We start from the raw sequence: 55830 nt of genomic DNA on the forward strand, positions 1-55830 counted from the left end.
CGCGACGCGCTCGGGGCGGCGCGCCGGAGGCGGGAACGGCGCTACCACCCCCGGGAGCGCCGCCGAAGCCCGAAGAAGCGAACCGGCGCGCTGCGCGCCCCGGCCGCTCCCGCTCCGCGTGAGCGTGCGGCTCGCTCCGCTCACCGCCAGACGGCACGCGCTCCGCGCGCCCCGCCAACCGCAAGGCGTCCGGCCCGCGTTGCGGGCCGAGGCCGGCCTTCGGCCGGCCTGTGGCCTCCGCTGCGCTCCAGCCACCAAAAACGCAGCAGCAACGCGAGGGTGCGGCCCCGACTCCCGTGCGGGCAAGGCGTGCCACGCTCCGCGCGGCACGCCCACGGGGCTCACAGTCCGAACAGCACCAAGAAGAAGGAGGGGTGACGAATAGTCAGGAGAGTGCCGAACCGTTGGGGCGGGCTTACCACCATCGGGTGATCGGGACTGGACGGCGTGCATCACTTTTAAGCTCTAGATAGAGTCTGGACTCATTGGTGCGCACCATCGCCAGCAGAAAAACAGTCCGTGGATTCGCTGTGATCTTCACCGAAAGCCACAACAGACAGAGGCTGCAAAATTCAACTTCGCTGGACTGACCGTAACCACAGAACGGAACCCCAGAAATGGGAAACTTGAAACTCGACGTGCGGAGGCACCGGAGCCGCCCGGCCCCCCGGGCCGGGCGGCGGAACCTCCGATGGCACTGGCTACGCCCTTGCTGCTGCTTGTCCGTCACGGCCTGTACCACCCGAGACTCAGAGCCGCTGCTGCCGCCTACGGTCTGCGCTGGCCCACGGGCCCGCACGCGAAGCCGCCTCAGCCACGAGCGATCCGGCCGGCGGCTGCGGGTGGACCTCCGCCACCTAATACTTACCCAGATCAAAAAACTGCTGGTCAGCGGCCTGTGAATCCGGCGATCTGTCACCCCAGGAGGTACACAACGACTGCGATGTGTACCTCCTGAGTAGTCACATCGCAGGGTAAATGTCAGCGAGGCCGACAGTTTTAGGATCAAAACGTCAGCCAGGCCGACGTTCGCGACGGCGTCCCGTCGAACGGTCTGCCGTCGCCTTCAGGGGGGAGATCTGTCCCCCCTGGGGGGACACAACACGCCGGAATGTCAGCGAGGCCGACATATTTGTCGGCCTCGCTGACATACTGCTGGCGTCCAAGATCAGAGGAGTGGAGAGCAGCCTCGTGACACCCGAGCCACAGCGCCGTCGTCCCGCACCCAAGCGCGCAGTGCGCCGTACGGAGCTGCCCCTCGGGGATGAGATCCAGGCGTGGTCCAAGCCGGTGCAGCCGGTGGAAGACCTCGACTCGGTCGCTCGCCGCTACCCGCGGCGGAAGCTCTCGCTGAGCAGCGAGCGCAAGCCGATGGAGTTCTACGACACTGCGGAGCGCCCGAAGGCGTTCTCCATGGACTCGTTGGAGTTCTTCTTCCTGATCGCTCAGTACTTCCGTGAGGCGCTGCCGCTGCGGCTGATCCTGCTGTTGATCGCCTGTCAGAAGGCCGGCGGGCGGATCCGGCTGACGCAGGAGGAGATGGCGACGGTCCTGGACGTGCCCCGTGCGAAGATCAATGAGGCGCTTCAGGAGGTCATGAGCCATGGCATCGTCTTCAAGGTGCGCCGTGGTGTCTACCAGTTCAACCCGCCCTACTCGTACCGTGTAGCGGAGTTCATCCCGGGCACGGAGCTGGTGGAAGCCGAGTACGTGCAGGTTGATCAGGACCAGACGATCGCGAAGATCCGCAGGGACGAGAGCCTGCCGGATCTGGTGCGGTTCCCCTCGCTGGAGCACATGCGCGAGGCGATCGAGGAACTGCGCAAGAAGCGGGCCGAGGAACGCGCTGCACGCCGGCTGGCCCGTGCGCAGCGCCAGGAGGAGGGATCAGTCCAGTGAGTACCTTGAAGTGGTCGGCGACCAACGCCGACGGCCTTCTCGCCGACCTGGACCTGCCGCCCGCCGCCTACCGGGCGCTGCTGAAGCTCCGGGCACGCAGCGAGGCTGGCGGCCGCATCGCGATGGACCAGGCCACCCTCGGTGAGCTACTCGGGCTCAGTCGCCCCAGCGTGAACGCCGCGCTGCGGGAGCTGGAGCTGGCCAAGCTCGTCAAGAAGGTCCGCAACGGCGTCTACCAGATCAACCCGATGCTGGCTGGCTACAACTCCCCAGAGGACGCCCTGGACGCCGTCAAGATGATGCCCAAGGCGGACCGGCTGGACAGCAAGACCTACGTGGCGGACTACCATCGGGCCGTCGCCGCCTACCAGGACCAACTCGCCGAGCAGCGCAAGAAGCGCGCGGCCGCGGCCGCTGCGAAGAAGGCCGCTGCCGCCAAGAGGCGCGGTTCGCTCCACGCCGTCGGCTGACCCGGCGGGGCACCCTCGGACGAAGATCGGCGCTGCGCCCGTGGAGGGCGCAGCGCCGATCGCGTTCCCGGTGTCGGCGGTGACACCGAATGTCCCCACCAAGGTGGACAAAGGTTTCCCCCGTGCAGGGGCAAGCAGCTCGGCGCCGGCTCGGTCGGCGTAGCACGGGCAGCGAGTGTCGGATCCCTACGTGTCGTTCCCGCGAACGGGAACGACGCAGGTCAGGAGCGGGGCGCAAAGAATCATAAGTGATCCCCTACCCTAGGTGTATGAACTCCAATACACTTGTATTGAAGTTCATACACCTAGGAGGCTTCGCCCGTGTTAGTCACCCTGGTCACCGCCGCCCTCGCCATCGTTGGCACGCTGCTCGGCTCGATCGTCTCCGGGCGGTTCCAGGAGCGGGCCGCCGAACGCAGCGTCCGAGTCAGCCACGGCGAGACGATCCGGCGGGACCGCCTGGAGGCCGTCACCGCCTTGGCCTGCGCGGCCAGTGACCACCGCCGGACGATGTGGATGCGCGGCGACGCGATCCTCAAGGGCGCCGACGCTGAGCGGATCCAGGCCCTGCGCAGCGAGAGCCACCAGACCCGCTCCCAGGTCACCCGCCCGCTGGTCGCGATGCGCGCCCTGATCACGGACCCGTCGGTCCGGGCCGCCGCCGACCACATGATCACGCTGACCTACGCGATCCGGGACAGCTTCGGCAGCACCGAGGAACTCACCGCCGCGCGCGAGGCCGTGATGGTCGCCCACGACGCGTTCGTGGACACCGCCGCCCGCTACCTCGCCCAGCACGCCTGACCGCTCCACCGCCGTGCTCGCCGGGCGGCCGACCCGGAGTGTCATCGCTCTCCGGTCGGACGCCCTCACCGCCGACACCTTCCCCATTGCGCACCAGATCGGAGTCCTCATGGAGCAGCAGTCGAACGCCCTCGCCCGGATCACCAGCGTGGAGACGGCGGCCGAGCGGACCGCCGACACCACCGGCGGCGAGGACCTGGCCGTGCTCGCCCCGGCCGCGGCCGCCGCGCTCAACCTGCTCGCCGACGCCGTCCGGCGCGGCGGCGCCGCCCAGGACGACATCGTCCAGGCCCTCAAGGCCGCCGGTGTCCACGAGGCGTTCGCCCGCGTCTTCGACGCCGCCTCCGAACGCGTCATGGACACGGCCGACGGCCCCTGGGACGTCGACGTGCGGCTGCACGCCGACAACCTCGCCGGAGCCGCGGGCGACGTCCGGCGCGCCTTCGAGTGGCTCTGACCCCGCCCGCACCCGTCACCGCCCCTGAGAGGACCGCCGATGCCCGCCGTGGCCATCACCTCATTCGGCTACCTGCACGGCCCGCAGCCGGACGCCCGCGTCTGCTACGACCTGCGCCACCAGTTCAAGGACCCGCACCTGCGCCCGGAGCTGCGCTACCTCACCGCCCGGGACGTCCCGGTGGGCGAGGCGGTGATGGCCACCGACGGCGTGCTGGCGCTGGTGCACGCCATCGCCGCCACCGTGGACGCCTACCTCGCCGGGCCGCGCCAGGACGAGCCGCTGACCGTGGCGCTCGGGTGCGCGGGCGGCCGTCATCGTTCTGCGACGGTGGCCGACGCGCTCGCCGCCGTCCTGTCCGGCGACACCGAGACCGCCGCCGCGTACCGGGTCGCCGACCTGGCCGAGCGGTACAAGGGGCGCGGCCTGGCCGTCGACCTCCACCACCGCGACTTCGACAAGGACGTCGTCGACCGCTGAACGCCCACCCCGACCGGTACCACCAGGAGGAGAAGCCCAGTGACCACCGAGCCCGAGCAAACCGACCCCGCTCCCGTCCCTGACCTCACGATTCCGCTGTCCGCCGCCGACGCCCAGGCCCTGGGCGACGACGTCGGGCAGCTCGCCATGCGGCTCGGTGCCGTCCTGCACGGCCTCGCGCAGCTGCGCGCCGGCGGGGCGAGCACCGAGGACCTCGCGAACACCATCCTGATGTCCAACGGCCTGACGAAGCGGCTGGAGGGCATCCGGGACGCTGCCGTGCGTCAGCACGCCGCGCAGGGCGGCTCGTACGGCGCGCTGGCGAGCGCCATGGGCGTCACCCGGGCCACCGCGCAGTCTCGCCGCGACACCCTCCTCAAGAAGGAGCCGAGCGAGCTGGAGCGGTGGGCCACCGACGGCGACTGACCGCCGTGCAACAGACCCCGACGGCCGGTCTGCACGGCGCCGCTGCTCGTGCAGCACCGGCCCTGCTGCACGAGCAGCACCCGTGTGCCGCCCGGCCGCCGGCCTCGCCGTGCACCACCCGCTACCCGCCGTGCAGCAGACACAGCAGCGCCCCGGAACGTCGTGGTCCGGGGCGCTGCTGCATGTGCTGCTCAGGCTTCGACGTACGCCACGATCGTGATCTGCCGGAGGGCGGTCACGTAGTAGATGACCCGGACCCCGTCGACGTCGTCCACGTAGTCGCGCAGCAGGGTGTCGGGCACCGGGGTGCCCAGCTCGGGGTTGACACTGATCGCGACGATCGCGCGGTCCAGGCGGTGCGTCTCGGCCGCCGTCAGCTTCTCCAGCTGGCTCAGCGCGGGCTCCACCAGGACGACCTGGGAGCGGCGCGGTGCGTGCTCAGGCGACACGGGGCTGCTCGCCGGCGAGGCGCTCCAGGTGGGCGTCGCGGGCTTCCTCCCACAGCACACCGGACTCCGCAGCCGGGTAGCCGTTCTCCGCGATGTCCTCGAGGACCGAGGCGAGGACGTCGACCCGGGCGCGCTGGTCGGCCGCGTACGCGCGGACGGACGCGGCGGCGTTCTCATCGAGGGGCTGGCGGTCGGGTGCGGGCGCGGGGGCCGGCTGCTGGCTCATCCGGGGCTCCTGGACGGGTTGCTGGCGTGTGTCCTCACGGTAGCGCCGGCGCGGGGCGCACCGGGACGGTACGGACGAAACCCACGCCCGGATCGGGGACCCGGCAGGACCCAGCAGACCCAGGTAGCGGCGGAGCGCTCGGGTAGGGCGGCGGCCCGGCGGAGCATCCTGGAGACATGCGCACCAAGGATGTCCGGGTGGGCGAGACGTACCGCTGCGAGGTGCCCCTCGCGCTCCCGTGGCGGCGGTACCGGCCGGAGACGATGGGCGACTCCTGGTGGCCGCTGAGCTGGTTGCGCGGTACGTACTTCCCGCTGTCCGTGGTCGACGTGGACGCCACCGCCCGGACCGCGCACGGCCTGGTGATGATCGAGGGCAGTACCCGCGTCACGGTGGAACTCACCGAGGACCAGGTGCAGGAAGCCGGCCTCCCGCCCGGGGACGGCTACCAAGTCTCCGGGATGCTCCTCGATGCCGAGGGCGGGCCCATCGAACTCCCCCGCGTCGGCACGCTCACCGTGCCGCTGCGCTGGCTGCACCCGGTGGACACGCCCGCCTCCCCCAGCCACCACGACGCCTCAGTCCGGGGAATCCACTGACCCGACCGCCCGCACAAAGCGGGTCCCGCGACGCCGAAGGTGAACCGATTGCCGCCGAAGTTGGCTCACCGGCACTGCTCCTACGAATGAGCCAGGGCATCTGTCCGCAGGTACGCGAGCAGGGCCCGCACCCCCTCCGGATCATCGCGTCCCGTGAAGGACAACAGCGCCCGCAGGACGTGGCGGGCGAGGTCACCGGTCGCCCGGACGTCCTCGCCCGCGCTCACAGCCCACCCGGACATCAGACCCGATGCCACACCGAGCAGATGCGGAGTGAGGCTCTGCCCGTACTCTGCCAGCGCCCGCTCCAGCTCGGCGCCCTCCAGGCCGTCGATCCCGGTGACGGCCAGCACCATCTTCAGCAGCCGGCTCTCGCCGAACTCGGCGACCAGGACCGCCAGCGGCCGCTCGCCGCTCCCACCGCGTACCAACGCGGCCAGGGCGTCATCGTTACCGTCCCACGCCGCTTCCAGAGCGGCAACTACACGCAGGACCTGGTCCGGAGTCAGCTCTGCTGGCATGGGCAGCACCGTAGCGGCCCCAGTACGGGGCCGGGCGTGATTCGGAGTAACAGCCTCCCGAGGCCAACCGGGCCCAAGTTCCACTGGTCCAACTTCGGTGGCAGATGGTGAAGTCGGCCCCGCACGGAGTGTGATCACCCTGGAGGGGTTGTCACGCTGTCGCGCCTGTCACGCGCAAACGCCCCTGGAGGGGTTCCGGGGCCTATCGCGCCCCCAGAACACGTTCATTCCGGACATTCGGGTGGCTGCTGTCACGCGGCCGGCGGCGGGCGTGACATGCCGATTGTGACATTCGGTGAGCGTGACAGGTGCGTGTGGGGCCCAGGTGTCCGCCCGCGCCAGCGGGGCGGGTCAGTCCAGGTCGGCGCTGGCGAGGGTGACGGCGAGCGCGATGTGGGGGACCGCGTGCAGGCAGAGTTCCGCGGCCGCGCTCGGGTCGGATGCGGTGCGCACCTCCTGCAATGTCAGGAGACCTGTCAGCACTGCGGAGTCGACCGCGTCGTCCAGGATCTCGTCCTCGGTGAACTCACCGCTGGCCACCAGCTCCTGGACCAGGGCGGCGGCGTCCTCCGGGTCGTGTCGCCAGCGAGCGGCGACGTCTTCACCGGAGCTCGCCAGCTCCATGGCGGCGGTCTGTTCGTGCGGGCCGAGCGGGCCGTCCGGCTCGAAGACCTCTCCGGCCGCGGCCAGCGCGCAGCGCGCGGCGAAGGTCCGGGCGGCCGCCGCCCGTTCCCGCGCTACGGCGGCTGGCCACCGGGCGTCGTCCTCGGCTCGGGCCATGTCCAGCAGCGGGGCGGCGCTGAGGCTGACCTGGAGGCACGGCAGCAGGTTCACCTCCACGCCCGCCTGGTCGGGCGGAGCGGCGGCGATCGGCCGGTAGACCGCGCCCGCCGCTTCGGCACAGGCGCCGATCAGCTGAGTCAGGGCGGCGATCAGCCGCGCGTTGCGGCGCCGGCGGGCGGGGAGTTCCAGACGGTCCGGGGTCGTGGTCACCCCGGCACTATGCCGTGCCCGGGGCGGGTGCTGCCCCGGGCACGGGTGCCGGTGATCAGTTCGAGAGCGGTGGCCAGACGTGCGGGCCGGTGCACTGCCCGCAGGCAGCGCAGCCGGCGCACTCCAGGCAGAACTGCTTGGGGACGCGCGGGCACGAGCAGATCGGGTTGTAGTCGGGATCGTCGTGGCCCTCGAAGTACGGCTCGTCGAGCGGAGGCGTGTAGTCGACGTGGACCTGACCGTCGGCGGTGAGCGTCTCGTAGCGGGTGCCGCAGCCTGTCGACTGCGCCCACGTGGCGGCCACCAGTTCTTCCCGGCCCGTCATGACGTGGTCCCCGCGCGCGCTGCGGTGCCGGCCTCGTACGCCCGGGCGAGCAGCGCGTTGAAGGCGAGCGCGGCCGCCGGGTCGGACTCGGGCAGTCGGCCCACGGCCGCCCGTTCGTCCTCGCTGAGCGAGTCCAGCAGGCCGGTACGGGCCAGCGTGCCCAGCAGGGCGTGGCGCAGGACGTCCGGGGCGAGGGCGGCGCGGCGGTCGGCTTCGGCTTCCTGCTCCTGACGGCGCTGCTCGTCCTGCAACTGCTGCACGCGTTCGGCTTCGGCGTCGGTGGCGAGCTCGTCCTGGACGACGGCGTCGCAGGCCGGGTCGTAGACGCCGCCGGTCGTAGCGAGCAGCTGCGCGATGCGCTGCCACTCGCGGATTTCGGCGGGGCCGCGTTCGTCCAGGTCCTCGCGGTCGCGATCGAGGTGCCGCTGTAGTTCGGCTTCCTCGAGCGCGACCGCGGCCTCGGTGGCGGTCATGCCAGTGGCGCGCCGGCGGACCGAGCGGCGGCCGGCCTTCGCCCAGTCGACCGGCGGGCGGGGCGCGGCGGCTGTGCCGGGCGCGGGGACGCGCAGGCGGCGGGATCGGGGAACAGGGGTGCTCACACGAGCCTCCCAATCGTCGCGGAAACGTTGACGGGAAAACCGGCTGCCGCACGGTGGTGCGGCAGCCCTGGACAGGTTTATAGCAGCCGGGGAATTCCAGGCGGCTAAAAATCTATTTGAAGGTGTTCGACGTCCCGGAAATCCGCGCGCAGGCCCGCACGGACGGTTCCGCCCTCGCGGAAATAAGACTCGGTGATGGCCTCAGCGAGCAGCGGTTGCAGCTCATCATCCGTCGCACCGCGCTCCTTCGCCTCCAAGATTCGGGCGGCGTGCGAGGGTGAGACGGCGGTGATGATGTCCCGCACCCGGCCGTCGTCGGAGGTGCCGTTCGCGGTGAAGCCGAAGGTGGCCCGGCACGTGATGACGAGCCCGCCGGAGGTGGCCGCGCGCTGCCTCGCCTGCGCTCTGACCTGCGGTTGCCACTGTTCCTCAGTCTCCTGCGTCAAGGCCTCCTGGAGGCGCTTGTGGGGCTTGGTGGAGGCACCGGTGAGGTAGCGGTGCACCGTGCTGCGGGAGACGCCCAGGTGCTCGGCCAGAGCCTTGGTCGAGCCCTTGACGCGCGTGTGAAGGAATTTCATTTGGGCTCTCGGGGATTTCGGCGCGGGGCGGGTGAACAGGGCGCGCTCGGCTCGCTCGAGCGCCGCGCGGATCTTGCCAGGGCGCGGGGCCGGCGGCGGGGTGGTGTCGTCCATGCCGCCCATGACACGCCCGTTCCCCTGTGGACAGAGCGCGGCTGATCTCCGCCCTTGCGGGTGACGGTGCCCTGGTCGGTGTGGACGCCGGGCCGCTATGTTCCCCGTGGCCGTACGAGATGAGGGCGACTCAGTCAAAGGGCGGGCGGGTAGCGTTACGCGGGCTGCGGGCCGTGCTGTGGGTGCTGATTGTGGTCGCCGTGCCTCTGTACCTGGGGTGGCTGGCCTGGGTCGGCTACCGGGCCGGGCACCGGCTGCCCGAGGGCGACACGCCGCGGTGGGTGCCGGTGGTGCTGGTGCCGCTGGCCGCCGTGGTGTTCTGCGTGATGGCTGGCTGGACCTGGTGGACGAGCGTGGTGGTGCGTTCCGGCTCGCCGCTGAGGGAGCGGTGGGTGCTGGTGCACCCTGGTGTTCACGGCGGTGGCGTCCGTGTTTGGCGGCGTGGCCGGGGCGGACGAACCGTCGGTGTCGGACGGGCTGCTGAGCCGGGTGGTCACCGCCCTGGGCATGGTCGGCCTCTTCTTCGTCCCGATCGCCTGCTCGCGCCAGCTGGCGGACGACGTCCGCCGGCGCTCTGTCCCCGCGCCGGGCGACCTGGGCGCGTAACCGGCGCCGGGGGCGGGCCGTTGGGCACGGCGACGCGTGCATGAACATCCGACCCCCCGCGGATACGCGTGTGAGGCCCCGCACCGGCGCATCAGCGCAGGGCGGGGCCTCACTGGTGTCACCGGGTATCAACGTCCCCCGAGACATCGCCAGTGTCAGGGCAGCTCTTGGGGAGGGGATGGGGGACGGACTTGGCCATGGTGATCTCGCTGATTGTGCTGAGGCCGGGTGCTTCGTAGCAGAAAGTCATGTTCCAGCGGTGATGTCGAAGTCGCTCGCGTTCACGGCGGAGGGCGTCATCGAGGGCGGTTGTCCCGGGGTCGAGGATCCAGGTGCCGTCGCTGTACGGCGTGAAGCCGATACGTGACCAGGCGCGCCCCAGGCTGGCACAGGCCTGTTCGTAGTCGGTGTCGTCGTCGCGTTCCAGGGGGCCCGGAAAAAGCGCGATGACGCCGGTCCCGTGGCTGAGGTAGTCCAGGGCCATCCCCGTCAGGTACATGCCGAGGCCATGCCCGCGCAGGCGTCGGTCGATGGTTACCTTGTCGACGATGGTCGTCTTGCCGGGCAAGGCGAGGAGTTCCTCCAGGTCGTCACGCAGACTGCCTGTCTTCTCGTCGTAGAGGGTCTTGCCGATCCGGTAGAGGTCGGAGCTGAGGACGTCGAAGCTGTGCACGATGTTGGCGACCCGGTATTCATCGGCCACGCAGATTCGAATCGATCCGAAGCTTTCGCCTGCCCCGCCGTCGTCTTTGACGTGCATGCCGATGTCCCAGTACTGCACTCCGTCTTCGCCCAGGGGATCGATCCAGTGTTCGCTGCTGTACGTGAGGATCATGTCGTCGATGCCGAGGCACTCGACGATGGGCGGATGTTGCTCTTGGACCTGTGCGGATCCGGCGGGTGGGGCGCTGCGAGTGTCGGTCACTGATCGTCGCTCTCGGGTCGGGCGTGCGGGATCAGCGGCTTCGTGCTGTCGTGCTGGGTGGTGTGGAGACCCTGCGGGCGGGCGGGGAGTGCCTGTGGAGTAGTGAGGATGAGCTGGGCGTCGGGGCCGGTGATCTCCGCGCAGACGGTGAGGATGGCGTTGGCAAGGCGTTCGCCCTCCGGGCCGCCGCCCAGCCCGTCGAGGGGCGCGTCGAGCCACTGGAAGCGGGGCAGTTGGACAAGCGGCATGCTGCGGGCAGCTTCGAGGGCCATGAGGTGGTAGGCGATGTGGGCGAGGCTCACCAGGCCAGCCGAGCGGGCCAGTTGCTTCAGGGACCGATTGTTGATCTTCGGGGCCAAGGTCTTGGGATCGATCACGGCGCTGCGGATTTTGTGGGGTGCCATGGGGATGGCGATGTCCGCGAAGATCTGTGACAGCTGCTTCGCGGTCTGCTGACGGTGCTCTTGCGCGTCCCCTTCGGCGGCGGCCCACGCCTTCTCCGCGCCGTCGGCCCTCATGGATGACGAGGCCGCCTTCTTCTCCAGTTCAGCGATCCGGACGAGTTCCTGGCGCCGTGCCTTGACCGCTTCCAGCCTCGCCCGCGCCTCGCTCTCGGCCGCTCGGGCACGGGCCTGCGCTGCCTCGCGCGGAGCGATCTCCTGCGCCCGGTACGCGGTGGCCCTGCCGGCCAGCCGCTGCGCGTCCTGCTCGACCTTGCGCCGGGCATCGACCACCTGCCGGGCGATGCGCTGGGCCTTGGCCAGTTCCGATTCAGCCGCCGCGGTGACTTCCTTGGCCTGTGCCAGCTCCTGGGCACGCCGGCCCTGGCGGGTGGCAAGGCCAGCGTCGGGCTGGCGGCACAGCGGACACACGGGCCCCTCACCCGACCGGGACTGCAAGTACTGCTCGCACTCGGGACAGTGCGTACGCGGCCGCGCCGCTTCCTCTGCGGCGGCGAGACGCTGGCGGGCCAGTCCGCGGCGCTCGTACTGCGCGACGACGGCCTGGTGCGCCTGGTCCGCCGTCGCGGCCGCGCTGGAGACGGCTTGCAGCCCTCGTGTCGCTTCGGCTTCTCGGCTGGTCAGTACACCTTGGTGGTCCTTGAGTTCTTCGGCCAGGCGCCGGGCTACGGTCCGGTGGGCGTCGGCGTCTTTGTTGTATCGCTCCTGGTCCATGTCGAGTTCGAACGAGGTCGGTAGCCCGTACTTCTGCCGCTGTTCGTTCGCCTTGCGCAGGGCGGCCGCGTCCCTGGTCGCCTCGCGTCGCGTTGCCTTCGCCTGCGCTTTGAGGCGGGCTGTGTCTTCACCCAGGATTCCGAAGACGACTTCCAGGGTGAGGTTCATGTCCGCGGCGCTGACCGAGCCGAAGGTGTTCCGGCCGGCATGGTGCTGCTGTTCGTAGATGAGGACCAGCACCGTGTCGAGCGTGACGTTGCCGCGGGGGGTCTCCATCGCGGTGATCCCCATGCGCTCCAGTGAGAAGGAGCCTGCGGCCAGCTCGCCGGCCTCGGGCCGTACGGGCAGCGGTTCTTCGACCTCTCCGGTGGTCTTGTTCAGGAAGGTCACGTGCTGGGCGGCGAGGTCCAGGGTGGCCGTCCAGATGCCCTCGTCCGTTTCGAACTCGACCCGGATGGCTTCGCACTGCTCGGTGATCACAGGGCTGAGGCCCACGCTGGTGGCTCCCAGGGCCGCGAAGGCCGCCTCCGAGATCGTGCTGCCGCCGGACCCGATACCGGCTCGCAGGTGGCGCACCGGCCCCTCGAGGTCGACCCCACCCCACTCCCCCTCGATCAGGAACTCTTCCGTCAAGAAGGCGAATTTGCCCGCCATGGCGTCCCTTATCAACTCAGGCGCGATCCCTGGGCGGGATGCGTCGAACCGCCTCAACGACCGGCGCACGGGGACAGGTGTTGCGCAGGTGGTGCGTTCAATCCAATGAGCGACGCCTGCGGTGGCCGGTTGAGTTGCCCGGTTGACTGTCGTCACCTGGTTCGTTCGTGGACGCCGTGGCCGTGGCCCGGCGGCGCCGCCTAGTCCCGGATCGCTGGCGGAACAGACGTACAGAGCGGCCTGGTGGGCTTCGAGCGCGCGGCCGAACTGCTGAGCCGGGATCAGGTGGCCAGCAAGCAGAACGCTGCCGCCGTACGCGAGCCGCTCATCCGGGCCGCCCCCCCTGTGACTGAGCGCCACAGTTGGCCAGCCTGAGCATCGCAATTGGCCAGCGTGAACACGGCGACTCACCAGAGGTGACAAGCGTCACAGCGCGGGAGTGGAGATTCTTTGCCGGTTCAGGGCTTCCCCAGGGCCTACGGGTAAAGCTGCTGTCGCTACCTCCCGAAGGAGCCTCTCGATGTGCACCCCGCACGACATTCCGCACACACCGCACGGCCCGGTGCCTGTCACCAGTACGTCTGCCGTCGTAGCGCTGCCGGTGTCCGAAGGCGAGGAACCGTGGGGAGCGGAAGAACAATGGAGCATCGACTATTCGGACTGTGCCGGCTCGAATCGAGGCAGTCTCCGCCTCCTGCACAGCGGCACCCTGAACACCCATGAACTCGTTCCGGCGCGGGATGTGGCTACTGGGGCTTCAGGATGGACTCGGGGGAAGCGTGCACCCATCACTCTTACCGCCATCAGAGGAGCCCTCGTCGGCCTCTGCGGAGCGAGTTCCCCCGACACACTCCCGCCTGTCGTTCGAGCGTTGCTTGCCAGGGAAGCTGCGTTGCAGGACGACCAGCGTCACCTGCACCACTTCACCACTCAGGTGCTGGGGCTGTGGTCGGGATGGAACGAGGCGGTCTCTACTGCTCTGCTGGGCGACTGGGCAAGTCCCTTGTCGGAATGCGCCGCCTTGGGACCGGCCGATCTGGAAAAACTGCGGTATGACATCCGTGCCGTCCATCGACATATGACACCACTGTGGCGGCGCCGAACCTATGGCGGCCGCCGGGTGCTGCTGTTAGAAACGCAGTGCGGGGAGAGTCTCACTCTGCGTGACCTCCTCTCAGGCAAAACCTGCCCGGAGGATCCGCTACTCGATCTGATCCCCGGCGATCGGCGTCTCGCCCGCATCCTGACAACCCTCGAACCCGGTGAGCGAGAGGTGGTCCTGGCGCTCGGGCTGCGCGGCGTCGAAACCTGGTCGGAGGCCGCCGAGTATGTCGGCGCCGTCGATCCGCGAACTCTCGGAGAACGCGTGCGGCGTAAGGTCCGTCGCCTGGTCGCCGAACACCGTCGCCGCGACACGCAACAGAGTGCAGCTCCAGCGTCCGAACTGTGGCAGATGGGGAAGGACGGTGAATCCGCATGAGTCTCACGGCTCTTCTACTGATCCTGCTGCTCGCCGTCGTCACCCTGCTCGTAGGGGCCTGCGTCTTGGCTCTGCTCCTGTACCGCCCCGCCTGGTCCGCGCCGCTGGCCGGGGCGCTCGTTGCGATGACGCTTATGGTCACCGTTCTAGGCGTGCTCGTGGCTGCTACCCGAGGCTGACCTCGCGCGGCGGCGCAACCATTCGCGCCGCCGCAGCATCACCTCAGATGATTCACCGCGATATTGCGATGATCGTGTCAGTTCAAGCGCTTGCCGACGGCGAACACTCAGGCTGGCCAAGTAGACCGCCCACCGGCCAACTGTGGCGCTCAGTCACGTCCGGGGGTGACTCAGCGCTTCAGTTGGCAGGTTGAGCACTTCAGGTGAGATCGGGTGGACACCAGAGTGTAGCGACCTTGGGCGATGCGGAGTCCTTCGGACCGCATTCGCTACGATCTGCTGATGTCCTGTGTCTTCTGCGGCGGTTCGCCCGTCACCAAGGAACATGTCTTTCCTCAGTGGCTCAACCAGTATCTTCCGCCAGGGCGACAGCGGACTGAACAGGCCCGCTATGGTGCGGGCGCCTACGAGGTGACTCGAGAGAGCGTAAGCCTGGACTTTACGGTCAAGAAGGTGTGTGCCCCGTGCAACAACGGCTGGATGTCGAAGCTTGAAACATCATCCAAGGACGCCCTCGAACCACTGATCGTCCGGCAGGACCTTGATCTCATATCCCTCCGGCAGCAACGCCAGATCGCACTCTGGGCCACAAAGACAGCGATGATGGCCGACCAGACTCAGCAGGAACCTATCCTGCCGTCCCATCAGCTTCGGAGAATGCGTACTCACCGAGCGATACCTGGTGGCACGCGCGTCTGGCTGGGGTCCTGCCCTGAACGCAACCCCACCGTCACCAGTCACACCGTGAAGATCGACCTCACGGATGTGTCCGCTCCTGACACACCCCAGCCAGTCGGGTTCTTCTGCCCTATGAAGATCGGGCATTTGTGCATCTATGTCTACTTCCCGGCCGTGGACGTCGTCATCCAGCACGCGCGTGAGTTTCACCTGTCCGTCGCCCGGATCTGGCCCCGTCGTTCCAGCGACCTACCTTTCCCCCCACCCCTTCAGCCGCGGAACGGGGAAGCCTTCGAGGCATTCGCTGACGCGTTTCGCGAGAGCCTCTACCTCTACCCGCCCGAGCAGGCGGCCGAGCACGGGATCAAGGAGTCCTGAGATCGGGCCATGATGGCGAAGCACGCCAGCTGAAGTGCTCAACCGCCAACTGAAGCGCTCAGTCCCCCCCGCCGCCCCGCTCAGGGGCTGGTCTGGCCTACAGCTCGATCTCGATGTGCTCCACGTCGGTGAACTCCACGCCCAGGCCGTGCGCCCGGGAGTTGTTGGCGCGGAAGTACATCCGGGCGAGGCCGTCGGCGGCGATCTGCTGGAGCTGCTGCTCGGTGGCGCCCTGCTCGCGGGCGGTGAACAGGCGGTCGGCGTACTCGGGCGGCAGGGCCTGGGTGATGTCGCGGATCCGGGCGTCGTCGGTGGTGCCCGGCGCCGCGGTGAACCCGAACCGTGCGCGCGTGCTGACGACCAGGCCGCCGGTGGAGGCCGCCTTCTTCCTCGCCTTCGCCCGCACCTGCGGCTGCCACCGCTTCTTGACCTCACGCTCTATGCGGCCGCGCAGGTCCTGGCGGGGCCGCTTGAGTTTGCCCGAGACGTACCGTTCCACCGTGCGCTGGGAGATCCCGAGCGCCTGTGCGGTGGCCTTGGTGCCCTTGAGCTGCTTGACCAGGTACTTCATCTGCGCCTGAGCGCTCTGCGGGATGCGGCGGGTGAACGCCCCCTCCAGCGCGCGGTCCAGGCTGTCCCCGAGCGAATCGACCATGGCCTGCTACTCCCCTTCTCCGGCGCTCTGGTCGGTCTTGATGAGGTTGGCGATGTTGAAGACCTCGCCGCGTTCCTCGAACAGGGATTCCGCCCACAGGACGGTCTGGGTGCCCTGCCACTTGACCATTCCGGGCGAGACTCCGAGCCGGAACGTGCCGGGCACCGGCTTGCCCTCGGGTGTGTACGGCAGGACGTCCAGCGGGGACGGGCCGGTCGAGGGGTAGACGATGGCGTCGGTGCCGATCGCGACCGGGTACAGGTCGGCGGCGGCCGCCGTCTTCATCAGCTTGCGGTGCAGGCCGACGCGCTGGGCTGCGAGCACGGCGGCCCGGATGTCGGGGCGCCACGTCTCCCGGTTCAGCGCCGGGTAGGGCTCGTAGTAGGGCACCTGGCCCCGGCTGCGCTGGCGCAGTTTGCCGATGGCGCCCTTCGCCGTCGCCTTGATCGCGGTCTCCAGCAGCGCCATCGTCGGGTCGACCTGCTTGCGCCGCGCCATCGCCTCGAGGAACTCCTGGCCGGTGAGGTCGGTGGTGACGCCCATGTCGGCCATCGTCTCCACATACGCGTCGCGCAGCCGCTTGTACCAGGGGTCCAGGTAGCGCCCGGTCTGGGTGCGCACGTACGCCTCGATCGGCGCGACGTCGAAGCCGAGCTCCACCGCGTAGGCGACGGTGGGCGTGGCGTACCAGGCCGGGCCCTCGGGTCGGTCGCCCTTCGGGGTGAACGGGCTCGGGAGCCGGTCCCCGTCGACAGTGCGGCCGTTGATCTGGACCCGGGACAGGTCGACGTGGGACAGGTCGACCAGCCACGAGCCGGGCAGCGCCGGATCGAACTGCGGGTTGCCAGTCAGATGGGTGGGCCCGTTCAGCCCGACGGTGAGTCCGTTCGCGGCGGCGGCGAAACTCATGTTGAGGTCAACGACGACCAGGTACGGGTTGGCACACTCCTCATCGGTCAGCGGCCGGCACCAGTCGTAGGGCTCCTCCATCAGCATCTCGGCAGGGGTGCGCAGGTGGTGCCGGGCGAACTTGTCCTTGAGGATCGGGTGTTCGTCGGGGACTTCGCACTCCACCACGGGGTAGAGCTGGGTGAGCGCGTCGTCGTTGAAGGCCCGCTTGAACTCGCCGGTGACCGGGTCCTTCTCCGCGCGGGTCGGCGGGCGCAGCGCGGTCATCAGCTCCAGGCCGGTCGTCGCGGTGCTGCCGCGCGGCGTCGTCACCCGGGCCGCGTACAGGCCGAGGTAGCGGGCGAGGTCGGCCGGGTGCATCGTCGGCAGCTGGGGGTCGTCCTTCTTGTCCCACTCGCGGGCGTCCAGCGCGTTCCAGGGCAGGATGCACAGCTGGACGCAGCGCCGCTTGGAGCCCTCGGGCTCGCGGTAGACGCGGGCCCACGGTCCGAATCCGCGCTGGGTGAGCTGGAGTCCGGCCTTCTCGATCTGCTTGACCACCTTGTGGCCGGCTGCCAGCCGTCCCGCGCGCTGCTCCTCCTGTGACAGGGCGGCGGGCAGGCCGTAGCGCTCCAGCGCGGACGCGGTGAGGACAAGGATCGGGTCGGCGTCGCGGCCGTTGCGGTGCAGCCGGGCCTGTCCGAGGCGGGCCTCTGCCAGCGTCCAGTCGACCAGCGCCGGGATGGACTTGGCGGGCACGTCCAGGACCAGGCCGCCGACGCAGTAGGCCGACACCTGCCCGTCCTCGCAGTCGATCACCGCGAGCGGCCCGCTCTCGAAGCGCGGGTCGACAGCGGGCGCCGCCATGGTCTTCTTCGCCGCCGCCTTCTTCGCACCCGGGCGCCGCGACGAGGGGGCAGGACGGGTGGTGCTGCTCGCTGCCGCCTTGGGGCGGGACGCCGGGACGGCGGCGGGCGAGGGTGCAGCAGCCGGGGCCGGGGCCGCGGGCGCTTCGGCCGCCGGGGCGGGAACGGGTACGGGACCGGTGAACGCTTCCGGAACCGTCGGCGCCGGGGCGGCGGCGGGCGTGTCGGCGGCCGGGGCGGGGAAGCGGGCGGCGAGGCCCTCCAGGAGCCGGGCGTACGCGGCGCGCTTCGGAGGCCGCGGTTCGGTGACACCTGACTCCCAGTTCCCGATGGTCTCCCGCCGGCTCTTCAGGGCCTTGGCGATCTGTTCCTGGCTCAGACCGGCGGCTTCGCGCAGTCGCTTGCGCTCCTCGGGTGTCGGGAGATCGTCCTGAGCGACCTCTTCCAGCAGCGCATCGACGGCGCTGAACAGCTCGTTCTCAGTGGGCACAGAGCTCACCTCCACAACACACCATACCTCAATTGCTCGTCGGATTTCACATCGGATTTCACATGGATTGCTCATTGCGGCTATGGTCTGCCGAGACGGTCTAGACCCTGACAGCGCTGGAGGCCCTGTGGAGGACATGGACGGCAGCGCCGTACTTCCGGCCGACGAGAGCAGGGCCGTGCTGAGGCGGGTGATCCTGCCCGCAGCCGTTGCGAGCGCCGTACCCCAGGCCCGTCCGGTCGTGGCGTTCGTCGGTGGCCAGCCGGGGGCTGGAAAGACGAAGGTCGCCGACTTGGTCCAGGCGGCGCTCGGACGGCGCGGTGGCTCCGTACGAATTGGTCGCGACCTCTACAAGGCCGCCCACCGCCACTACGCCGCGGCGTTGGCCGCCGACGTCCGGACCGCTGGCGCGAAGGTCCGTGCGGACACCAGGTCCTGGCAAGCAGCCGTTGAGGAGTACGTCCGCGACCACAGTCTGGACGCGGTCGTCGAGTCCGCCCTCGCCGACCCGGACGACTTCCGTGCGTCGTCGGCGGCGTACCGCCGCTCCCGGCACCGAATCGAGGTCATCGCGCTCGCGACCCCGGAGGCATGGAGCCAGCTGGGCATCCTCGATCGCTTCCTCACCGAGGCCGCCGCCGGGACGGGCGGCCGGTTCGTGACCTGGGCGAACCACGACTTCTGCGCGAAGAGCATGCTCGCGACGCTCGCCGCCATCGAGGCTGAGCAGCTCGCCGACCGCATCACCGTGGTGACCCGCGACGGCACGGTGCTGTACGACAACGAGCTCGTCGATGGCGCGTGGCGACGCCGGCCCGCCGCCGACAAGGCGGTCGCCCGAGGTCGCTCACGCGCCTGGACGGCCCGGGAGACGGCCGTGTTCCACCGCGAGATCGCGCGCGCCGAGGTGCGCGTGCACCGTGACGTGCCGGGCGAGGACGAGCGGCTGGCCGTCGTACGGGATGCGCGGCGGGCCGCGGCGCTCGCCGAGCCGGTCCGGCGCATCGCCCAGCCCCGACGGCGCGCGCCGGGTGTCGACTACCACCGGCTCTCTGCCGCCGAGCACCGGTGGGTCTTCGACGAGCTGATTGTCCCGTCCTACCTGAACGGCATCGTCTCCAGGGACGATCCGCGCGCCGTCTACGTCCTGGGGCAGCCCGGAGCGGGCAAACTGCTGGCCGCCCGGATGGTCCGCCGTGCAATGCGGCCCGGCACGACCCGGCTGGTCGGCGACGACTTCAAGGCCCAGCACCCCGACTACTTCCAACTGTTGCGCGACGACCCCCGCAGCGCCGGAGCCGCAATCCGCGCGGACTACCGGGCCTGGTCCGCCTGGGCCGAGCAGTACGTCCGTGACCGGCGCGGCGACGTCCTGATCGAGGCCGCTCCCGGCAGCGTGGAGGAGTTCCTCGCCAGCGCGCTGCCCTTCGCCACCGGCGGCTACGCGGTCGAACTCGTCGTCCTGGCCGTGCGGGAAACCGACAGCCGGCTCTCAACCGCACTGCGCTACGCCCGTGCCCTGCAGCGCGGCGGCACCGGCCGGTTCACCAGCCGCTCCGGACACGACACCTGTTTCCGCGCGCTCGCCGACGTCGTTGCCGTCGCCGAGCAGCACCCGCAAGTCGCGGCCATCACGGTGATCCGCCGGGACGGCCAAGCTCTGCTGCGCCACGAGAGTGGCGGCGCCGGACGGGCTTCGTGGGCCCTGGCCGCGGAACGGGCCCGTCCCTACACCGAGCAGGAGGCTGAGGCATTCCTTCGCCTCCATCAAGGCCTGCGCCGGGCGCTCCCGCGGCACCGCCAGGAGCTGGACGAGATCGCTGCACTCGCCCGGCCGCTGATGCCCGCGCGGGTGCAGCCGGCTCGCCTCGGTCGGCCGCACCCGCCCGTGTGGCCCCTGCCCGTACTGAGCAGGTCCACCGACTACGTCTTCTTGAGCTCCTTCAGCCGGGCGGCGTAGACGGCGGCGATCCGGTCGGCCTCCTCCGGTTCCGCCGTCGCCAGTTGGGCCCTGTCTGCAAGGGCGGCCTCCCGGCCCGCCTTCAGCTCCTCGACCCGCTCCTCGTCCGGCACCGGCGCGCGACGCTCCTCGAGGAGCTGGGTGTTGTACCAGTTCACCACCTCCTGGATGGTCTCCTCGGCCGCCTGTTCCTCGCCGCCTTCCAAGCCGGAGAAGTCAGAGCTGGGAGTGTCGGACACGGCCCACCACCTTCGTGTTGATCTTGATTCGAAACGGCCATTGTCTCCCTGGCCGAAACCAGCGGCCCAGCGCCGCGACGCGCCACGAGCAGGGGCAGCGCTCCTTCTCACCCCGGCGTCTGCCGGAGATGCTTCTCCAAGAGGCCTGGGGTAGGCATAGGTTGGGCCCAGGTGATCATCGTTTCGGGGGTGGGACGTGGCAGGTCGGGATCTGCGGGCGCTGTTCAGCACGAACGATGCGGGCCTGCAGGCCGGGGAGGCGTTCACGAACCGCCAGGTGCAGTGGGAGCTCGTCGCGGCCGCGCTCGCCAGTCACCTGCAGCGCACTGCCACCGCTGGCTTCGACGTGGAGGACCTGGAGGCGCCGCGCGACAACATCATGGTGTTCCACGGGGTCGGCGGCATCGGCAAGACGACGCTGTCCCGCAAGATCGAGGCAGCGCTGGCCGGCGCCGGACAGCGGCCGGCGCAGTGGGGTGAGCCGAGCTGGGCGGGTGAGCGGATCCTGCCCGTACGGATCGACCTGGCCCGTTCGGTCGGCACCTCCTTCGAGGACCTGGTGCTGACGATCCGGGCCTCGCTCAGCACGCTCGGACGGCCGCTGCCCGCCTTTGACGTTGCGCTGCGCCGCTACTGGGAGCACCAGCACCCCGGCGAGAGTCTGGAGGAGTACCTGCGCCGCGGCGGCCTGGCGGGCCGGTTCGGCAAGGCGCTGCCGCAGCAGCTGCAGTCGGCGATGGGCGACGTCGCCCAGGCCCTCCTTCTGCCCGGCACCGTCGGTACCGCTGTCGGGCAGCTGACTGGCTCTCTCGTACGGGCGCTGCGGGAGCGGCGGCAGACCGTCCGCGCGCTCGCCCGGTGCGCGCGGCTTGCCGACCTCCTGGAGGCCGAGCCCGACATGGAGGCGCTGTCTTACTACCCGCACCTGCTGGCGTGGGAGCTCGCCCAGTTGCCTGCGGACAAGCGCGTCATGCCAGTGATCCTGCTGGACACCTTCGACGACGTCGGCGACCGCACCCACCGCGACCTGGAGCGCCTCATCCAGCGGGTGGTGTGGCTCATGCCGAACGCATTCTTCGTCATCACCGGCCGCTCGCGCCTTCAGTGGGCCGATGCCACCCTGCAGGGACAGCTCGACTACACCGGGCCCATCGCCTGGCCCGGCCTGGCCGCACCCGCCTCAGCGATCCCCGCCGCAAGGCCGGCAGGCGCCGTGCGCGGACGTGGGCGGCAGGTACTGGTCGGGGACTTCTCACCCGAGGACTGCGACGACTACCTCGCCCGCCGGCTCTCCCGCGACGGCCGGCCACTCATCAGCGGCGAGATCCGCCAGGTCATCACCGGCCGGTCCCACGGCCTGCCCCTCTACCTCGACCTGTCGGTGCTCCGCTTCCTGGAGATCCGCCGCAGCCGCGAGCCGGCCCCGGCTGACTTCGACCACGACTTCGGCGCCCTGATCGCCCGCACCCTGTCCGACCTCACCCCCGACGAACGCCACGTCCTGCGGTCGGTGTCCTTGCTGGACGCCTTCGACCTCACCCTCGCCACCGCCGCGGCCGGCCTGCCGCACCAGGCACCGGCCCAGCGGCTGATCGAGCGCCCCTTCGTCCGCGAGAACGCCTTCGGACTGTGGCCCTACCACCTGCACGGCCTGATCCGCTCCACCATCCGCAGCGCCGATGACGCCACCGACGACCGCTGGACGAACGGGGACTGGCACCAGGCCGCCGAGCGCGCTCTGGCGGCCCTCGGCACCCAGTGGACCGCCGTCGGCACCAGCGGCCAGGGCCGGATACTGCTGACCGGCTGCCTGCGCCAGGGACTCACCCTCGCCCGAGACTTCGGCCTCGATCTGGGCTGGCTCACCGACGCCGCCTGGGCCTACGTCAGTGACTCCGTGTGGGAGCCCATCGCCCCACCCGTCCGGCCGGGCCACACCGACGGCTTTGAGACGTCGGCCGACGCCCTCGTCGAACTCCTCGCCGCCCTCGCCCGCCGCCAGCACGAGCACCGCTCCGTCACCGCATCCCGCCTCGCTGCCGTCACCGGCAGCCACCTGCTCCCCGCCGACCTGCACGAGATGGGCGTCTACTACCTCGCCAAGGCCCACCGCGACCTCGGGGACTCTGCGGCCTCCCGCGACGGGATGCAGCTCGTCGCCGACGGCGGCGGCCGCCTCGCCCCCGCTGCCCGCCGCGGACTTGCCCACCTTGCTCGCCTCGCCGGTGACTTCCCCACCGCCTACGACACCGCCCGCACACTCGGCTGGGCCGGCCGCCAGCACCGCGTCGAAGGCGACATCCTCTGGCCCCACGGCGACATGGACCGCGCGGCCGCCGCCTACGCCGCCGCCCGCGACCAGGCCGAGCAGCACGGCATCGCCGGGGAACGCGCCACCAGCCAGGCCCAGCGCGCCCTCGTGGTGGCTTTCACCGACCCTGTCACCGCGGACGACGAACTCCACCTCGCGGAGCAACTCCTCACCGGTCTCGACCTGCGTGCCACCCACCTCACTGTGAGGATCGCCGCACTCATCCGCGACGTCGGCACCCCGCGCGGTCTCGAAGCTGGCCGTGATCTGCGCACCGAGGCGCGCGACGCCGGTATCACCGCGGCCCAGGCCGTTCTTGAGCTGGCTCTCGCCTTTCACCACGCCGTCGTCGGAGAACAGGAAGAGATCAGAACGGTCCTCGGCCGCCTGCACGAGCTTGCACAGAGAGGCGACTATGCGTACTACGCCGACATCGCCCACTTCATGGCCGACCAGCCCCTGCCCCAACCCTCCACCACCCGCTGGCTGGACAGTGAGGACGCCGTCCGCAGCCGGTGGCACGCCATCGTCATGGAGCGGCGCCGCTCAGTCCGGACGCAGGTCTAATTAGCGGCAGTGGCCCTGTCGTTCGGCGCGCTGCGAGATCCGCCGCCGGATCGCTTCCCGCTGCTCGAGGTCGAGTGCGGGAGCGCTGCCGAGGATGTCGCCGAACTTACTGATCAGGTTGTGGGCGTTGTCCGCATGTCCTGGCGGCTGCGCGTCAGCGGACTGCGGCGGGACGGCCTCGGCGCCCGTGGACTGCGGTTCCGCTGGCCGGTCCCGGTGTCCACTCGCCGCCTGCCACAAGGGGTGGAAGTAGTCGGCGGACCCCCCCATGGCCTGCACGAGCTGAAACAGCGTGGGCCAGTCGCAGGTGGCGGCACCGTCGAGGATGTCGGTGACCTGGGATGCCTGAAGACGCCAGCGAGAGGCGATGCAGATCTGCTGAGCCGAGGGCTGACCGGCCCGCACATGCAGGGTCCGCAGGGCCGCCATGAGGCGCTGGATGGCCTGGGCCTGAGTGCTGATGCCGTCCAGCGAGTCGATCTCAGACGGATCCGCGGCCGGCCGCCGGGGCTCGCGCCGGCGCAGCTGCTCCGTCTCCCACACCTTGCGCAGGACGACCGGGTCCGCACCGCAGGCCCGCGCGAAACGCTCAGTGATCTTCCATGACGGAACCCGGTGGCCGCTGAGCATACGACTGAGGTACGAGGCGGAGCAGCGGGACTGACGGGCCAGTTCGTGCAGCGGGAGTTCTGAGGCGCGAGCGAGCATGGACAGCACGGGGGCCAGACGGTTATAGGCCGCACCTGCGGCCTCGACCTGGTCGGGGAGCTCTCCTCCCGTACTGGCAGGTCCCCCGGCCACGTGCCGGGCCGGTTCCTCGTACAGAGCGCGCAGCGATGTGGGTACGGACGGCAGATGTCCCACCTGTTTGAGCCGACGCACGATGTAGTCATCGGTGTATCGATGCCGGGCGGTGTCCTCGCTGACGCTCAGTGCCAGGCCGATCCGGGCCCAGGTCACCTGTCCCAGCCGGGCTCGCCCGACCAGACCCGCGGTCAGGCAGTCCAGCCGGGTACGCATCTGCCGGACCTGTTCCAGAATCTGCTCGGTGTCATCAGGCTCCAGCTGCCGCAGCAGCACACGGGCATCGTCCTGCAGGTCACGGATGACTTCACCGAGAATCTCGTCGAGGCGACCGGGCGTGCTGCGGGCCGAAAGGGCAGAGTTCGGCGACGCCGATGCCGGGAGGCGATCCGTGCAGGCTTGGGAGGCGCCGGGCAACACCACAGGGCCGGGTTGGCGGCGGGATGCCCGGTGCGCCGCCCTCCGGCAGGCGGCAGAGCAGTACTTCTGAGGGCGTCCAACCCGAGAGCCGGACAAAACGAAGGGGACATGGCAGAAGGCGCAGCGGTCCACGGAGGATCTTCCTTTGGTCAAGGACTCGTTCGCTGGTTTCGTGACTCCGACCGGCCGTTAATACCCGGTGCATTTCGTCGCCGGATCCGGACCGGACGGGGTTTCGTCACTGTGTGGGAACACGCATTCGGCGGGCGGGGCGCGCTTCGCTCCGCCCCGCCCGCCGCACGGCTAACCGCGTCGCGTACGCCGCCTGTTGCTGCTCAATACCGCTGTAACTCCCGCAGCGAGCACACTGCCGAGCACCTGTACGGCCGCATCGGCCTGCACTCGGGCGCCGGGCGAAGAGCCGGCGATGAGCACAATGGCCAGGGCAGGAACGGCGAGGAACGCAACGAACCTTGCCTTGCCCACCGAGGCAACACGGGCGCGAATTTCGTCGCCCCTGTTAGCCTGCCTTCCAGGCGTCCGATGGGCAGCTGCCGGTTTGACGCCACGGCGCCGAGGGGATTGAGACATCGCATCTCCTTGGAGTTGTTTTCAGGGAACGCGCGCAGGCCCTCGGATGTGGTTTGCCGACCGTGTGAGGACCTGCGCGCGCCTGAGCGTGACCCTAGCGACACGCTGTGCGAAATACGAATGCCGTCAATCCCCGGCAAAACAACCCTTCCCGCAGGTCGCCGGGGCCACAGCCTTGCGTTCCGTCGCCAGCCGCCCGGAACATTCGCCGCTGCAAGCCAATCTCCGGCACCCGAGGCAACCAAGTGGTAAGGAGGACCAGTTGGGATCCAACGACCAGGCGGCGTGCGCTGTTCTATGACGTCGTGAGGCTGTCACGTCTGTCGCCGGCCAACTGGGCGCCCAGCGCTTCCTTGCCCGCGAGCCCTGGGCTGGCGACAGCGACCAGGCGATGCCGCCGATCAGCGAGGACGCCGCGAACCGGGGCCCGGTGCGGAGGTCAGCGGCGCCGAGGACCTGGCCCTCCATAGCTCATACCACTTTGGTTCCGACGCCCGGCCGACGGGCCGTCATGTCTTTTTCTGTCGCGTCGGATAATCCGATGTGATCACCTGTTCGGCTACCGTTTCGTCATGACCACCGGTTCCCGCCCGCGCTTCTCCGTTCGCACCGGACTCGCCCCCGCGCCCCAACACGACGGCTCCTTCGAGAACGTGCCCGAGTACCTGCTCGTCCCTCTCCAGAGGTGGGTCGACAGCGCGCTCACGTACCAAGGGAGCCCGCAGGACCACAAGGCCCGTCCCATCTGTCTGCGCCTGCGTATATCCCCGTCGCTGAACCGCTACGGTTCGCCGAACTACGTGCAGCCGCTCGCACAGGCCGCAGGCGCCCAGTTGCTGGATGTGGTGGACGAGGTCCTCCACTCCCGGGCTGCGGACGCGTGGGAGGTCGAGACCCTCGGCCAGATGCTCGACGACGCCGGGTCGGCCTACCGGGTCAACAGGGCCGGAGATGGGCTTGAGGAGCGGGTCGCCCCAGCCGTGCGCGACGCGGTCCACCAGACGATCGCCGACGCGGCGGCCGGGTCCGCCGCCGACCACCTCGCCAATGCTTGGCGGGCGGCTTACGGGCGCGGCCCGGATCCGGTGCGCGCGTACAGCGAGGCGATCAAGGCGGTGGAGTGTGCGGCGCACTCCGTTGTTCAGCCCAACAACCCGAAGGCGACCCTCGGCACGATGCTGGGCGAGATCAAAAACGCCCGGCACAAGTTCACCGCCGCCATCCCCTCCCCGGCTGGTGACCCGATCGCCCCGGCCGAGGCCATGATGCGGGCACTGTGGGACGGACAGACATCGCGCCACGGCGCCAAGACCGCGACCGTTCCCGAGACCCTGGAGGCTGCCCGGGCCGGTGTCCACCTTGCCGCGACCCTGGTGCAGTGGTTTGCCTCCGGAGTCGTCACCCGGATGCCCTGAGCGGGTGACTGTAACAGCCCTGACCCGGCTCGCCACCCGCGCGCTCCTGCAGCCGGACCTGGGCACCGGCGTCGGCCGGCTCCAGCTGCGCACCGACCGTGGCTTTGTTCACGAGTTCTCATGGACAAAACCACGGCGGCTTCCCACGACCTCTTCGGCATGCAAATGCTGCGCTCGTCAGCTCTTACGTGGTCAAAGGAAGGTGCCGTGCAGGGCGCGGCGGTCCCCGGAGATGGCGTAGCGGCGGGCGGCGAGGCCGTGTTCGAGGGGCTCGCCGATCTGCTCGCACAGCAGCGCCAGGACGTCGGCGGCCTCGGAGTCGGAGAGGCAGGCCGGGGCGACTTCGAGCATCAGTTCCCCGATCGCGTGGGTGCTGGCGGCGAGGTCGTCGACGACACGGCGCAGCGCGGCGACGGTCGGGACCGCCGGCGGTTCGTCGGGCGGCGGGGACGACGGATCGCGGTTGTGGCGCTCCCCTTCCCGGGGGTGGGTGGATATAGGGCGTGCCCGGCGCCGTGCGGCTCAGGCTGCCGGGCTCAGGCCCGCTGTGGTCATCGGGCGGGAGGCGGCCTTGAGTCGCATCCGTTCCTTGACCACGTCCTCGCCCTGGAAGGCATCCCAGTACGAGTGGGTGACGATGGTTGCGGACAGTTTGAGGCACTCCTGGCGCAGCCGGGTGACCGCGGCCTTCTGCTCGTTGGTCCATCCCGGGCTGGGCTCCTGGGCTCCGGTGACCTCGCCGGTATGAGGGTGTTCGATGCCGGGCCAGCCCTCCGCGGGTTCCACCGACCAGGGCAGGGACCGCAGCAGCGCCGACAGCTCCGCGGTGGCCTGGTTCAGGCGGGTCCGGGCGGCGAGCAGGTCGCTGGGAAAGGACGTCTCAGCCATGCCCGAAACGATACGCGTGTTCGAATCCGGTTCGGTGTTCGGCGCGCCTGTACCGGGCGCGTCATGAGGGGCTTGCCGGTCCTCTACAGCGGGAGCACTGACCGGCTCTGCAGCCAAGGGCGGGCCGGCGGGCTGCGCCGCCTGGTCATGCCGAAGAACCTCGGTCTCGCCTTCCCCAGGCTGCGGCTGGCGGAGGACCGGCGGGGCACACTGCGGCGCGAGCTCCGCCGCGGCTGGGTGCACGGGAGGCTGGGGCCTGTCGACGGTGATGGAGAGCTGCGCGAGGCCGCGTCGGGGCAGCGGTGCGCTTGGCGTCCACTTTTCCTCTCCGAATCGGCAGGACAGCTCCGCCTCCTCACCGGAGAAGTGGATCGCGTCGCCAGGTTCGACGACTCCCTCGGCCGGCGGCTCTTCGATCGGCCGGTACCCGGACCACGTGGCCCGGTCCCGGGCAGGCACCCACATGTATGTCCCAGCCCGCGGGCTGCGTTGTGAGGGGATGAAGAGCGGCACCACGGTTCCGGTGGCCGCGCCGATCAGCGTCTGGCCGACGGTGACGCCCCGGGTGTTTCCGGCTTCTCCGGTCCAGCCCGTACCTTCGTCGTCCAGCCGTCGGGGGGTGTCCCACTGCAGGTGCACCCGGCCGCAGCCGGTCTTCGCCAGCCCGTCGGGGCATGGACGCTCAGCCGCCGCTGTGCAGGCCCACTCGACGAGGACGCGGTACCCGCCCATCAGGGGAAGATCGGTGGCATTGCTGATCTGCCGCCACGTTGCCGGCCGGGTCAGCATCCAGTTCGCTCGGTCGACGAGGTGGAACTTGTCGTTGTCGGTGATCCAGTTGGCGGTGAGCCCGGCGCTGGCGTGTGCTCGGGACCGGCGCAGGACCGTCCCGGAGCTGGCGTTGTAGTACTGCGCCTCGCATCCCAGGTTCAGCCCTCCATCGCCGATGACGGTCACGTCCGGCCGGGACGTTCGGAACTTGGTCGCCTTCTCCACGTCGTACCGGATGCCGGCCGCGTCACAGGTCCGGGCCACGAACTCCTTCATGGCCTTGTGCCGGTCGCTCTCCTCCGGCGTCATCTCGTGGGACGTGGGCAGGTGCGCCGCCCGCAAACGCACCAGGCCATCGGGTCCGCGATGCTTCCGGACGTACATGAAACGGCTCTGCACGCCGTTCTCCTCTGCCTTGCACACGCGGCCCGCCTGGCTTTCGACGCACTGCAGCAGGAACCGGTCGCGTTCGGCGATCGGGCGGAGCAGCGCGTCGATCAGGTCGGGCACGAGGTGTCTGCTGTCGCGGGGGAGACCGAGGTCGTCCTTGTCGAGTGCGAGGACTTGCTGGAGTTCCTCGTGCCAGACGCCGTTCGCCAACGTGCACCGCCTTCGCTTGGGAGGACTTCCCTTCGAAGGTAGAGCCAGGCACTGACAATCCAACAGATGCCGGGTTGTCATAAGGAATTCCGGCAATCCGGTCCGTCCCGGATCAACGGGTTCGGTGTCGGCTACTACGGTCGCTGACCGCGTTCCCGTCACGCTGGCGATGTCCCCTCCCTGGCCGCTACATGCCGGGGTCGAGCGCCTGCACCGGGGCTATCCGAACCAGGCGACTGGTGAAGAGGCAGTGTTCCAACCCTGCACTATTCCTACCTGCATGCGGTGTTCCTCGCGTTCAGGCCCTCCGCCGCTGCGGCCATGGATAACCAAGCTGCTTGGCGTACTCCGGTGATCCGCCACAGACCTCGGCTGTCTGACGTGGGTCACCCGCCACGAGTTGCTCAGCAAGTCTCTCGGCCTGACCTTCAGGGTCGTCACTGAAGACGTCAAGCACCATCCGGAACTGCAGCCATGGGCGGTCTTCCCCGATGGCCGAGCGGCCCGGATGGAAGAGGAAGAGGTTGATCTGGTCGGGCTCCCAAAGCCAGGCGGACACACCGCCGAGTTCACATTCCCATCGTGCAAGCCAGCCGACGCGCTCTCTGAGGTCCAGCTCCAGCAGCCGGGCAACGGTGCGTGCTGGCCACTCCCAGCTATGGTCCGCAACGGCTCGCTCTACCTCTGTCTGGTACTCCCGAGCATCGAACCAGAACTCAGGCAGGTCAACGTTGTCCTCGTCGGGGTTGCGCCACTCGCTCCAGATCACGTGGTCGCCGTCGCACTGGATGGTCACATAGAGAGCGCCGCAGCACCCTTCGGTGCACGTGGCCTCGGCCAGCCGCACCTCGCGCGGCTCAGGACCAGCCGTAAGAGGGCCGTCCGGCAGCAAGAGGTACTTGGGATCTTCGCCCGGCCCTTCTGTGAACACCTCAGCCAAGATGTCCTCACTGTCGACCAGCGGTCGGACCTCCACGCTTGCACCCCTCTGCGGAAGAGCAGGAACGACAACATGGAGGGTGAGGCAACGCTTCTTGGCAGTCATCGAACGATTGTCGGGCCTGCCACATCAAGGTGTCGCAGCATTTCTCGCGGATGGTCCCGTCACTGGTCCTTCAAGATCTCTCCGGCGGTTTCGCATCGTCGTTTGCGCAGGCAGCTAGGTAGTCCGCCCAGCTGTCCTGCGCGAACCGGGCCCACTTGTGCGCCGTGCCGGGGTCGATCAAGCGGAGCTGGGTGGCGTAGGCCGGGGAGTCCGGGCGCAGGTCGAGCTGCCCGGTCTCCGGGTGGAACGCGACGACCGCGACGTGGTGGGGCAGCTGCGGGGCGACGGTCGCGGCGCTGTCGGGCCAGCGGTCCAGGATGCTGCCGCCGGCGGCCGGGAGCTCCCATGCCCGGTCGGCCATCAGGCCCTGGAGCACGGCGGCGAACCCGGAGGGCTCCCGCCCGTCCCGCTTCACGGCCGTCGCCCGGCGCCGGCGCGGGGCGCGGGCCTCGCCGCCGCTGTTCCGCGCGGCGAGGCGGCCCTGCTGCAGAGCGACCCGGGCGAGGTCGACGCCGGACAGCTCCGGACCATCGGCGTCGCTGCCGGTCTGGTCGGTGGTGGTGGTCTGCTCGGTCACGTCGGCCTCCTACCGGTGTCCGTAGGTCATCAGCGAGCTGCGGGAGCCGTCCTCGATCTGGTCGGCGCGGCGCACCAGGCGCTCGCCGAAGATGCGCAGCGACATCTCCGGGTCCAGGGACCGGATCAGCGTCGTCTCGCCGCGCATCAGCTCGCCCGCGGCGGCGGCGCGCAGCTCGGCAAGCTCCTGCTCGCTCGGCTCCAGCGCGAGGGTCCGGTCGTCGGCGACGTCGCCGAGGTCCTGGTGGCGACCGCTGCTCGCCGCTTCCCTGACCTGCGCGAACGCTGCCTCCACCTCACCCCGGACCGCGCGGCTGGTGGGGGCGTCCCAGCCGCCCTCGTACCGCTCGGTGCGGGCACGGACCTGCTGGTTGCGGTGGCGGCGGGCGGCCTCCTGGGCGCCGCGCCACTGCTCGATCGCGTCGGCCCGCTTCTCCGGGGTGTCCAGGACCGTCTCCGCACCGGCCAGCAGCACGGCAAGCAGTCCTGAGCCACGGCGGACCCGGGCCGCCTCGCCGCGCAGGTGCAGCCAGCCCTTGACGTCGGTCACGGTCCATCCGGCATCAGCGACGTTCCGGGCTACCCAGGCGATCCGGGGCACCGAGCAGCCGCGCAGCCAGTCCAGCTCCTGGGTGAGCTCGCGGGCCAGCTGGAAGCGGCGGCCCACGACGTTCAGCTTCCGGCGACCGCCGGTCGAACTACCCCCGCGGGCGCAGGGACGACGTCTTTGAGCACTTCCTCAGCCTTCGGCACACGGAGCTACCCCCGAGGGCGCGGGGACGACGGCCTGCATCGAGGAACCAGATACGACAGTACGGAGCTACCCCCGCGGGCGCGGGGACGACGACTTGTCCGTGTTGAGGAAGGTGGTCGCCGAGGAGCTACCCCCGCAGGCGCGGGGACGACTCGACCGCCGTCCCGGCCCGGATGTGGGGGCGCGTGACGACGGGAAAGGAGCTACCCCCGCGCATGCGGGGACGACAAGTACGCCCGCGCCCTGAAGAAGTGGGAGTCGGAGCTACCCCCGCAGGCGCGGGGACGACCGGAGGTCGGCGTCGGCAACCGACTCCGAGACGGAGCTACCCCTCGCAGCGCGGGGACGACACTTCGTGACCTGCAGCTTAGACAGGCGATGAGACTATTCCCTCCCGTCACGGGCGAGCCGGCCTCCGCCAATCAAGTGAGACTTCTTTGGCTGACGTCCGTGAAGCGGGCCGTCCTCGCGAGCACACCGCGGTCCCGCCGCTCACACCCGGCTCGAAGGGCTCGCTCGCTGGGAACCTCTACCCGCTGGCCGTTGCCGTTCTTCCGGGCCGCTTCCATCGCGGCCCGCAGTGCGACCCGGGCCAGGTCGACGCCGGACCTCTCGCCGCCGCTCATGCCTGCCTCCAGGTGGTGTAGCCGAGGCACAAGTGCCCCAGGCCAGCCAGGCGCTGCACCTGGGCGACGAACGCCCGGGTGAACAGGCGCTGCGCCGACAGTTCGCCGTACCGGTCGATGTGATCGAACACCAGCTGGTGGTCGGTGGCGGCCCTATCGCGCCAGTCCAGGACCTGCTCGCGGGTGAGCTCCTCGAGGACCAACTCCTGGTCGGCGTCGACGTCGGCGGGCTCCGGCTGTGCAGCCGGGACGACGACGGCCGGGCGTGGCGCGGGCAGCACAACCGGGGCCACCGGCTCGTCGATGACGACGACGGCTGTCTGCGCGGCCGCGGCTTCGGCGCGGGCCTTGGTAACGGCGGCCTGCTGCTCCCGGACCTGCTCCCACCGGCGCGCCTTGGCCCACGCTTCGGCCGTCACCTCCTGGTGCAGCTGCTCCGCCACGGCCACGCGGCGCTCGTTCTCGGAGGCGCCGGGCATCGCGGCGTCTACGGCGGTCGCGACCGCGCGGCGCTGGACACGGCGGTCGACCTGCCGGTCCTCGCAGCGCGGGCAGTGTCGGCCGGAGTCGAGCAGAGCGCCCTCGTCGCACCGGGGCTCCGCGCACAGCTGGCGCTGCGGCAGGCCCCGGCCGATCAGCCAGCCCACCGGGTCCTTGATCGGCCTGGCCAGTCGCATCTGCTCCTCCAGGCGCCGGGCGAGCCGGTCGGCGAGGACCTGCGGTGCGTCTGTACGGCCGGCGAACCCGATCACCCGGGCCAGCTCGCTGCGGGCGACGGCCTCCACCAGGCGTCGGGCGGCCGGACGCTCCAGTCGCGCCCACACCAGGTCGACCGGGGCTAGGACGGCCCGCAGGTCCTCCGGCGGCAGAGGCACCCTGCCCCGCTGCTGCCTGCTCTGACCCTCGCCGCCCAGGACTCGCATCGGAGTATCGGCCACCGGCCCGCGGCCGTCGTTCCCGCCTTTGACGACCGGGGACTTTTTCCGCTGTTCCCCGCGGAGCGGGCCGCCGTCCTCGCGCACGCACGCGCGGTCCGGCAGACCGTGGTTCCCACCACGGCCTGCGCCGGAAAAGCCACTAGAGAGCGCGAGAGAACCACCGGCAGTAACCACAGAAGCGTGGAGAGCGTGGTGCTGTGCAGTTGCGGTGAGGTCTGACGATCCGCCCGACTCGCCCTGTCTGGTACCCTCGATCCCAGTAACCACAACGGTCTCGCCCGACTCGCCGGCCTCAAGATCTCCGGATGCAGTACCGGTGAGGTCTGAAAGCACGGACTTCGCCGCCCCGCGGGCCTCCCGCACGGCCACCCCGTGGGCCTTAGCAACCGGCACCAGGCGCACCCGCGACTGCGCGTTCAGGCCCGAGCCGGTCTCCTTGCGCACCACCTCCGCGACGCCGTGCTCCTGGAGGCGCTTGAGCACCTTCGCCCCGGCCGCCGCCGTGCAGCCCAGCAGCCGCGCGACCGTCGCCGCCGGACGCCCCCGAGACGTGTCCACCGAACCGGGACACAGCTGCAGCCAGCCCGCCGACCCCGTCGTCAGCACCATCAACAACAGCCCGAGCCGATCCGTCGCCGCACCCCGGCCCGTACGACCGGCGAGCAGCCCAGCCGGGACGACCGGCTTGTCCTTCGGCGCCCACCCCGGACCGAACAACACCTCGCACAGACTCAGCAGCACCGCCAGCTCCGCACGGGACAACGCCAACGGATGCCGCCGATCGCCGGCCTTCTGCGCCCGATACATCGGGATCACCCAGCACTCCAGCCCCGTCGCGTGCCCCAAGCTGTTGGTCGCGACATTCGAGCCGAGGAACCCGGCAGCGCGCAGCTCGGGCAGCACCGTGTGCGCGACCGTCGACTGCGACACCCCCAGCCACCGCCCGAGCTCCGCCGCCCAGATCGACGTCTCGAAGTCCTTGCGTACATCCGCCTTCGCGGTCAGCACCACCGACGCCAGCCGCGCGCCGTCCGACGCCCCGGCCAGCGCCGGAGACGTCACCAACGCGCGCACCGCGGCGAGCAGCCGGGCCCGCATCGTCTTCGACAGCTGAAGTGGGTTGCCCAGCTCCAGCTGCGTGACCGGACCGGCCTGCGCCGGAACCGACCCCAGCTGGCGACGCGACGCCCCGCTGGCGAACTTCGTGCGCGGGCGCGGGAGCACGGCGGCTGACGCCGCCACGGCGCTCACCGGCCCACCCGGACGGACGAGAGAGAGATCATCTCGGCAGCCTTACGCAGGCCGCCTGTGGACAGAGTCCGTGAAGTGGCGAGACCCCCGATCCCTCCCGCCCGGCGGGAAGAAACTTTTGATCGCGTCCCGCCCCACGGGACGGGGCTCGGGAGCATCGTGGCGGCCGGCGCCGCCAGGAGGACAGGGGTCCCCCTCTCGGTATAGGTGCGCCGGATCGTGGGGCGTGTGACACTCCACGCCGAAGAATCTTCGTGATTAATGCTGTAAACAGGGCATACCGGGCGTGCGAATCCCGTCACGCGGGAAGCGGGGTGGGCTCGAACCGGCGTGAATCGGACATGGTCGAGCTGACAAGGGGACACCAGGTCGTGCACTATGGCGGGGACACCAACCTTCATATGGATCGCCCCGACCGTGACCAGGCCCCTGCCAAGGGGCTCGACCACGGCCGAGCGCTCTGTACGGACGGAGCCCCGAGCACCGAACGGCCTGCCAAAGCCGCCGGAACCCGGGGGTGACGCTGGTGGCTCAACAGAGGCCCCCTGCCAAGGGGCTCCTGGAGAGCCGAGGTGGTCCGCTTGCCAAAGCGGACCGGGTGGAGCAACCCGCTTGCCAAAGCGGGGTGGTGCTGGATGGAAGAAAGACCAGCTCGGTGAGCTGGAGCCCAGAACCGGGGCCAACCGGGATCTGAGCGCCGACCTGGACGCTACGTCTGGTCGGAAGACGGGCCGCGCGAGGCCAGTGGATGCCAATCCACCTATCGGCGCGCGCGGCCAATGGCCGCTAGGTCATGGCCGACCCCCTCGAATGCGAGAGCGGAGTCGGCGCATACCCAAAAGCGAGTCCGATGGCGTGATCACAGAAGAGGAACGGCGTAGATACGCGTGCAGTTCCGCCGAGGCGGGTACTCTTCATCCCGCGATCACCTCCCATCAGGTGTCGCCCAAACGAGGCTTCGCCCCGTTCGAGAGCCCTGGGACCCTGCACGGTCCTGGGGCTTTCGTCTTTTTCGATCTTCCACAGCCTAGCCCTACAATCCGACCCAGCTGTCGGACGAATTCGCGCAACGTCCGACGTGCGCGGGATGCCGATCTCGTCAGACGGGAAACGCGAAGTGAATTGCCCGTCACGCGGGAAGTTATTCATTGGCCATCCCGACCGATGAGCCCTTGAGCCTGCGTCAGGTAGGCGTAAGCCGTGCCCAGGTGGTGGTAGTGGGCTGCACCTTCGGTCACGAGTGCCATGTCCGCAGCGTCTGCGGCGCGCTGGAGGACCGACGCCAGGGCGGCCGGCACCTCTGGGGCAGAGGCGAACGCCAGGAGTCGTTCAACGACCGCTTCGAGTCCCGCATTAGCAGGGAGGCCGGCCGGGCCGTTGGGCGCACAGAGGGCGGGAAGCCAACCGGTGTCAGCGTTCAAGGCGGTGCGGAGCTCCCGCACCAATTCCTCGCTGGTCAGGCGCCTCTCGGCGGTCATGGAAGTGAACTCCTGGTGCTCGAAGAGGGATACGAACAGGCGCCCCAGCCATCCGGCCGGGGCGCCTGGGGCTCAGGCCAGCGGAACCGCGAAGCGGAGCTTCCAGCCCTTGCTCAGCACGTGCTGGGTGACCTCGACGACGCGGCCTTCAGCCGTGCGGCCGACGTGGGTGATGGTCATGACCGATTCGCCCTCGGCCAGTCCGAGGCGGGAAGCCTCTTCCTGCGTGGCGGAGCGGAGCTCGACGTCTTCGACGGCCGTGTCGCCCTGGCCAAAGCCAGCTTCTTTCATCCGGCTGATGATGCCGCCGACGCCCGTGTCTACCTGCTCGATGCCCGCCGCCTCGGCTACATCGACCGGGATGTAGGTCTTGGCGAGCTGGACCAGGCGGTCGCCGTCGAACATCTCCCGACTGCGAACCACGACCGCGTCGTTCGAGCCCAGGAGCTCGGCGACGTCGGTGGGCGCGGCGACGCGGCTCACGGAAACCTCGGTGCGAGGAGTGCGGCCAGTGCGGCGCAGCTCGGCGTCGAAGGCGCCATGTGCCCCGTCTTCCTCACGCTGGCCGGTGGTGTAGCGAGTGCGCGCGTCACGCAGGATCGTGCCGGTGCTGTCGATGCTGTTGTTGGGCATGTAGTGCGTGCTCCTTATTGGTTGCTCAGGGTCTTCGGTATGTCGCTGAATCAGCGCACGAGGGCGCGATCAGGTCGCGTCGGGCGTCTCAATCACCCACTCGTACGCCAATCTCCATTTGGACCGAGGCAGGACATGTAGGCCGATCTCGACAACACGACCTTCAGCGGTCAGTCCCTTATGCGTGATTTCCATAACGGCCTGCTCGGCTGGTATGCCGAGTGCCTTTGCCTCTGCCGCAGTTGGAGATCGCACCTCGATCTCCTCTCGGAGACGGACCTGCCTGAAGCCGGCCTCCGCCATGCGGGACTTGCTGCCTCCAGTACCCGTATTGCTCTCGGCGAGTACCGGGCACGCGTCCGCTACGTCCTGTGGAAACCACGACGTGGCAACCTGAACGACCTCTTCGGCCTCATCGTTGCCGGGAATGCCAACAGGCATGATCCGCTCGCGCTTGAGGGTCTTCGCGCGATGGTGCATCCCGAAGGCTTCGGCAACCTTCTTCGGAGGTACGTCCCTAGCGATGGTGAGGACCACCGGCCGCGGCTCGAACCCCATCGCGCGCATCTCGGCTTCGAACGCGCCGACGGCTCCGCCGGCCTCCCGCAGCGATGGCAGGTAGCGCCGGTTTCGCTCGCTCACGATCTTGCCGAGCACTAGCGAGACGAAGGTGCCCTTCCCCCGCTTGGAGAACAGCAGGCCCTCGCTCTCCAGCAGGCCATAGATATCGCGGGCCGTCTGGTAGGCGATGCCGTGTTCCCTCTGGAGCTGAGGCACACCAGGCAGGCGTGACCCAGGCGCGAGTACGCCCCGCGCGATCTTGTCTCGGATCTCGGCTGCGATCCGTTCGACCTTCCCTGGTTCCTTCTGCTTGGCGGCCACCGCTCCCCCTCTCGTACGCATCGTGCGGGCTAGCGGATCTCGCTACCCGATGCGCACAGCATGACATGACTAGTTGTTTCCCGAAAGCCGGGACTCTCCGTCGTTTAATGATGCTTAGAAACTAGCAGGTCAGAGGGGGTGTGAAGAGGAAGTTAGCTAGACAGGTTGACCGAGGGTGGATAGCAGGGTTCTAATCGAAGTGCCCAGCAAGCGGTGAGTAGCCGACTGCAGGGCGTAGCCAGTGGTGTGCTCATGCGTTTCGGAGCCCTGCTGGACGTACCACTGCACCACCGCGGTTTCTGCAGCCCGTCTCTCCTGAGACGAGCAGGTGGTCGGAGGCGGTAGCACGACCAAACCCCCCGGCCGGCAGGACTGCTTGTACGACCTCAGCGCTGATGCGCTGTCTATCCGCCGGGACTCGGGCGTTGGCTCGTGGACCTGGTGGGTGGAGAGAGCATCCGCCCGCGAGTACCTCTCCTTCCCTCTTCCTGCCGAGGAGTCGTCATGCCTGAGCTCGCCCTGCCCAAGGCCGCTAAGCGCAAGGGCCGCACCCGTACCTCCCGCGTCAGCCCCCTCGACGCGATCGTCCTCTCGACCTTGTCGCCCGGTCACATCGACATGCGGACCGTGGAAACCACGCAGACCCGCCGGATCTCGCTGGTGTGCCCGGACTGCGGCACCTGGGTGGCCGTGACCCCCCACCGCGGCACCTACCTGCTCAAGCTCGTCCCGCACCACACCGGCAAGGCCGGCGTCGCCGACGCGATCCGCTGCCCCTCCAGCAACCGCCTCGTCGACGTGGACATCACCGACTACGCCTGGCGCCGCCAGTACAACGAGTGGGCGCGCGAGGAGCGCCTCGCCGTCGACCTCACCCGCCACCGCCGCGCCACCGTCCAGACCCTCAAGGTCAGCCGCCCCCAGGAGCGCCCCGCCGACCGGCGAGCGCAGTGGGAACGGGCGGTTCCCGCCGCCCGCCGGGCCGACGCCGCCCGCGTTCCTGCCGACGCGATCCCCACAACTCGCGGTGCGGCCGTCGACGGACCCGCCGGCGCCCCGCTGGCCATGGCCCCGCAGACTGCCGGGGACCGCCGCTCCGTCCGCGCCCTGGCCACCGGAACCCTCCGCGCCCTGGCCGACGCCGCCCGGGACCGCTCCGCGAGCGACGTCCTCGACGAGCACCTCGCCCGCGCCGCCTACACGCACCTGGCCACCATCTGGCGCCGCCCCCTGACCCCGGCGGACCAGCCCGCGCACACCGCCCTGGTGGCTGCGATCAAGGACGCGCTGCCCGCCCCGACCCCGGGCGAGACCGCCGCCGCGTACACCGCCCGCAACCACAGGTCCGCACTCGCCGCCTGACCAGTCGGTCCGGACGGACGCCCACGATCACCGGCCACTCCCACTACGCCGAGGGGTGGCCGCTGGTCGTGGCCGGTCGTACGACCCGCCAAAACGGCGACGGCCCCGGGGATTGCGCCCCCGGGGCCGTCCAGGACCTGACTGGAGGACCTGATGACCATCAGCTTCGCACAGCCGCCGACGCCGTCAGCGGTGGTGCTCGACGTGACGTCCCTGGAATGCAAGGCGGTTGATGCTGTGCGCCATCTCCAGACGGACATCGTCCGTGCTGGGGCGCTGCACGACCCGGCTGGCATGACCGACGACGACATCGCGCGCATCACTGACAGCGCGTACGCGGCCCGGCAGGCCGTTGAGGCGGCCGGGATGGACACGGCTGAGGCCGTCGTTGCTGCCCGCCGTCGTAGTCAGTCCAGGACGGCTCAGGCTTGACGATCCGCCACGGTCCCTCTCCATCCCGCTGCATGGCTGGGGTGGAGACGGGCCGTGGTCGGCCGTCCGGCTGGTCAAAGGGCGACGGCCCCGGAAGGTGAGAGCTCCGGGGCCGTCAGTACAGGAACTGAAGAGGAGTCCCTGTGATCGACAGCATGACACGCCCCCGCCCCTGCCCGGCAGACGGGGACGCCGCCCGTCGTCTCGGGCAGCACCTCCTGGCCGTGGTCCGCGCCCAGGACGCGCGCATCCCCGCTCACCGTGGCGTCCCGCGCACGGCAGCGGAGATGCGCGCCCGCCTCGCCGAGCGCACCGCGCAGACGGTCACGATGCGGGACGACGCCTGCCCGCTGTGCCTGCGGTGGTCGTGCAACGGCACTGACTGCCCGCCGTCCAGCGCCGCCCCCGCCCAGATGGACGTGCCTGCACCGGCCGGTGCCTCGGGGCAGTGCAGCGAGTGCGGTGGCCGGTTCGAGGACTTCAACGGCGGCGTCTGCTCCGCCTGCAAGGCCCTCGGCCGCGGATAAGGCCTGGATGCCGCACCTCATACACACGGCCCGCGCAGCGCAGCACCGCGCCGCGCGGGCCGCGTCCGTCATCGGCCCCGCCCACCCGCTGACCCGGCTGCTGCTCGCCGCCGCCGCTCTGGCCGCCGCAGCCGCCTGGGAAGCGGGCCACCGGGTGCCCGACCTCCACCACCCCACCCGCCGGCACCACGAAAGACGATCCCGTGCCTGACGACCTCTACCAGCGCTACATGGCCGCGCACCGTGCCCAGCGAGCGCACACCGACGCCTGCACCACCTGCACCGTCACCGACCGCTGTTCCGACGGACAGCGGGTCTATGACCGCTTCGTCCGGTTGCAGGACGCCTACCTCGCTCAGCAGAGGAAGCGGCGGGGCTGATCCCGCTCCGGCCGCCGCACCACGCAACAGCCCCGGGGTGGCCGCCCCGGGGCTGTCTCTTCGCTCTGTACCTGGACCTTCTGGGAGGCCCTGATGAACCGCTCCATCGTACGCACCAGCTACGCCCCCGCCGCCGACCTGCCGGTCAACACCAACTGGCGCCATCGCAGCGCCTGCAAGGAGGAAGACCCCGAGCTGTTCTTCCCCATCGGCAACACCGGCCCGGCGCTCCAGCAGATCGCGGAAGCCAAGTCGGTGTGCCGCAGGTGCCCGGTGCTGGAGCGCTGCGCCGCCTGGGCGCTGATGACCGGCGAGGCCCACGGCGTCTGGGGCGGGATGAGCGAGGACGAGCGCCGCCGGATCCGGCGCCGCGCTGCCCGCCGCCGTGCCGCCCGTAACCGCGCTGCCTGATCCGTTCTGGCGGTTGCCTGATCCGCCCGTCCCGGCCGCTGCACCACGGTGGCTGGGACGGGCGGTGACGGGGAGCCGGACAGCCCGGACCGACAGTCGAGGGAGGCCCCTATGGCCACGACGATGACCCCGCTCCAGCCCGGCACGGAAGCCGCTGCCCAGGCCGCCGCTTTCGCGATCTTCGGCAGCGACATCCCGCCGACCGGGCCGGAGGACTACAGCGGCAGCTGGCGCACCACCCTCCACGTCATCGCGGAGGAGTGGGTGGGCGAGGGCCGCTTCGAGCGGCACGCCGCCCGCACCGCGGCCGCGCTCAACGAGCTGTTCGCCACGCAGCAGCGGTACGGCGTCGGCTCGCCCGAGACACGCGCCGACAGCGACAGGCTCCAGCCGCTGATCGACCGGTGCCGCCACTTCGGCATCACCACGGCCGACCTCATCCGGCACGGCGCGCGGTTGCCCGAGAGCTGATTTCGTTCCCGCCCGGCGGGCGCGGCAGGCAGTTTCGGGGCCGCCCCGCAGCGCTCCCCCGCACCGGCCGCCCGCCCCTCGGGAGGCCGGCCTTTTCGTGCGCCCGGAGCGGGTAGAGCCGGTGCCAGTTTCGTGATCAACCGCCCGCACCGGCCGCCGTTTCGGGAATGCACCCCCCGCGTTTCGGGAGCACCGGCCGCCGTTTCGACCCCGCCTTGAACGACCCCTTCCGGAGGCCCCCATGACGATCACTGGCATGCCGCAGACCGCGGCTCCCGACACCCCTGCTTCGCACCCGCCGGGCCGCGCTTCGGGCGCACCCGAGAAGGTTTCGGGTACGGCCCGGGGCGTTTCGAGTCCGGACAAGCGGAAGACGATCAAGCCCACCCGCGACCGGCTGATGACCGCCCTGTCCCTCGTCGCCGCGATTGGGGGAACACTGGTCGGCGTCATCGGCTTCGCGATGTCCTACAGCACCCTGGCCAAGGTCGCCCTGAGCTGGGGATTCAGCCAGGAACTGGCCCCCTGGTTCCCGGTCGGCGTCGACGCCAGCATCATCGCGTTCCTCGCCCTGGACCTGTACCTGATCCGCAAGGGCACCCCGTGGCCGCTCCTGCGGATGGCCGCGCACGCCATGACCGGGGCGACGATCTGGTTCAACGCCAGCTCACAGGGACACATCGGCACCGACCCGGTGCAGGCCGCCAGCCACGGCGTCATGCCGATCCTTTTCGTGATCGGCGTCGAGGCCGCCCGCCGCCTGATCATCCAAAAGGCCAGGCTGGAGGCGGGAACGGTCACCGACCGGATCCCGCTGCACCGCTGGATCCTCTCCCCCATCGCAACCCCGCGGTTCTACCGCCGGATGCGGCTGCACAACGTCACCTCCTACCCGGAGATGATCCGGCGCCAGCAGGAGCTCATCGGCTACGAGCAGTGGCTCAAGCGCAAGTACAACGGCGTCCTCGGCAAGGCCACCGAGGACGAACTGCTGCCGATGAAGATGGCCGCCCACGGCTACACCGTCGCGCAGGCCCTCGCGATGCCTGAGCAGCAAGAACGTGCTGCTCAGGCCCGCGCGGAGGAGGCGGAGCGCCGGCGCCTGGACGCGGAGACGCGCCGGGAGCTCGCGCGCAAGCAGGCCGAAGCCGACCGGCTGGAGGCGGAGGGCAAGCTCGAAGCCGTCCGCGCCCGGGTGGAGGGCGAGACCGGCCAGGCCCGTGCGCATGCCCGAGCCCAGGTCAGCGCCGCTGAGCGGGCCGCTGAGCTGGAGGAGGCCGCGCTGGAGACGGCCGTCATCGCTGAGGCCCGTGCCCGCGAGGCGGAGGCGGAGCGTAAGGAGGCCCAGGAGCGCGAGGCCAAGGCCGCCGCGGACGTCCGCGCGGCGGAGTTGGAGCGCCGGGCGGCGGAGAAGCGGAGGCTCGCGGCGGAGGCCGACCGGGTAGCTGCGGCGGAGGCTCAGGCCATCGAGACAGCGGAGATCGCGGAGGCTCGGCAGCGTGCTGCCGAAGCCGATCGGGTCGCCGCCGAAACGGAGGAAGCCGCTGCCGAAGCCCGCCGCCGCGCCGCCGAAGCCGACCGGCTCACGGCGGAGGAGAACGAGCGCAAGGCGACCGCCGACGCGAACACGCAGGCGGCCCGCAAGCGTGAAGCCGAAACCGAGTACGCCGCTGCCGAAAGGCGGCTCGCCGCCGCCGAAGTCGAGCGGCGCGCGGTCGAAATCGAGGACGCCGCGAAGCTGACGCCGCGCGAGCGGGCGGTCCGCAAGGTCGCGCGCATGGCGTTCGCGGCCGGCGCGGGATTCTTCGCCCTGGACGCCGACGGGATCCACCGCGAGCTGTGCCGGGTCGTCTCGATCGCCGACGTCCAGCGCGAGCTCGACGTGTCGTCCACCGACACCGCCTCCAAGTACCGCCAGGAGGCCGTCGCGCTCATCGCCGACGGCTACCGGCCCCAGCAGTGACCTGCGCATTCACCGAAGTCAGGAGTTCGAGATGAGTACCCCGATGTACGTGGTCGGCGTGGTTCTCTCCCTGGTGGCCCTGGCCACCGTGCTGGCCACGCCGTTCCTGATCGTCCACTCCCGCAGTCCCTACGACCACGGGCCCGACTGCTGGTGGTGCCACCCCCGCCTGCTGCCGCGCAAGCGGCGCTGACCTGCACGAACCGTAGTTTCGACGGTTCCACCGGCCCCCGAGATGCCGTCAACACCTCGGGGACGCGGTGAAGGCGCCGAAACGCCACGACAAAGCCTCCCAGATCGCCCCCGTCCCGAGAAGGAGAACCCCACCTCATGGATATCAACGCCCTGTTCACGGACGAGGGCCTGCGGGCCTTCACCGCCACCGTCCGTGACCAGCACGTACGCGACGCCCAGCAGTACGGGCAGATCGCCGACATCGTGCGCCGGCGCCTGGAGCAGACGCCCATCGACGGCGACCGCTGGATGGCCAAGAAGATCCGCGCCTGGAAGGTGTCGCGGCAGCTCAAGGCCATGCAGAAGGCGTCCGGCGAGGCCGCGAGCAAGGCGGAGGCCCTGTACGCGACCTACAAGAACGAGGTCCTGGAGCTGCCCCAGCGCAGGGCCGCGGCGGAGGCCCGGAAGCTGGAGCGCAAGCAGGGCAGGCAGGCCGCCCTGGGCGCCGCTGTCGCCAAGTCCCTGGACAAGACGGTGACCTCGCTGAACGCCCCGGCCGGCCAGGTGCCGGGCGCGGCTGGGCAGGCGAGGCCGGCGGAGTTCGTGGCGCCGGACAACCCCTGGCAGCAGTGGCCGATGGCGGCCGGCGGTGAGCGGCCGAACGCCTCGATCAACGACTACTTCCCGAAGGGAGAGCAGGGTTGAGCACGCCTCGGCAGACGCAAAACCGCGCGAAGCACTGGAATGCGCGGATCGCGGAAGCCACGACCGAGAAGGAGCGGGCCGGGGTCTGGTACGACGCGTGCCGGACCCTGGCCATCAAGGCCGAACGCGAAGGTCGTCCCGAGGTGTGGCGCAAGCTCACCGAGGAGCTGCACGACTTCTTCAAGCGCAACGGAGGGTGACGAAGTTCTTCTTCATCACCGCTTCTTCCTCGCCGCCTGGAGAACCCCAAGGCGCGCGCGTGACGTGCGCGCGCGAGGGTGCCCCAGGCGGTGACCGTCTGTCAACTCCGAGAGGGAGACGTCATGGCCGACGACGACGGCCCGAACAACCTGATCTACTTCCCCCGCGTGGGTTACACCGCCCCTGCCGAACCCCCCGCGGAACTCCCTGCTTCGGCCCCGGCCGACGTGCCGTTCGCCGCCCCCGCAGACGCCTCCCCGGCCACACCCGAAGCGTTTGCACCCGCGACGCGAACCGACCCGATGGACGTCATGGCGGCCCTGCCCGAGCCCGGTCTCGGCACCCCGTTCACCGCCGACGCGGAGCCCGCCGCCGCCCCCGCCGCGACACCCGCGGCGGGCGGCGCGATGGTGCCCGCGACCTTCCGTTCGGAGGGTGCGCAGCCCGCCGCGCCGCGCCTGGGTTCGCTGTCCCTGGCGGCGATCCTCGCGGTGTCCCTGGCGGCCATGCGCGGCATCCACTCCGCCGTCTCGGCTGGCCGGGCCAACCGGGAGCAGCGCGAAGCGGTTGCGAAGACTGCGGGCACCGCCAAGGACGGCCCCGGCGGGGGCGGTTCGAAGAAGCAGGTGCAGCCCAGCCACGAGTACGGCCGCAAGACGCTTCAGCGCGGTCCTGGCGGCCCGGGAGGACGCTCGGGCGGCTTCGGTCCGGGCAGGTCCGGGCGGGGCGGCAGCGGCCCGTACAGCGGCTCGGGAGGCCGCGGGCGCAGCGGGTCGACGACCCGCTCGCCCAGCGGCTCCGGCGGCTCTGGCAGCGGCTCGCGGGGCGGGCGCGGCGGCGGTTCGGGCACCGGCCTGGGCGGCGGCGGCCGCACTCCCTCGCCGAACAAGAACAGCTCCGGGATCACCCCGCTCAAGCGCACCTCGCAGGGCGGCGGCGTGAACCTCAAGAAGAACCGCGGCCCCGGATCGTCCGGCGGCTCGGGCGGCACGGGAGGCTCCGGCGGCGGTAAGGGCCCGAACAACAGTGGCGGCGGTGGCGGCAAGAAGAACCGCGGCCCCGGCAGCGGCGGGTCCGGCTCCTCCGGTGGCGGCGGGTCCACTACGAATCGCAGGCGCGGTCCCGGCGGCACCGGGGCCGGGACCGGCGGTTCGTCGGGCGGCCTGGGCAAGAAGCGCGGACAGGGCTCCGGGACGGGGACCGGCAAGGGCACGGGCCCCGGCGCCAAGAGCCCTGGCAAGGGCACGGGGTCGGGCGGGAAGAATCCGCCCGGCACCACCAGCTCGAAGGGTCCCGGCACCGGCAAGGGCACGACGACCGGCCCGAAGAGCGGCACGAAGAAGTCGCCGCGTGGCACGACCGGTCCGTCCGGGATCCTGCGCAAGAAGCCCGGCACCACCACCTCCGGCACCGGCCCGAAGACGAAGCCGAAGGGGAAGGGCAGCAGCGGCGCGGGCACCACGGCGCCCGGCAGCAAGCGCGGCGGCGGGAAAATGGGCAAGACCCGCTCCGGCAAGGGCGGGACGATCCCGGCCCCGGTGCCCACGGCGCCGGGCGGCAAGTCCCGCAAGGGCAAGAAGCTCAAGCTCACGCCGGGGATCGCGCACGGCACGATGGCGGCGTCGGACACGTACGGCTGCCGCTGCCGCAAGTGCCGGCGCTTCGACCGCGAGTACGGCAAGAAGATGGACGCGGCCCGCAAGTCCGCCGTCCGGGGCCGGACCACCTTCGGCGAGGCCGTGCACGAGACCGCGAGCAAGCGGCTCAAGCGCCGCCGCAAGAAGATGGGGCCGCCCATCGTCACGAAGGTCAAGGTCAAGAAGGCGAAGAAGAAGACCGGTCCGAAGACCAAGACCATCAAGCCCGGCAGCACCACCCCCGCGGGGCCCGCCGCGAAGGCTCCGGCCGGACCGGCTGCGAAGGCGCCGGCCCGCCGCACGCCCTGGTCCACGGCCAAGGCGAGGGCCCGCAAGCGCGCCCGGATGCGCACCACTACGGTTCCGGGGCCGTGTCCGGCGCCGCCCACCGGCACCGCCACACCGCCGGGCCCCGCCGCTCCGGCCGCCCCAACGCCCGCCCCGGCCCCGGACGCTGCGGTCGCCGGAGCTGCCACCGCCCCGGCCCCGCCGGGCGGCGGCACGGTGCCCGGCACCGACACCGCACCCCCGCGCCTGTCGCCGTTCGAGGCGATGGGCATGGCGACGGCGGCGTCCGCTCCCAGCGGGCCGATCACGGTCGAGCGGGCCGACTCCCCGGCATCCGGCCCTGCGACGTCTGGCGCCGGGCCGGATGCCGGCACCTCGAGCTCGAGCACGAAGGAGAACAGCGTGAGTGACGCCTGGCTGACGAAGTGGGGCAGCGGCAGCGTCGCGGACATGGACGCCCAGCACGAGACCGAGGTCACCCTCGACGACACGCTCGACGTCCTGGAGGAGCTCACCGAGCAGTCGTTCAAGGCGCACGAGACCTGTCGCAAGCTCTCCGAGAAGGCCCGGCAGATCCGGCACGAGCTGGACGAACTCGCCGCCGACCTGCACTCCACGCACAACGTCATCGGCCGCATGACCGGCGCCGCGATGGCGAAGCTCGCGGAGTCCATGGAGCTCCTGGCCCGCAAGGCCGACGAGATGTCCACCAAGTCCCTGACGGCCGCGGAACTCTCCGAGAGCGCGGAGAACGCGATGTTCGATGCCTACCGGCCCCTCCAGCAGGCCACCGAGGACGCGGGCCTGGCCGTGCCCGCCGCCCGCATCCACAACGAGAACTGAGAGGAGATCACGTGAGTGACAACCTCCCCGCCATCCCGGGCATGAACAACGGCGTCGTCGGCACCGGCGGCGCCAGCAGCGGCAACGGGTTCCTCGCCCTGGCCGGCCGGACCGCCAAGCTCGCCGCCTCCGCCCTCTTCCTTAAGGAGGGCATGCACCTGCTCCGCTCCCACATGCAGGCCAACGCCAACGCGGCCATGCGCCTGTCGGAGATGTGCGGCCAGGCCGAAGTCGAGCCCCGCTTCACCTCCATGATCGAGGACACCTCCACCGCCCTGACCGGAGTTGCGGAGGCGTCCGGCGAGATGGTCAACGCCGCCGACGCCGTCGACACCGACGCCCGCGGCTTCAACTCCGCGCACGACCGGGAGTACCGCCCCGGCTACGAAGCCTCCAACGGCTCCGGAGTCCGGCAGGCCAAGCCCGGCTTCTACCGGCGCACCGGCCGCCGCAGCTGAACAACCCCTCACCCCGCAGCAGCAGGGGCCGCACCCAGCGGATCGGGTGCGGCCCCTGCCGCTGCCTGCCCTTGAACGGAGGCAGTGTTGAGTACCATCGACCAGGCGGCGCCGGCCGCCGACACCACCAAGCGCGTCCCGGGCCACGTCATCTACCGGCGCGTCCTGGCCGAACGCACCTCCTACGCCCTCGCGGCCGCGGGCATGGCCGTCGGCCCGCAGCTCGACGACAGCGCCTGGTCCTACCTCGCCTCCGGCGGGATCGGACTGGGCACCCTCGCCTGGCTGTACACGAAGACCAAGGACCCCGACCAGGGCCTGAGCGTCCTGACCCGGGCCCAGCGGGCGATCCCGTTCCTGACGGCCGCCGGCACCTACGTGGCGAACCTGATCACCCCCGGCTTCAACTGGTGGGAGGCCGTCGCCCCGGCCGCCTGGGCGTCCCTGATGGGCTGGATGGCGCCGCTCACCCGCAGCGCCGGCCTGGTCCTGGAGCTCACCGAGCACCAGGCGCAGACCGGCCCCGCCCGGGAGCTGACATACACCGAGTTCCTCGCCGCGAAATGGGCGCAGGCCACCGGCGACGGCACCCGACTGGTGTCCATCACCCCGTTCAGTGCCGACCGGCCCGACTTCGAAGCCGTCGTCGTCGCCCAGGCCGGGAAGGCCGTGCCCACCTTCACCGAGGTGCAGCTGGCCGCCGCGTTCGACTTCCCGGTCGGCACCGTGAAGATCCGTCCGATCCAGGGGTCCGGGCCCGGCCGGATGCGGCTGGTCGCTCGCCCCACCAGCGAGGACGTGGAGGCCGTCGCCGAAGGCATCCGCGGCCTGTGGGAGAGCGCGGTCGCCGCCCCGGGCAAGGCCGCCCCCGGTGTCGAGCTGCTCGACTACCGGGCCGAACCGCACCGCATCGTGCTGCTGGTCGCCTCCCCTCCGGGCAAGGAGATCCACCTGCCGCACACGGCGATCTGCTCCGCCTTCGGCATCGACGACCCCTCCCGGCTCGTCATCGAAACGGACGGCATCCGCCAGGGCGTCGTCTCCATCTACAAGACGAACCCGCTGATGAAGGTCCGCAAGGCCACCGCCGATGACCTGACGATGGACTCCAAGGGCCGCGTCACCATCGGCGTCTGCCACGACGGCAAGCCAGCACGGATGCGACTGTGGGACCCGAGCCAGGGTGCGCTGCGCGGCATCACCGCCGGCGTCACGGGAGCGGGCAAGTCCGTCCTGCAGAACCTGATCCTCGCCGCGGAGAAGAGAAGCAGCGTCGTCTCCTGGGTCGGCGACGTCCAGGGCGGCATGAGCCTGCCGGAGGCGGAGGGCCGGGTCGACTGGTTCGCCAAGGGCCCGGTGGAGACGCTCCTGATGCTCACGGCCGCGCACGCGGTCATGAAGTATCGCGAGCGGATCTCCAACGAGATGGGCCGCGGCGACTTCGCCCTCAACAAGCCGTGGCCGCTCATCAACATCACGCTGGACGAGATCAACCGGCTGCTGTCCCACCCGGACGAAGCGATGCGCAAGGCGACTGCCTACCTCATCGCCGACATCCAGAAGACCGGCCGCAAGGTCGGCATCGGCATCCGGCTCGCCGTGCAGTCCCTGCACCTCAAGGACCTCGGCGACGACGACGCGATCCGCCAGCAGGGCAAGGTCGGCGCGCTGTTCCTCATGCGCACCGCCTCCTCCTCCACCAAGGAGATGGGCCTGGACGGCATCGCCCCGGCCGGTTTCCAGATGGAGAACATCCCCGCCCGGATCTACGAGAACGGGCAGATCGAGGCGCTGTTCTCCGGCAAGGACGACGAGGACGGCGAGTCCACCGCGGGCATGGCGTACATGTTCCTCGACGGGCGCGCCAAGTTCATGCGCACCTTCTTCGCGGAAAAGAAGGACGGGGTCTACCCCGACCTGATCGCCCTGTACGGCGACGAACCCGCCACCGGGTTGACCGAGGGCGAGGCCAAGGCCGCGCAGGCCGGGGCCGCGATCTACGGCGTGCGGCACACCAACCCGTACGCCGACTGCGACACCCTCGCCCAGGCGTTCTCCGACGCCCCGGGCAGCACCCCGGCGGCCGGCGCCCCGGCCCCGGACGCCGACGGCGGAGACGGCGATGAAGCACCCGCCGCGTTCGAGGCGCCGTTCGGCATTCCGTTCGGCGACGGCAGCCCCGACATCGGGGAGGAGCCCGGCCTCCAGGACCAGATCCTCGAACTGCTCACCGACGGACCCAAGCAGCTCAAGGACCTGCGTGCCGCGCTGCCCGGCTTCCAGCCCTCCAGCGTCAGCAACGCCTGCTCCCAGCTCAAGGCGAAGGGCCTGGCCATCTCGCGCAAGCGGGGCCTGTGGCAGCTCACCGACAACTGAACCGACCGCACCCACCACTCACCGAAGGAACCGATACACATGGCCCTGTCGATCTCCCTGGTCCTCCTGCTCGGCATCATCGTCGTCATCCTGGTGCGCACCGGCTACCAGCGGATCATGCCGGGCATCGCCGTCTGCCTCTTCGGCTTCTTCCTCGCCAGCACCGGCATCGCCCCCACGATCACCAGCGCCGTGTCCTCCCTCACCGGATGGATCAGCAGCTTCTGACCACCCCCGATCCCCCCGCCGAACGAGAAGGAGAACACCCCCATGAACCGTCCCCTGGTCCTGGTCGTCGACGACGCCACCGACATCCTCGCGGCCAGCCCCGAGGCCCGCGCCCTGGTCGCCGACCTCCTGCGCACCGGCCGCCAAAGCGGCCTGGTGGTCCGCTCCAAGACCCGCCGGCCGTTGCAGTACCCGACGCCGGCCGCGCTCGAGGACGCCGCCGACCAGCAGTAGCCCGCCCGCCCCTTCTCGCCCCCTGCGCCCTCCCCGCCACCACGGCGGGGAGGGCGCCCCGCGTCTGCCCCGAAACGGAGATCACCGTGGACTTCGAGCCCATCACCCGCCCGCTCACCGACGACGAAGCCAAGGCCGAAGCCGAGCGGATCATCGCCCGGTCCTTCCGGCCCGAGATGCCGCTCGTGCGGCACATCCCGACGTCGTTCCGCGACGACACCCCCCTGCCCGCCTACGGCGACACCCCGCCCGTCCATCAGGACGACAAGCGGATCGTCCCCGCGTGGGCGGCCGGGATCGCGGTGGCCTCCATCGGAGTCGGCGCCGGCATCACCGGCATCGGCTGCGGGACCTGGCTGGTCCTCCAGGGCCTGGCCTCCGTCACGCTCTACGGCGTCCTCATGGTCACCCTGCCGTTCGCGGGCCTCGCGATGGTCGCCACCGCGATCGGCGGCGCGATCAGCAAGGCCCGCAAGTCGGTGTCCAAGACGGTCTACGAGGGCCCGGTCGTGCAGAACACGCAGATCAACAACACCAGCAACCAGCGCGGGATGTTCTCCCGCACCCGCAACGACGTCCGCTGAACTCCGGGCGCCCTGCCTCGTATCCGACACCTCACCCACAGGGCCGGGGCTTCGGGTGCGGGACAGGCCGTCCGGCCTCGCGGTCAGTCGTAGTCGATCCAGATCCGGCCGTGCTCATCGACCTCGGCACCCCGGATCTGCCCGTCGACGATCGCGCCGTTGATCGTCACCTCGACGTCGTAGTCCACGTCGATCCACAGCACGCCGTCGTCGTCGGTGAACGCGGGCCAGATCGTCCCGTCCGTGTCCACGACCTCTTCGAAGACGACTTCTTCCGGCTCATCGCGGGTGAACCACCCCATCGCAGCCGCCCCCTCTCTTCAATCCCGTCGCTCACAGCTTGGCCCACTCGCACGCTCCGTGAACCCCGCATCGACAACAAGGAGTTGCCCCGTGCAGACCAACGACAACACCGGCCGCGGCCGCCAGGAGCTCGCCTACCTTCCCGTGCCCTTCCCGAAGGCCCCGCCCAAGGAGCCGCGGTTCACCGCACTGCGCACCTGGTGGCAGGAGGCATGGGAGGAAGGCGGCGTCCTGCACGCGATGTGGGAGGACGTCCTCAGCGCCCCCAAGGACGGTCTGCACCACATGGCGCCCTGGCTCCGGGCCGTTCTGATGGTGGCCGGAGTGTCCTTCGTCGTGCTGATGGCCCAGGCCGCCGGCGAAGTCGTCCTCCAAGGGCTGCGCCAGCTGCTCACCGCCGCGCCCAAGGTGCAGGTCGGCGTCGACACCTCCCACGGCGTGTTCGCCGTCGTCGACCAGCCGGTGCGCACGTACATCGCGCAGCACTCCGCCGGCCTCCCGGTCGCGGCCTCCACCGTCTACACGCTGTGGCTGCTCACCGGCATCACCGGCCTGGTCCTCGGCTGCTTCTCCCGCAACAACGGGGTGCGCGCGATGTGGTCGGCGTGGGGCGCGGCCTCCGTGTTCATGGTCTGGACGGCCACCCCGGCGACCAGCCGCCCCCTCGCGGCCGGCCTCGCAGTCCTCGCCTGGACGCTCCTGTCCGCGTTCGCGATGCGCGGCCTGACCCTGCGCCGCCGCGTCGTCGGACGCCCGGCGAAGGTCTCCGTCAAGCCCGAGATCCACGTCCACGTGCCCGCCCCGGCCCCGGCCGACGACCAACACCCGCGCAGCATCTGCCCCTTCCGGGACTGACCTCCGGTCGCTCCGCCTGGTCCTCGCCCACCCTTCGGGTGGGCGAGGGCTGGACAGGCCGACCGGCCACCTCGCGCCGCGCCCGCCGACGAACAGCCGGCGGGCGCGGCGCTTGCTGTCCACCGACATCAGGAGGAACCGCTCGTGCTCATCTCCCGCCCGCGCCGCCGGATCGGCCGGCCACGCCCGCAGCGCCCCGGCCCCCGCTATCCGCACCGCCCCGACCGGCTCCCCGGGACCTGGAGCAGGTGATGGCCGAGCAGGACCAGGACCTGGTCGACGTCGACCCGCACGACCCCGGCGACGGCTCCTTACCGGTCTTCCGGTGGCGCCAGGCCGGCGCCGGGCTCGCGACCCGCCGCCAGCTGCGCGAGATGGGGCTGCGCCCCGACGGCCAGGAGCCCGTCGCCCGGCTCGAATGCCGCGGCGGGAAGCGGTGGGCGTGGCTGTACCGGATCGACCTGGCGAAGCCGAAGCTCCCCATGACGCTCGCGAAGGAAGCCGCGCTCGACAAGGCGATGGCGGCCCGCCAGACATGCGGCACCTGTGGCAGACGCTATTTCCACTGCCTCCCTCTGAAGACCTTGGGGTCCTGCCTGGAGTGCTACGACGGCACGCCCGCCGCCCCCGCCTCCTACATCACTCCCCCGGCCAAGCACCTGCTCGCCGCCTGAGCCGAGAGACCGAGCCGCCGTTCTGAACACCACCGCCCCCGGCCGGAGACCGGCCGGGGGCGAAGGCACCACGGGGCGTCCGCAGCATCGGCAAGAGGCCGGCCGCCCCGCACCCCACCCCGAATCCGAGATGAGGAGCACACCCAGCATGATCGATCGCCTCCGCGCCATCGAGGGCCTGGCCCTGGTCGCCGCCCTGACCGCCGTCTTCGACGGAGTCCACGCCCTGGGGGACCAGTTCGTGCAGAACTCGCACGACGCGACGACCAAGGGCATGCACGGCTCCCACCTGGTCTACAAGAACGACGGCTCTGCGGTGGAAGAGAACCCCTGGCGGCACGGCAAGGAAGGCCGCACCTGCACCGCCAGCGCGTACGGCCGCCGCTCGGTGAGCCGACACGTCGCCAGCTACAGCGCCGTACAGCTCGCCTCCACCCTCGCCGTCACCCGCACCCTCGGCTACCGCGTCCCCGCCAGCGCCCTGCTCACCGGCGCCGCGATCAACGCGATCACCCACGGAATCCTGGACCGGCGCGAACCGCTGCTCTGGCTCGCGGAGAAGGCCGGCAAGTCCGACTACATCAAGCACGCCACGGTCGTCCGCAAGACCGGCGGCGAGGGCACCGAGTACCCGAAGGCCGTCCAGGACGTCTCCGGCCCCGGCACCGCGCTGATGGAGCTGGACCAGGCGGCGCACCGCGCGATCGGCGTGGCCGCCGCCCTGGTCACCACCTGGATCACCTTACGCAAGGGCGACCGCCGGTGACTCCCGCCTGCGGCTGGGGCCAGGCCGTTTTCCGGGGCGGGCGGTGCGGCATCGAGCACACCGCCACCACCGAGGACGACCACCTCAAGGCCGTCGGTGCTCACCGTGACGCCCACGCCGTGTGGGACCGGCTCAACCCCAGCGAGCGCCGGAGACGACAGCCGGTGAGCACTCCCGCCATCTTCTTCGCCACCTACGCCAGCCTCGCCGGCGCGCTCATCACCCCGTTCGCGATCGCTGCCGGCCCTCGCACCATCGCCCGCATCCACGCCCAGGCCAACCAGAAGGAGCAGTAATCCCATGGCACTCACCCTCTTCTCCCGCACTCGCCCCGCCACCGAGCCGGAGCACACCCCGCAGCCGCGGCCGGAGATCGGCGAGACCTGGAAGCCCGAGGGCGTCATCGTCACCCAGCGCTTCCTCGGGCTGGCCGGTGCCGTCGTCCTCGTCTACACCGCCGACGCCGGGGTCAACGGCACCTACTACGCCGTCGCCTGCCTGGGCTGCTCGTACCGCACCCGCTCCAAGACGGACCGCGACAACTACATCGCCTCCGAGCACGTGGGCGGGGAGATCGCCAACGCCCACGCCGCTCAGTGCCGAGCGCTGCCCCGCGACCTGCCGCCCCGCCCCGACGACGCCGCCGCCCGCGAGATCGTGCGCAGCCGGCTGAACGCGGAGCGCTGCTCCGACTACGACTCCACGGTCTACCTCACCAGCTTCCACCTGGACCGCCTCGCCCTCCAGCGCTCCACCGAGTGGATCGAGGAGGAGCTGCAGCGCCTCGCGGACGAGGAACCGGAGTTCCTGACCACCAAGCCGCGCACCTACGGAACCGGCACCGAGTTCACGATCCTGCGCCGCCCGAAGCGCTGACCGGACGCTCTCCGTACGGCCCCGCCGCACCGCCTCTGGCGGGCGACGGCGGGACCGTGCGGTGTCCGCCCGGTCAGCCGAGACCCGACGACAGGCCCTCCCCGGAGGTCACCGTGCCCCTCGCCCGCCGCTCCCTCATGGAAGCCGCCGCCGCCCGCTTCGGCTGGCGCCGCGCCTACAGCGACACCACACAGGTCGACACGCTGCTCACCGAGCAGACCGAGACCGCCTACACCGAGGCCGCCGACCACGCGCAGCTGGCGACCACCAAGAACGCCGACGTCCTCGCCGTGCAGCCCGGTGTCCTGGACGTCCGCGGCCGTGTCCTGGCCGACGTCCTCTACCTGGAGGGCGTCCTGACCGGCGCCCGCAACCGCGGCCTGCCCCCGGAGCTCATCGAGCGCCTGGAGGATGCCGTCGGCCACGGCCACGAGCTGGCCGTGCTGCTCGCGGACACCGTCCGCACCACCGCCGTCCACGCGCCCGGCCACTGAGCGCCCGATCACCACCAGCGATCCGCGCCTGACCGCCGACGTGCGTACCCCGACCAACACCCGGTTACCGAGCGGCCCCGGCCGCCAACACCCCCTCGTGGAGGACCGCATGGCCCGCAAGCCTGTCACCTGGTACATCGCCACCCCTACCGACGGCATCATCGAGATGTCCCGGCACGCCGGCACCCCGGTGAACCTCGCCGCCAACATCGGCTCGACCACCCCAAGCCCTGCACCAACCGGTGGTTCGACGAGAGCCCCTTCTCGTACTTCCGCATGGTCAAGCGCGTCGGCGAGGCGCTGGAGGACACCGGCATCTGGCCTATCACCTGGCCCGTGCGGCTGTGGATCGTCCAGCCGCTCGGCGAGACCGGCAACTGGAACCAGCGCCACTACCCCTACCGGCTGCTGGCTCACCGGATCCGCGTCCTCGAGGAGACCGACGCCCACCGCGCGCTCGGCGCCGCCGGCCGGGACGTCCTGGACGTCATCCAGCAGCAGATCCCCGAGCGGGCCGTGTGCTGGGCTGCGGACTGGGACGCCGACCCCGAGGGCATGCGCCAGCGGCAGTGGAACTGGGAGCAGTGCGGCGGCCGCACCTGCGGCAGCGGGCGGTGGGCGACCTCGGTGGCTCTCACCACGTCGCACGCCCGCCGGGAGTCGGCCGCGCAGACCTGGATCGAGCATCTCGCGCGCCGCGCCGTCGACCAGGCCCTCACGGACACCGACGCCAGCATGTACGCCTACAGCTACGCCTACGGCCGTGCCACCGGGCATGCGGTCGCCGCCCAGCACCACGGCCGCCTCGACGCGTACGTCCTGGACGCGCTCCGCGGCACCGGCCTCGACACCCCCACCGCCGTCGCCCGCCAGAACCCGGCCGCTGAGTGTGCTCAGGACCTCACCGGGATCCGTGAGTTGACCGCCCGCGCCGCCCCGCCGGCCTGACGAGCCGGAGGCAGACAGGGCACCCGGGACGGCCGTCGGCGTAGGAACCCGGCCGTCCCGGTGCCACCCCTTCCGCCACCAGAGCGCAATCCGACAGAAGAAGGAGCAGATCCCAGCATGCACGCAACCGTGCCCCAGTCCCCCGCATTCGGCGCCGCACAGTCACTCCACACGACGTTTCCCGACCCCTCGCTGATCGTCCTGATCGGGGCCGCCGGGAGCGGCAAGTCGACCTGGGCGCGTACCTGGCCGTCCACGCAGGTCCTGGAACTCGACCACTTCCGGGCGCTCGTCTCGGACTGCGCGGGGGACCAGGCGGCCACCGCGGACGCGGTCGCCGCGCTGCACACCGTGCTGGAGGCCCGCCTCGCCCGGAAGAGGACGACCGTCGTGGATGCGACCCACACCGAGGAGCGCGTCAGGACCCGGCTCGTGCAGGCGGCCCGCCGCCACGGCGTTCCTGCCGTCGCGTTCGTGGTCCCCGCCCTGGCCGAGGTGTGCGTGCAGCGTCAGGCCGGGCGCAGTGCGGAGCGGGCCGTGCCCGAGGCCGTCGTGCGGCGCCAGCACGCCGAGGCCGTCGCCGCCTTCCCGCAGCTGCACGACGAGGGTTTCGACCGCGTCGTCTTCGCGGACAGCGTCCGCCGCCTGGAGCTGCTGCTCAAGCGCGCCGCCGACACCCGCCGCCGTGAGTCGGGCTGGGACGGCGATGCGGGTCAAGCGCTGATCCGCCGCGTCCTGGGAGCGGAGCTGCTGCCGCTGTGGCAGTGGCGCGAGGCCCCCGCGTTCACCGGCTGCGACCGGATCGGTGAGATCCGCCTCGGCGGTGACCGGATGATCCTCGCCCTCCGCGCCGGCGTCCTCGACCTGCTGGTCCCCTGCCCGTACGACGAAGCGTGCACCGCCCCCGCATGGCAGCCCGTCCACTGCGCCAGTGACCTGCTCGCCGCCTACACCGCCACCCGCCCGCACCCCGACAC

Annotated in this window: 61 protein-coding genes (1 of these 61 only partly in view); 38 read left to right on the forward strand and 23 right to left on the reverse strand. The window is 70.6% G+C overall.

Translation table 11 applies throughout. The annotated features are described in order from the left end of the window. Positions 1–1236 precede the first annotated feature (1236 nt). The 6 genes from ABZ719_RS30870 to ABZ719_RS30895 all read left to right on the forward strand — a co-directional run bounded on the left by ABZ719_RS30870 (position 1237) and on the right by ABZ719_RS30895 (position 4536). Positions 1237–1899 (forward strand): hypothetical protein, encoded by a 663-nt coding sequence (locus ABZ719_RS30870; protein WP_366728509.1) that lies wholly within the window; start codon positions 1237–1239, stop codon positions 1897–1899. Continuing rightward, the gene (locus ABZ719_RS30875; protein ID WP_228970936.1) at positions 1896–2369 is read left to right on the forward strand and encodes a helix-turn-helix domain-containing protein; all 474 of its coding nucleotides are present in this window, start codon (positions 1896–1898) and stop codon (positions 2367–2369) included. The genes ABZ719_RS30870 and ABZ719_RS30875 overlap by 4 nt, the downstream gene beginning before the upstream one ends. A 321-nt stretch (positions 2370–2690) precedes the next feature. Beyond that, positions 2691–3173 (forward strand): hypothetical protein, encoded by a 483-nt coding sequence (locus tag ABZ719_RS30880; protein ID WP_366728449.1) that lies wholly within the window; start codon positions 2691–2693, stop codon positions 3171–3173. Between the two features lie 109 nt (positions 3174–3282). Further along, positions 3283–3630 carry a hypothetical protein gene (locus tag ABZ719_RS30885; RefSeq protein ID WP_366728450.1) on the forward strand — a complete coding sequence of 116 codons (348 nt, stop codon included), beginning with the start codon at positions 3283–3285 and terminating at the stop codon, positions 3628–3630. Positions 3631–3669: 39 nt separating this feature from the next. Continuing rightward, a complete protein-coding gene (locus ABZ719_RS30890) occupies positions 3670–4110 on the forward strand; it encodes an RNase adapter RapZ (RefSeq protein WP_366728451.1) in 441 nt (146 codons plus the stop codon). Positions 4111–4149: 39 nt separating this feature from the next. Beyond that, positions 4150–4536, forward strand: coding sequence for a hypothetical protein (locus ABZ719_RS30895; protein ID WP_366728452.1), 387 nt, complete (start codon positions 4150–4152; stop codon positions 4534–4536). Positions 4537–4727: 191 nt separating this feature from the next. Here ABZ719_RS30895 and ABZ719_RS30900 read toward each other — a convergent pair whose 3' ends face one another. Then, positions 4728–4985, reverse strand: coding sequence for a hypothetical protein (locus tag ABZ719_RS30900; RefSeq protein ID WP_364733922.1), 258 nt, complete (start codon positions 4983–4985; stop codon positions 4728–4730). Beyond that, positions 4975–5211, reverse strand: coding sequence for a hypothetical protein (locus tag ABZ719_RS30905; protein ID WP_361388292.1), 237 nt, complete (start codon positions 5209–5211; stop codon positions 4975–4977). The genes ABZ719_RS30900 and ABZ719_RS30905 overlap by 11 nt, the downstream gene beginning before the upstream one ends. 176 nt (positions 5212–5387) lie before the next feature. On the opposite strand from ABZ719_RS30905, the gene ABZ719_RS30910 reads away from it, so the two are divergent. After that, the gene (locus tag ABZ719_RS30910) at positions 5388–5810 is read left to right on the forward strand and encodes a hypothetical protein (RefSeq protein ID WP_366728453.1); all 423 of its coding nucleotides are present in this window, start codon (positions 5388–5390) and stop codon (positions 5808–5810) included. 80 nt (positions 5811–5890) lie between these two features. On the opposite strand, the gene ABZ719_RS30915 is transcribed toward ABZ719_RS30910, so the two are convergent. From ABZ719_RS30915 to ABZ719_RS30935, 5 genes are all read right to left on the reverse strand, one after another. Further along, positions 5891–6331 (reverse strand): hypothetical protein, encoded by a 441-nt coding sequence (locus ABZ719_RS30915; protein WP_366728454.1) that lies wholly within the window; start codon positions 6329–6331, stop codon positions 5891–5893. Between the two features lie 351 nt (positions 6332–6682). After that, complete coding sequence (locus ABZ719_RS30920) at positions 6683–7324, reverse strand: hypothetical protein (protein ID WP_366728455.1); 642 nt, start codon at positions 7322–7324, stop codon at positions 6683–6685. A 55-nt stretch (positions 7325–7379) separates the two neighbouring features. Further along, positions 7380–7649 (reverse strand): hypothetical protein, encoded by a 270-nt coding sequence (locus ABZ719_RS30925; RefSeq protein ID WP_366728456.1) that lies wholly within the window; start codon positions 7647–7649, stop codon positions 7380–7382. After that, positions 7646–8248, reverse strand: coding sequence for a hypothetical protein (locus tag ABZ719_RS30930; protein WP_366728457.1), 603 nt, complete (start codon positions 8246–8248; stop codon positions 7646–7648). The genes ABZ719_RS30925 and ABZ719_RS30930 overlap by 4 nt, the downstream gene beginning before the upstream one ends. Before the next feature lie 104 nt (positions 8249–8352). Next, positions 8353–8940, reverse strand: coding sequence for an HTH domain-containing protein (locus ABZ719_RS30935; protein WP_366728458.1), 588 nt, complete (start codon positions 8938–8940; stop codon positions 8353–8355). A 420-nt stretch (positions 8941–9360) separates the two neighbouring features. On the opposite strand from ABZ719_RS30935, the gene ABZ719_RS30940 reads away from it, so the two are divergent. After that, a complete protein-coding gene (locus ABZ719_RS30940; RefSeq protein ID WP_366728459.1) occupies positions 9361–9546 on the forward strand; it encodes a hypothetical protein in 186 nt (61 codons plus the stop codon). A gap of 118 nt (positions 9547–9664) precedes the next feature. On the opposite strand, the gene ABZ719_RS30945 is transcribed toward ABZ719_RS30940, so the two are convergent. Then, positions 9665–10471 carry a hypothetical protein gene (locus tag ABZ719_RS30945; protein WP_366728460.1) on the reverse strand — a complete coding sequence of 269 codons (807 nt, stop codon included), beginning with the start codon at positions 10469–10471 and terminating at the stop codon, positions 9665–9667. Then, complete coding sequence (locus ABZ719_RS30950; RefSeq protein WP_366728461.1) at positions 10468–12300, reverse strand: hypothetical protein; 1833 nt, start codon at positions 12298–12300, stop codon at positions 10468–10470. Before ABZ719_RS30950 ends, ABZ719_RS30945 begins: the two co-directional genes overlap by 4 nt. 892 nt (positions 12301–13192) lie before the next feature. On the opposite strand from ABZ719_RS30950, the gene ABZ719_RS30955 reads away from it, so the two are divergent. Then, complete coding sequence (locus ABZ719_RS30955; RefSeq protein WP_366728462.1) at positions 13193–13780, forward strand: hypothetical protein; 588 nt, start codon at positions 13193–13195, stop codon at positions 13778–13780. A 461-nt stretch (positions 13781–14241) separates the two neighbouring features. Beyond that, entirely contained in the window at positions 14242–15015 is a 774-nt protein-coding gene (locus ABZ719_RS30960) for a hypothetical protein (protein WP_366728463.1), read from the forward strand. Between the two features lie 97 nt (positions 15016–15112). Here ABZ719_RS30960 and ABZ719_RS30965 read toward each other — a convergent pair whose 3' ends face one another. Together ABZ719_RS30965 and ABZ719_RS30970 are read right to left on the reverse strand one after the other, a co-directional pair. Then, positions 15113–15670 carry an XRE family transcriptional regulator gene (locus ABZ719_RS30965; protein WP_366728464.1) on the reverse strand — a complete coding sequence of 186 codons (558 nt, stop codon included), beginning with the start codon at positions 15668–15670 and terminating at the stop codon, positions 15113–15115. Between the two features lie 6 nt (positions 15671–15676). After that, a complete protein-coding gene (locus tag ABZ719_RS30970; protein ID WP_366728465.1) occupies positions 15677–17914 on the reverse strand; it encodes a helix-turn-helix transcriptional regulator in 2238 nt (745 codons plus the stop codon). Between the two features lie 136 nt (positions 17915–18050). Between ABZ719_RS30970 and ABZ719_RS30975 the strand changes: the two genes are divergently transcribed. Then, entirely contained in the window at positions 18051–19874 is a 1824-nt protein-coding gene (locus ABZ719_RS30975; protein ID WP_366728510.1) for a zeta toxin family protein, read from the forward strand. Here ABZ719_RS30975 and ABZ719_RS30980 read toward each other — a convergent pair. Then, positions 19838–20113 (reverse strand): hypothetical protein, encoded by a 276-nt coding sequence (locus ABZ719_RS30980; protein WP_366728466.1) that lies wholly within the window; start codon positions 20111–20113, stop codon positions 19838–19840. The two genes, ABZ719_RS30975 and ABZ719_RS30980, sit on opposite strands and share 37 nt — an antisense overlap. Positions 20114–20309: 196 nt before the next feature. Here ABZ719_RS30980 and ABZ719_RS30985 point away from each other — a divergent pair, with 196 nt between their 5' ends. Then, positions 20310–22991, forward strand: coding sequence for an ATP/GTP-binding protein (locus ABZ719_RS30985; RefSeq protein ID WP_366728467.1), 2682 nt, complete (start codon positions 20310–20312; stop codon positions 22989–22991). On the opposite strand, the gene ABZ719_RS30990 is transcribed toward ABZ719_RS30985, so the two are convergent. Beyond that, positions 22992–24218, reverse strand: a complete 1227-nt coding sequence (locus ABZ719_RS30990; protein WP_366728468.1) for a helix-turn-helix transcriptional regulator — start codon at positions 24216–24218, stop codon at positions 22992–22994. It lies immediately after the preceding gene. A gap of 1160 nt (positions 24219–25378) precedes the next feature. Here ABZ719_RS30990 and ABZ719_RS30995 point away from each other — a divergent pair. Continuing rightward, a complete protein-coding gene (locus ABZ719_RS30995; protein ID WP_366728469.1) occupies positions 25379–26221 on the forward strand; it encodes a hypothetical protein in 843 nt (280 codons plus the stop codon). Between the two features lie 192 nt (positions 26222–26413). Here ABZ719_RS30995 and ABZ719_RS31000 read toward each other — a convergent pair whose 3' ends face one another. The 9 genes from ABZ719_RS31000 to ABZ719_RS31040 all read right to left on the reverse strand — a co-directional run bounded on the left by ABZ719_RS31000 (position 26414) and on the right by ABZ719_RS31040 (position 36663). Then, the gene (locus tag ABZ719_RS31000; protein ID WP_366728470.1) at positions 26414–26572 is read right to left on the reverse strand and encodes a hypothetical protein; all 159 of its coding nucleotides are present in this window, start codon (positions 26570–26572) and stop codon (positions 26414–26416) included. 171 nt (positions 26573–26743) lie between these two features. Further along, complete coding sequence (locus tag ABZ719_RS31005) at positions 26744–28480, reverse strand: hypothetical protein (RefSeq protein ID WP_366728471.1); 1737 nt, start codon at positions 28478–28480, stop codon at positions 26744–26746. A 298-nt stretch (positions 28481–28778) separates the two neighbouring features. Next, positions 28779–29525 (reverse strand): hypothetical protein, encoded by a 747-nt coding sequence (locus tag ABZ719_RS31010; protein ID WP_366728472.1) that lies wholly within the window; start codon positions 29523–29525, stop codon positions 28779–28781. Between the two features lie 70 nt (positions 29526–29595). Beyond that, entirely contained in the window at positions 29596–30102 is a 507-nt protein-coding gene (locus ABZ719_RS31015; protein WP_366728473.1) for a hypothetical protein, read from the reverse strand. 9 nt (positions 30103–30111) lie between these two features. Then, positions 30112–30768: a hypothetical protein gene (locus ABZ719_RS31020; protein WP_366728474.1), complete on the reverse strand. Its 657-nt coding sequence runs from the start codon at positions 30766–30768 to the stop codon at positions 30112–30114. 709 nt (positions 30769–31477) lie between these two features. Next, positions 31478–33670, reverse strand: coding sequence for a hypothetical protein (locus tag ABZ719_RS31025; protein WP_366728475.1), 2193 nt, complete (start codon positions 33668–33670; stop codon positions 31478–31480). A 1145-nt stretch (positions 33671–34815) separates the two neighbouring features. Beyond that, entirely contained in the window at positions 34816–35148 is a 333-nt protein-coding gene (locus tag ABZ719_RS31030) for a hypothetical protein (RefSeq protein ID WP_366728476.1), read from the reverse strand. Positions 35149–35220: 72 nt separating this feature from the next. Beyond that, on the reverse strand, positions 35221–35781 hold the full coding sequence (locus ABZ719_RS31035; RefSeq protein WP_366728477.1) for a UTRA domain-containing protein: 561 nt from the start codon (positions 35779–35781) through the stop codon (positions 35221–35223). A gap of 69 nt (positions 35782–35850) precedes the next feature. Beyond that, positions 35851–36663, reverse strand: a complete 813-nt coding sequence (locus ABZ719_RS31040; protein WP_366728478.1) for a GntR family transcriptional regulator — start codon at positions 36661–36663, stop codon at positions 35851–35853. A 504-nt stretch (positions 36664–37167) separates the two neighbouring features. On the opposite strand from ABZ719_RS31040, the gene ABZ719_RS31045 reads away from it, so the two are divergent. The 17 genes from ABZ719_RS31045 to ABZ719_RS31125 all read left to right on the forward strand — a co-directional run bounded on the left by ABZ719_RS31045 (position 37168) and on the right by ABZ719_RS31125 (position 49937). Next, positions 37168–38025 (forward strand): hypothetical protein, encoded by an 858-nt coding sequence (locus ABZ719_RS31045; protein WP_366728479.1) that lies wholly within the window; start codon positions 37168–37170, stop codon positions 38023–38025. A 153-nt stretch (positions 38026–38178) separates the two neighbouring features. Then, a complete protein-coding gene (locus ABZ719_RS31050; RefSeq protein WP_366728480.1) occupies positions 38179–38457 on the forward strand; it encodes a hypothetical protein in 279 nt (92 codons plus the stop codon). A gap of 143 nt (positions 38458–38600) precedes the next feature. Next, positions 38601–38984, forward strand: coding sequence for a hypothetical protein (locus tag ABZ719_RS31055; RefSeq protein ID WP_366728481.1), 384 nt, complete (start codon positions 38601–38603; stop codon positions 38982–38984). A gap of 7 nt (positions 38985–38991) precedes the next feature. Beyond that, complete coding sequence (locus ABZ719_RS31060; protein ID WP_366728482.1) at positions 38992–39195, forward strand: hypothetical protein; 204 nt, start codon at positions 38992–38994, stop codon at positions 39193–39195. Beyond that, positions 39188–39364 (forward strand): hypothetical protein, encoded by a 177-nt coding sequence (locus ABZ719_RS31065; protein ID WP_366728483.1) that lies wholly within the window; start codon positions 39188–39190, stop codon positions 39362–39364. The genes ABZ719_RS31060 and ABZ719_RS31065 overlap by 8 nt, the downstream gene beginning before the upstream one ends. Positions 39365–39457: 93 nt before the next feature. Continuing rightward, positions 39458–39775: a WhiB family transcriptional regulator gene (locus ABZ719_RS31070; RefSeq protein ID WP_366728485.1), complete on the forward strand. Its 318-nt coding sequence runs from the start codon at positions 39458–39460 to the stop codon at positions 39773–39775. A 111-nt stretch (positions 39776–39886) separates the two neighbouring features. Beyond that, positions 39887–40246 (forward strand): hypothetical protein, encoded by a 360-nt coding sequence (locus ABZ719_RS31075; RefSeq protein WP_366728486.1) that lies wholly within the window; start codon positions 39887–39889, stop codon positions 40244–40246. Positions 40247–40487: 241 nt separating this feature from the next. Continuing rightward, the gene (locus ABZ719_RS31080; RefSeq protein WP_366728487.1) at positions 40488–42209 is read left to right on the forward strand and encodes a DUF2637 domain-containing protein; all 1722 of its coding nucleotides are present in this window, start codon (positions 40488–40490) and stop codon (positions 42207–42209) included. Positions 42210–42240: 31 nt separating this feature from the next. After that, positions 42241–42402 (forward strand): hypothetical protein, encoded by a 162-nt coding sequence (locus ABZ719_RS31085; RefSeq protein WP_366728488.1) that lies wholly within the window; start codon positions 42241–42243, stop codon positions 42400–42402. A 137-nt stretch (positions 42403–42539) separates the two neighbouring features. Further along, positions 42540–43088 carry a hypothetical protein gene (locus tag ABZ719_RS31090; RefSeq protein WP_366728489.1) on the forward strand — a complete coding sequence of 183 codons (549 nt, stop codon included), beginning with the start codon at positions 42540–42542 and terminating at the stop codon, positions 43086–43088. Next, the gene (locus ABZ719_RS31095) at positions 43085–43288 is read left to right on the forward strand and encodes a hypothetical protein (protein WP_037970934.1); all 204 of its coding nucleotides are present in this window, start codon (positions 43085–43087) and stop codon (positions 43286–43288) included. The genes ABZ719_RS31090 and ABZ719_RS31095 overlap by 4 nt, the downstream gene beginning before the upstream one ends. 123 nt (positions 43289–43411) lie before the next feature. Continuing rightward, the gene (locus tag ABZ719_RS31100) at positions 43412–46057 is read left to right on the forward strand and encodes a hypothetical protein (protein WP_366728490.1); all 2646 of its coding nucleotides are present in this window, start codon (positions 43412–43414) and stop codon (positions 46055–46057) included. An 11-nt stretch (positions 46058–46068) separates the two neighbouring features. Further along, positions 46069–46515, forward strand: a complete 447-nt coding sequence (locus tag ABZ719_RS31105) for a conjugal transfer protein TraB (RefSeq protein ID WP_366728491.1) — start codon at positions 46069–46071, stop codon at positions 46513–46515. Positions 46516–46602: 87 nt separating this feature from the next. Continuing rightward, on the forward strand, positions 46603–48891 hold the full coding sequence (locus tag ABZ719_RS31110; protein ID WP_366728492.1) for a hypothetical protein: 2289 nt from the start codon (positions 46603–46605) through the stop codon (positions 48889–48891). 39 nt (positions 48892–48930) lie between these two features. Further along, complete coding sequence (locus ABZ719_RS31115; RefSeq protein WP_029380917.1) at positions 48931–49119, forward strand: hypothetical protein; 189 nt, start codon at positions 48931–48933, stop codon at positions 49117–49119. A 42-nt stretch (positions 49120–49161) separates the two neighbouring features. Continuing rightward, positions 49162–49353 (forward strand): hypothetical protein, encoded by a 192-nt coding sequence (locus ABZ719_RS31120; RefSeq protein WP_366728493.1) that lies wholly within the window; start codon positions 49162–49164, stop codon positions 49351–49353. 86 nt (positions 49354–49439) lie between these two features. Continuing rightward, entirely contained in the window at positions 49440–49937 is a 498-nt protein-coding gene (locus ABZ719_RS31125; RefSeq protein ID WP_366728494.1) for a hypothetical protein, read from the forward strand. An 83-nt stretch (positions 49938–50020) separates the two neighbouring features. On the opposite strand, the gene ABZ719_RS31130 is transcribed toward ABZ719_RS31125, so the two are convergent. After that, entirely contained in the window at positions 50021–50239 is a 219-nt protein-coding gene (locus ABZ719_RS31130) for a hypothetical protein (RefSeq protein ID WP_366728495.1), read from the reverse strand. A gap of 91 nt (positions 50240–50330) precedes the next feature. On the opposite strand from ABZ719_RS31130, the gene ABZ719_RS31135 reads away from it, so the two are divergent. The 8 genes from ABZ719_RS31135 to ABZ719_RS31170 form a co-directional block, all read left to right on the forward strand. Then, on the forward strand, positions 50331–51095 hold the full coding sequence (locus tag ABZ719_RS31135) for a hypothetical protein (RefSeq protein WP_366728496.1): 765 nt from the start codon (positions 50331–50333) through the stop codon (positions 51093–51095). Positions 51096–51346: 251 nt separating this feature from the next. After that, on the forward strand, positions 51347–51769 hold the full coding sequence (locus ABZ719_RS31140) for an RRQRL motif-containing zinc-binding protein (RefSeq protein WP_366728497.1): 423 nt from the start codon (positions 51347–51349) through the stop codon (positions 51767–51769). 148 nt (positions 51770–51917) lie between these two features. Next, positions 51918–52535, forward strand: a complete 618-nt coding sequence (locus tag ABZ719_RS31145; protein ID WP_366728498.1) for a hypothetical protein — start codon at positions 51918–51920, stop codon at positions 52533–52535. Beyond that, on the forward strand, positions 52532–52831 hold the full coding sequence (locus ABZ719_RS31150; RefSeq protein ID WP_366728499.1) for a hypothetical protein: 300 nt from the start codon (positions 52532–52534) through the stop codon (positions 52829–52831). Before ABZ719_RS31145 ends, ABZ719_RS31150 begins: the two co-directional genes overlap by 4 nt. Before the next feature lie 4 nt (positions 52832–52835). Continuing rightward, positions 52836–53411, forward strand: a complete 576-nt coding sequence (locus ABZ719_RS31155; RefSeq protein ID WP_366728500.1) for a hypothetical protein — start codon at positions 52836–52838, stop codon at positions 53409–53411. Positions 53412–53524: 113 nt separating this feature from the next. Then, positions 53525–53905 (forward strand): hypothetical protein, encoded by a 381-nt coding sequence (locus ABZ719_RS31160; RefSeq protein ID WP_366728501.1) that lies wholly within the window; start codon positions 53525–53527, stop codon positions 53903–53905. 276 nt (positions 53906–54181) lie between these two features. After that, positions 54182–54853: a hypothetical protein gene (locus ABZ719_RS31165; RefSeq protein ID WP_366728502.1), complete on the forward strand. Its 672-nt coding sequence runs from the start codon at positions 54182–54184 to the stop codon at positions 54851–54853. Positions 54854–54970: 117 nt separating this feature from the next. After that, positions 54971–55830 carry the 5' portion of an ATP-binding protein gene (locus ABZ719_RS31170; RefSeq protein WP_366728503.1) on the forward strand. It continues 85 nt past the right edge of the window, so the window shows 860 of its 945 coding nt (coding positions 1–860); it begins with the start codon at positions 54971–54973; its stop codon lies beyond the right edge, outside the window.

It is taken from the genome of Streptomyces sp. NPDC006743 (assembly GCF_040703815.1).
GTDB lineage: Bacteria > Actinomycetota > Actinomycetes > Streptomycetales > Streptomycetaceae > Streptomyces.

Excerpts from the sequence above, each read along its gene's own strand:
- ABZ719_RS30885 (WP_366728450.1), top strand. The coding sequence starts at position 3,283 with ATGGAGCAGCAGTCGAACGCCCTCGCCCGGATCACCAGCGTGGAGACG.
- ABZ719_RS30890 (WP_366728451.1), top strand. The coding sequence starts at position 3,670 with ATGCCCGCCGTGGCCATCACCTCATTCGGCTACCTGCACGGCCCGCAG.
- ABZ719_RS30905 (WP_361388292.1), bottom strand. The coding sequence starts at position 5,211 with ATGAGCCAGCAGCCGGCCCCCGCGCCCGCACCCGACCGCCAGCCCCTC.
- ABZ719_RS30910 (WP_366728453.1), top strand. The coding sequence starts at position 5,388 with ATGCGCACCAAGGATGTCCGGGTGGGCGAGACGTACCGCTGCGAGGTG.
- ABZ719_RS30915 (WP_366728454.1), bottom strand. The coding sequence starts at position 6,331 with ATGCCAGCAGAGCTGACTCCGGACCAGGTCCTGCGTGTAGTTGCCGCT.
- ABZ719_RS30925 (WP_366728456.1), bottom strand. The coding sequence starts at position 7,649 with ATGACGGGCCGGGAAGAACTGGTGGCCGCCACGTGGGCGCAGTCGACA.
- ABZ719_RS30935 (WP_366728458.1), bottom strand. The coding sequence starts at position 8,940 with ATGGACGACACCACCCCGCCGCCGGCCCCGCGCCCTGGCAAGATCCGC.
- ABZ719_RS30950 (WP_366728461.1), bottom strand. The coding sequence starts at position 12,300 with ATGGCGGGCAAATTCGCCTTCTTGACGGAAGAGTTCCTGATCGAGGGG.
- ABZ719_RS30960 (WP_366728463.1), top strand. The coding sequence starts at position 14,242 with ATGTCCTGTGTCTTCTGCGGCGGTTCGCCCGTCACCAAGGAACATGTC.
- ABZ719_RS30965 (WP_366728464.1), bottom strand. The coding sequence starts at position 15,670 with ATGGTCGATTCGCTCGGGGACAGCCTGGACCGCGCGCTGGAGGGGGCG.
- ABZ719_RS30975 (WP_366728510.1), top strand. The coding sequence starts at position 18,051 with ATGGACGGCAGCGCCGTACTTCCGGCCGACGAGAGCAGGGCCGTGCTG.
- ABZ719_RS30995 (WP_366728469.1), top strand. The coding sequence starts at position 25,379 with ATGACCACCGGTTCCCGCCCGCGCTTCTCCGTTCGCACCGGACTCGCC.
- ABZ719_RS31000 (WP_366728470.1), bottom strand. The coding sequence starts at position 26,572 with ATGCTCGAAGTCGCCCCGGCCTGCCTCTCCGACTCCGAGGCCGCCGAC.
- ABZ719_RS31010 (WP_366728472.1), bottom strand. The coding sequence starts at position 29,525 with ATGACTGCCAAGAAGCGTTGCCTCACCCTCCATGTTGTCGTTCCTGCT.
- ABZ719_RS31030 (WP_366728476.1), bottom strand. The coding sequence starts at position 35,148 with ATGACCGCCGAGAGGCGCCTGACCAGCGAGGAATTGGTGCGGGAGCTC.
- ABZ719_RS31035 (WP_366728477.1), bottom strand. The coding sequence starts at position 35,781 with ATGCCCAACAACAGCATCGACAGCACCGGCACGATCCTGCGTGACGCG.
- ABZ719_RS31045 (WP_366728479.1), top strand. The coding sequence starts at position 37,168 with ATGCCTGAGCTCGCCCTGCCCAAGGCCGCTAAGCGCAAGGGCCGCACC.
- ABZ719_RS31050 (WP_366728480.1), top strand. The coding sequence starts at position 38,179 with ATGACCATCAGCTTCGCACAGCCGCCGACGCCGTCAGCGGTGGTGCTC.
- ABZ719_RS31060 (WP_366728482.1), top strand. The coding sequence starts at position 38,992 with ATGCCGCACCTCATACACACGGCCCGCGCAGCGCAGCACCGCGCCGCG.
- ABZ719_RS31070 (WP_366728485.1), top strand. The coding sequence starts at position 39,458 with ATGAACCGCTCCATCGTACGCACCAGCTACGCCCCCGCCGCCGACCTG.
- ABZ719_RS31075 (WP_366728486.1), top strand. The coding sequence starts at position 39,887 with ATGGCCACGACGATGACCCCGCTCCAGCCCGGCACGGAAGCCGCTGCC.
- ABZ719_RS31080 (WP_366728487.1), top strand. The coding sequence starts at position 40,488 with ATGACGATCACTGGCATGCCGCAGACCGCGGCTCCCGACACCCCTGCT.
- ABZ719_RS31085 (WP_366728488.1), top strand. The coding sequence starts at position 42,241 with ATGAGTACCCCGATGTACGTGGTCGGCGTGGTTCTCTCCCTGGTGGCC.
- ABZ719_RS31090 (WP_366728489.1), top strand. The coding sequence starts at position 42,540 with ATGGATATCAACGCCCTGTTCACGGACGAGGGCCTGCGGGCCTTCACC.
- ABZ719_RS31100 (WP_366728490.1), top strand. The coding sequence starts at position 43,412 with ATGGCCGACGACGACGGCCCGAACAACCTGATCTACTTCCCCCGCGTG.
- ABZ719_RS31115 (WP_029380917.1), top strand. The coding sequence starts at position 48,931 with ATGGCCCTGTCGATCTCCCTGGTCCTCCTGCTCGGCATCATCGTCGTC.
- ABZ719_RS31120 (WP_366728493.1), top strand. The coding sequence starts at position 49,162 with ATGAACCGTCCCCTGGTCCTGGTCGTCGACGACGCCACCGACATCCTC.
- ABZ719_RS31130 (WP_366728495.1), bottom strand. The coding sequence starts at position 50,239 with ATGGGGTGGTTCACCCGCGATGAGCCGGAAGAAGTCGTCTTCGAAGAG.
- ABZ719_RS31140 (WP_366728497.1), top strand. The coding sequence starts at position 51,347 with ATGGCCGAGCAGGACCAGGACCTGGTCGACGTCGACCCGCACGACCCC.
- ABZ719_RS31145 (WP_366728498.1), top strand. The coding sequence starts at position 51,918 with ATGATCGATCGCCTCCGCGCCATCGAGGGCCTGGCCCTGGTCGCCGCC.
- ABZ719_RS31155 (WP_366728500.1), top strand. The coding sequence starts at position 52,836 with ATGGCACTCACCCTCTTCTCCCGCACTCGCCCCGCCACCGAGCCGGAG.
- ABZ719_RS31165 (WP_366728502.1), top strand. The coding sequence starts at position 54,182 with ATGGTCAAGCGCGTCGGCGAGGCGCTGGAGGACACCGGCATCTGGCCT.